Genomic DNA, 57671 nt, shown 5'->3' with positions numbered 1-57671 from the left:
CGTCCAGGCGCTCGGCCGGCAGCGCGGGCTCGCCGGCGATCGCGTCGACGGGCAGGCGCTTGGGATCGATGTGCAGTTTTGCCAAGGCTCTCTCCAAAAGAAAAAGGCATCCGCATGGATGCCTTTTCCCTATCGCAATTGCTATTACTTTGCAGCAGCGGTAGCAGCTTTGCGGTTCGGCAGTTTCTCTTTGATACGTGCCGATTTGCCCGAACGCTCGCGCAGGTAGTACAGCTTCGCACGACGCACGTCACCGCGACGCTTGACTTCGATCGAAGCGATCAGCGGCGAGTACAGCTGGAACGTACGCTCCACGCCTTCGCCCGACGAGATCTTGCGAACGATGAAGTTCGAGTTCAGGCCGCGGTTACGACGCGAGATGACGACGCCTTCGTATGCCTGGGCGCGCTTGCGGTTGCCTTCGACGACGTTGACGTTGACGACAACGGTGTCGCCCGGTGCGAAATCAGGGATGTTGCGGCCGAGGCGCGCAATCTCTTCTTGCTCGAGTTGCTGGATCAGATCCATTTGTAGACTCCTTATACCATCTTGCCGGCGCGTTCGATGCCCGGTAGAGGATGGGGTTAAACACGCGGGTACCAATGCGGTGCCCGCCTTTATTCCGCGACCTTTTGCAGGGTTGCGAGAAACTGCTCGTCGGCCTTCGTCAGCAGACCGGCGCTGCGCGCCTTGTCCAGCAGATCGGGCCGCTTCTTCGCGGTCGCCTCCAGCATGCGCTGGCGACGCCACTTCATGATCTCGGCGTGGTTGCCACCCATCAGCACGGGCGGCACGGCCACGCCTTCATAGACTTCCGGACGCGTGTAATGCGGCGAATCCAGCAAGCCGTTGACAAAACTGTCTTCGACGGCGGACGCGTCATCGCCCAGCACACCGGGCAGATGCCGCACCACGGCATCCATCAACGCCATCGCGGGCAACTCCCCGCCGGACAGCACGAAGTCGCCAAGGGAAATTTCCTCGTCGACCACGCGGTCCAGCAGGCGCTGGTCGACCGCTTCGTAGCGGCCGCACAGCACGACGAGACCGGGCTCGTCCTTCAAGTCCATCACGCGCGCATGCGTCAGCGGCTTGCCTTGCGGCGACATGAATACGACTCTGGGCGCCGACAGCCCCATGTCGACCTGGCGCTGCTTCGCCGCGTTGATCGTCGCCTCGAGGGGCTTGGCCAGCATCACCATGCCGGGGCCGCCGCCATACGGGCGATCGTCCACGGTGCGGTGGCGGTCGGTCGTGAAATCGCGCGGATTCCAGATCGACAAATTCCACAAGCCCTGCTCGTGCGCGCGCCGGGTCACGCCCGACTGCGTCAATGCGGCAAACATTTCGGGAAACAAGCTCACGACGTCAAACTGCATCGGGACCTCGCTTCAGGCGGACGGGATCAATAATCCAGACCCCAGTCCAGGGTAATCAGTCTGGCTTGCAGGTCGACCGTCTTGACGTACTGGTCCACGAACGGCACCAGCCGCTCCGGCGCTTTCACGTCGGGAGCGGCGTTCGGATCGGGCACGGGCGTGATCCGCAGGATGGACTGCGCGCCATTGTGCATCATGTCGGTCACCTTGCCGAGCGCTTCGCCCTGCAGGTTCACCGTTTCCAAGCCGATCAGGTCGGTCCAGTAATACTCGTCTTCCGGCAGTGCCGGAAAGTCCGCCCGCGACACCTGCACCGTGGCACCCTTGAGCGCCTCGGCACCTTCACGGTCGATCACGTCGACCAGCGTGGCCGTCACGTCGCCGCTGTGGTACTTCGCGTTCCGCACCTGGACGGGACGCAGCGACGGCTTGTCGAGCCACCAGGTTTTGATGTTCAGCAGCGCATCCGCATCCATCGAATACGGTGCGACGCGGATGCCACCCCGGATCCCGTAGGCGCCGGTGATGTGGCCGACCTGGATCAGGTCGTCAGGCGCGGTCGCGCCCGGATGTGCTGCCGAATCAGTCAAACCTTCACAACCTCGAATTAGGCAGCAGCCTTTTGCGACGAGATCAGGCGAGCAACGGTCGGGGACAGTTGTGCGCCAACGCCTTGCCAGTACGACAGGCGGTCAGCGGTGATGTTCAGGCCGACTTCTTTGCCCGAAGCCATCGGGTTGTAGTAACCGATACGCTCGATGAAACGGCCGTCGCGGCGATTGCGCGAGTCGGTTGCAACGATGTTGTAGAACGGGCGCTTCTTGGCACCACCACGAGCTAAACGAATAACGACCATAATATTTCCAAAAATTGAGCTGGACGGAGAAAGCCGACGATTATAGCGCGCTCTACCTCGCATCAGCAAGCGTTTACATAAAAACCAAGAACGCTGGGCGCGCCGTTCCGGCCGAATCCAAGATTATCGCCGATTTCGGGCCACTCCGCCACTGCGCGACCCCGTTCTCCCTGCGGAATCGCGCATTGCGCCGGTACATTTGCCCCAGCGGTCACCCAGGTCGCGAAAGCGCGTGCCACACACACCGTTTTGGACGATACTGCTGGCTTTCCTTTCAACAAGAACGCGATGTCGCAGCACAAGAACAAGACTCTCGCCACCACCCTCGCCTTCCTGCTCGGCGGCATCGGCGCGCACCGTTTCTACCTCAAGGGCAGCGTCGACCGCATCGGCCTGCTGCACGTCTGCAGTGTTCCCGTGGCCGGCCTCGTGTACGGGCTCGGGCACGCGCCGAATCCGTTCTGGGTGCTGCTGCCGATCATCGTGTCGTGCATCGCCGGCTACGTCGAAGCGCTCGTCATCGGCCTCACGCCGGACGAGAAGTGGGATGCCCGCTACAACGCCGGCTCGGGACGGCAGTCCGCGTCACACTGGTTCGTGATCCTGCTCGTCGTGCTCACGATGCTGGTGGGTGCGACGGTGCTCATCGCCGCGATCTCGCGCCTGTTCGACCTGCTGTACACGGGCGGTGCCTACGGCTGATCCCGCCACGCCATGAAAAAAGCGGCCCGCAGGCCGCGTTTTTTTTGCACAGACAAGTACTGCTTAGAACTGGTCGACGCCCAGCGCCAGCACGCCCGCGCTGCCGTCCACGATCGCGTGGCGCAGCCCGTCCGCCTGCGACAGGATGTGGTCGGCAAAGAAGCGTGCCGTCGCGATCTTGGCGCGGTAGAACGCCGCGTCGCCATCGCCGGCGGCCAACTTGTTGCGGGCCACGAGGGCCGCGCGCGCCATCTGCCAGCCGCCCAGCACGATGCCGGCCAGCTTCAGGTACACGACGCTACCCGCGAACACGGCGCGCGGGTCGCCCTTCGTGTTCGCCACGACGTAGTCGACGACCGCTTCCAGCGCCGCGCTGCCCGCGACCAACTGCGTACGGATCGCCGCAAAATCCGCGTCCTGCGCGTCGGCCAGTTGCGCTTCCGTCGCACGGACTTGCGCCAGGATGGCCTTCGCCACGGCGCCACCGTCGCGCACCGTCTTGCGGCCCACGAGGTCGTTCGCCTGGATCGCCGTCGTGCCTTCGTAGATCGTCAGGATCTTGGCGTCGCGGTAGTGCTGCGCGGCGCCCGTCTCCTCGATGAAGCCCATGCCACCATGCACCTGCACGCCGTCGCGCGCGACGTTCTCGCTCATCTCCGTCGACCAGCCCTTGATCACCGGCACGAGGTATTCGTACAAGGCCAGGTTGGCCTTGCGCGTCGCCTCGTCCGGATGGCTGTGCGCCAGGTCGGACAAGCCGGCGCCGACGTACGCCAGCGCACGCGCCGCTTCCGTCTGGGCGCGCATCGACATCAGCATGCGGCGCACGTCCGGGTGGTTGATGATGGCCACGGGGCCGCTGGAACCTTCGACGGCGCGCGACTGCACGCGCTCCTTCGCGAACGCGACGGCCTGCTGGTAGGCGCGCTCGGCGAGGCCGACGCCCTGCATGCCGACGCCGAAGCGCGCGGCATTCATCATGATGAACATGTATTCGAGGCCGCGGTTCTCTTCGCCAACGAGCGTGCCGGTCGCGCCGCCATGGTCGCCGAACTGCAGGACTGCAGTTGGGCTGGCCTTGATCCCCAATTTGTGTTCGATGGAGACGCAGTGCACGTCGTTGCGCTCGCCCAGCGAGCCGTCGGCGTTCACGTGGAACTTCGGCACGATGAACAGCGAGATGCCCTTCACACCCGCGGGCGCGTCCGGCGTGCGCGCGAGGACGAGGTGGATGATGTTCTCCGCCATGTCGTGCTCGCCGTACGTGATGAAGATCTTGGTGCCGAAGATCTTGTACGTACCGTCGCCCTGCGGCACGGCGCGCGTGCGCACGGCGGCGAGGTCGGAACCGGCTTGCGGCTCCGTCAGGTTCATCGTGCCCGTCCACTTGCCGGAGATCAGCGGCTCGATGAAGCGCGTCTTCTGCTCGTCGGTGCCGGCCGTCAGCAGCGCCTCGATGGCGCCGTCCGTCAGCAGGCCGACGAGTGCGAACGCGATGTTCGACGCATTCAGCATCTCGATGCACGGCGTGGCGACGAGCTTCGGCAAGCCCTGGCCGCCGAATTCGGCCGGGTGCTGCACGCCTTGCCAGCCGGCGTCCGCGAAGCTGCGGAACGCTTCCTTGAAACCTTTCGACGTCGTGACCTGGCCGTCGTGCCAGTGGCTCGGCTCCTTGTCGCCCGGGTGGTTCAGCGGGGCGATGACTTCGCCGCAGAATTTCGCGTTTTCTTCCAGCACGGCCTCGACGGTGTCGGGGGTCGCGTCTTCGCAGCCGGGCAACTGGTTGATCTCGGACAGATTGGCCAGTTCGTTCATCACGAACAGCATGTCTTTCAGGGGGGCGTTGTAGCTCACCGCGGTCTCCTAGTTTCTCTTTACGTAAACGTCAATCTCAAGTCGCAAAAAAGGCGGGAACCCACAGCCAGCAACGGCAAACGCCGGTAAGACGCTACAGACTCGGGTTCCCGCCTTCGCGGGAGTGGATCAGCCCAGTTCCTTGACCAGGGCCGGGACGACCTCGAACAGGTCGCCGACGATGCCGTAGTCGGCCACCGAGAAGATCGGCGCTTCCGGATCCTTGTTGATGGCGACGATGGTCTTCGAATCCTTCATGCCGGCCAGGTGCTGGATCGCGCCGGAGATACCGACGGCGATGTACAGCTGCGGCGCGACGATCTTGCCCGTCTGGCCGACCTGCCAGTCGTTCGGCACGTAGCCGGCGTCGACGGCGGCGCGCGATGCGCCCATGGCGGCACCCAGCTTGTCGGCCAGCGGTTCCAGGATCTTGAAGTTGTCGCCCGAGCCCATGCCGCGGCCACCGGAAACAACAACCTTGGCGCCCGTCAGTTCCGGACGGTCCGACTTGGCCACTTCGCGGCCCACGAAAGCCGACTTACCGGAGTCCGCGACGGCAGCGACCGTCTCGACGGCGGCCGAGCCACCTTCGGCGGCGGCGGCGTCGAAGCCGGTGCCGCGCACGGTGATGACCTTCACCTTGTCCGTCGACTGCACGGTGGCGATGGCGTTGCCGGCGTAGATCGGGCGCTCGAACGTGTCGGGCGCATCGACCTTGGTGATTTCCGAGATCTGTGCGACGTCAAGCTTGGCGGCCACGCGCGGCAGCACGTTCTTGCCGAAGGCGGAAGCCGGAGCCAGGATGTGCGAGTAGTTACCGGCGACGGCCAGGATCTGCTCGGCGACGTTCTCGGCGAGGCCGTCGGCGAATTGCGCCGCGTCGGCGACCAGCACCTTCGACACGCCGGCGACCTTGGCGGCCGCTTCCGCGACGGCGCCGCAACCGTTGCCGGCGACGAGGATGTGGACGTCACCGCCGCATTGCGCGGCCGCGGTGACGGTGTTCAGGGTGACAGCCTTCAGGTGGGCGTTGTCGTGTTCAGCAATGACGAGTGCGACCATGGATGAAATTCCTTATTAGATGACTTTAGCTTCGGTGCGCAGCTTCGCAACCAGGGTCGCCACGTCGGGCACCTTGACGCCGGCCGAACGCTTGGCCGGCTCGGCGACCTTGACGGTCTTCAGGCGCGGCGCGACGTCGACACCGAGGTCTTCCGGCTTGACGGTCGTCAGCGGCTTTTTCTTTGCCTTCATGATGTTCGGCAGCGTGACGTAGCGCGGCTCGTTCAGGCGCAGGTCGGTGGTGACGATGGCCGGCAGCGTCAGTTGCACGGTTTCCAGGCCGCCGTCCACTTCGCGGGTCACGGTGACCTTGCCGTCTTCCAGCACGACCTTCGACGCGAACGTCGCTTGCGGCCAGCCCAGCAGCGCGGCCAGCATCTGGCCCGTCTGGTTGGAATCGTCGTCGATCGCCTGCTTGCCCAGGATGATCAGCTGCGGCTGTTCTTCGACGGCCAGCGCTTTCAGCACTTTGGCGACGCCCAGCGGCTCGATTTCCGGACCGGTCTCGACCAGCACGCCGCGGTCGGCGCCGATCGCCATCGCGGTACGCAGGGTTTCCTGGGCCTGCGCCACGCCGCACGTCACGGCAACGATCTCGGTCACCTTGCCGGCTTCCTTCAGGCGCGTGGCTTCTTCCACCGCGATCTCGTCGAACGGGTTCATCGACATTTTGACGTTGGCGATATCGACGCCACTGCCGTCGGACTTGACGCGGACCTTGACGTTGTAGTCGACCACGCGTTTGACGGGTACCAGGACTTTCATATTGGGCCTTTGGAAAATGGAGTGAAGACTAAAGACTAAAAATGATCCGAATTATAAAAGCAAATGTCGTTCAGGTCAGAATTAAAGCACGATCGTGCGTTTTTCGGCTAGAGGAAATGCCCTAATCGTAATCTCTTGTGCGTGTTGGGGTTCCCTGAAGGACAGGCTATGGGTTGCCCGGAGAACCGGGCCGTCGGTGGAAAGCGGCGTTACTTACGGCGGAGCCAGAACGTGAATTCGCCGTTGATATGGGTATGTGCCAGCAGGGCATTGCCGGTCTGCTTGGCAAATGCCTGGAAATCGCGTACCGAACCGGTATCGGTAGCGACGATGCGCAATACCTCGCCGCTCGCCAGTTCGGCAAGCGCCTTCTTGGCTTTAAGAATCGGCAAGGGGCAGTTCAAGCCACGCGCATCCAGGTCCTTGTGGACCTCGATGGTGCCGGTGTCGATCATGGTTTCGCTCATCGATTGCCTGCTGGTTGGTAGGGCACGTGACCCCATAGTACTCCAATTACCCCATTATGACGCGCCGCACCAAAATTTGGTATCGGTGTTGCGATGTAACAACGGCAATTACTTGACAGGCGGACAGAGATGCGCAACGCATGACCGGAAGAAAGGGATGACCCGTGGACCGCTTGTCATCGAGCCCTGGACTTGATGCGCCATGCATTCAACATGACCTACCCTTGACCCAGCTCAAACTTCGCTCGATTCGTGCTCTTGTTGAGCGCGTGGGCGGAAAATCCGCCCACGCTACCGTGACGCAGGCGGCGCTGGTTACGCGGACACGCGCTCGCCGACCCAGCCAGCGACGCCGGCCAGCGCCTGCGGCAGCGCGGCAGGATCCGTGCCGCCGGCCTGGGCCATGTCCGGACGGCCGCCACCCTTGCCGCCCACCTGCTTGGCGACGAAGTTGACGAGATCGCCCGCCTTGACCTTGCCCGTGGCGTCCGCCGTGACGCCGGCGATCAGGCTGACCTTGCCGTCCGCCACCGACGCCAGCACGATGGCCGCGGTCTTGAGCTTGTCCTTCAGCTTGTCCATCGTCTCGCGGAGGCCCGCGACGTCGGCGCCTTCCATCGTGGCGGCCAGCACCTTGATGCCGTTCACGTCGATGGCCTGCGTCACCAGCTCATCGCCCTGCCCCGCGGCCAGTTTCGACTTCAGCGCCGCGATTTCCTTCTCGAGCGACTTGACCTGCTCCTGCACCTGGGAAATACGCGACGGCAGCTCGTCCGGGCTCGTCTTCAGTGCGCCGGCCGCTTCGTTCAGCTTGCGATTGATCGATTGCACCAGCGCCAGCGCGCCCTCGCCCGTGACGGCTTCGACGCGGCGGATGCCGGCGGCCACGCCCGATTCGGACACGATCTTGAACAGGCCGATGTCACCCGTGCGGGTCACGTGCACGCCGCCGCACAGCTCTTTCGACGAACCGATGTCCAGCACGCGGACCGTATCGCCGTATTTCTCGCCGAACAGGGCCATCGCGCCATGCTTGATCGCGTCGTCCATCGACATGTGGTGCGCCTGCGTTGCGTGGTTCTGCAGGATCTCGGCGTTGACGATCTGCTCGACCTTGGCGATTTCCTCGGCCGTCAGCGGCGCGTTGTGGCTGAAGTCGAAGCGGGTCTTGTCCGGGTCGACCAGCGAGCCCTTCTGCTGGACGTGGCCGCCCAGCACTTCGCGCAGCGCCTTGTGCATCAGGTGCGTGGCCGAGTGGTTGCGGATCGTGCGCGCGCGCTTGACTTCATCGACTTGCGCGTCGACCAGGTCGCCCACTTTCAGCGAGCCCGACTGCAGCACGCCGTGGTGGCCGAACACCTCGGCCTGGATCTTCAGCGTGTCTTCCACTTCGAACACGCCGCCCGCCGATTTCAGCAAGCCCTTGTCGCCCACCTGGCCGCCGGATTCGGCGTAGAACGGCGTGGTGTCCAGCACGACGATGCCGTCCTGGCCGGCCTTGAGCTCCTGCACGGGCGCGCCGCCCGCGTACAGCGCGAGCACGCGGCTGTTGTGTGCGAGGGCGTCGTAGCCGACGAACGTCGTCTTCTCGCCCGAGTATTCGACGTTGGCGGCCATCTTGAACTTGCCGGCTGCGCGGGCGGTTTTCTTCTGCTGCTCCATCGCGGCAGCGAAACCTTCCTCGTCCAGCTTGACGCCGCGCTCACGGCAGATATCGGCCGTCAGGTCCAGCGGGAAGCCGTAGGTGTCGTACAGGGTGAACGCGGTGGCGCCGTCCAGGTTTTCCGGATCTTTCGCGAGCTGCGCTTCCAGGATCTTCATGCCGTGCTCGAGGGTCTCGCCGAAGCGCTCTTCCTCCGCCTTCAAGGTCTGCATGACGCGCTGTTTCGCCTCGTGCAGTTCCGGATACGCGGCGCCCATCTCGATGTCCAGGTCGTCGACGAGCTTGTAGAAGAACGGCTTCGTCTGGCCCAGCTTGTGACCGTGACGCAGCGCGCGGCGGATGATGCGGCGCAGGACGTAGCCGTGGCCTTCGCTGCTCGGGATGATGCCGTCGACGATCATGAAGCTCGCCGCGCGAATATGGTCGGCGATCACTTTCAGCGAATTGTTCGCGAGGTCCGTCGCGCCCGTCTCGCGGGCGGCGGCGCGGATCAAATTCTGGAACAGGTCGATCTCGTAGTTCGAGTGCACGTGCTGCAGCACGGCGGCCAGGCGCTCGAGGCCCATGCCGGTGTCGATCGACGGCTTCGGCAGCGGGGTCAGCACACCCTGTTCATCGCGGTTGAACTGCATGAACACGAGGTTCCAGATCTCGATGAAGCGGTCGCCGTCTTCTTCCTTTGATCCCGGAGGGCCGCCCCAGATGTCCGGACCGTGGTCGTAGAAGATTTCCGTGCACGGACCGCACGGGCCCGTGTCGGCCATCTGCCAGAAGTTGTCCGATGCGTAGCGCGCGCCCTTGTTGTCGCCGATGCGGATGATGCGCTCCGTCGGCACACCGATCTCGTTGGCCCAGATGCCGTAGGCTTCGTCGTCTTCGAAGTAGACGGTGATCGTCAGCTTTTCCGCCGGCAGGTTGTAGACCTTGGTCAGCAGTTCCCAGGCAAAGTGGATGGCGTCGCGCTTGAAATAGTCGCCGAAGCTGAAGTTGCCCAGCATTTCGAAGAACGTGTGGTGACGCGCCGTGTAGCCGACGTTCTCCAGGTCATTGTGCTTGCCGCCGGCGCGCACGCAGCGCTGCACGGTGGTGGCGCGCTTGTACGGACGCGTATCCAGGCCCAGGAACACGTCCTTGAACTGCACCATGCCGCTGTTGGTCAACAACATCGTCGGGTCGTTGCCCGGCACGAGCGGGCTGGAGCGGACGATCGTGTGGCCTTTGGACTCAAAGAACTTGAGAAACTTTTCGCGAATTTCGGTGGATTTCATGTCGTAGGGGCGGATTTAGGCAGCTTGCTATATAAAGAAAAACGATTATAGCGTAGGTGTCGGCGGTAAATCGTATCGGCCAAATACGGCATGACAAAAACGACAATGCCGATTCAGCGCAACAGTGCGAGCACGGCCCGAGGCTCCCCATTGGCCTGGCTCAGCATGGCCGATGCCGCCTGCTGCAGGATCTGGGCGCGCGTCAGCCGGACCGCGGCCCCGGCATAGTCGACGTCCTCGATGCGGCTGCGCGGTGACGGACGCGAGCGCATCGTCGATGCGCATCAGCGCCACCGAGGGCTTGTGCAGGTCCAGGTCCGCGACGCCCAGCGCGCTCGCGTTCATGGCCCCGAACTCCATGTCGACGAGGTCGCCGGCCCCCGCCCCGACCTGGATCTGCACCCGACGCTTGGGCGCGTCCCCGGCGCCGATATCCGGATACGCGACCTTGAAGTTGCGCAGCGGCTGGGCCGGCGTACCGGAGCCGGACGGGGGAACGACGCCCCGCGCGTCGCGCGTCGGGCCGCCGTCCACGTCGAGGCCGCCGATCGCGCCCGTGTCCGCGTTCGTCAGGTTCATGTTCCCGATGAAGCTCGCGCCATTGGCCGCGAAATCCGCCATGAAATCGGCGGTGTCCTGGTACTGCCCGCCCGTGACGGCGTTCAGCGCCGTATCCAGATTGGCGGCCTGGTGAGCATGCCGGTACGTCATGAGGCCCTTCATGCCGCCGTCGACGCCCATCGCCTTCAGCCTGCCGTGCAGGTAGCGCGACGCGACGTAGCCGCCTTCGTAGCTGAAGCCGCCGCCCGTGATCGTGTCGACGATGCCCAGCTTGCGCTGGGCGTTCAGGGACAGGAAATTATTGTTGATCGCCAGTGACATGAGACCGTAACCGGGAGTCGAATGTCATTAACGACAACACATTACAATTCTTGAGCTCGAAATTTTGTTTTTTAGCAAAAGTCTGGCGGGATGAGGTCGATCCGATCCGTGCACAACCCGTCCACGCCCCAGCCGAACAACTCGCGCGCGCGGGCCGGCGCGTTGACGGTGTAGCAGAACAGGCCGAAGCCGGCGGCTTTCACCTGCGCAGCCGCCGCCGCTGTCAGCCGCTTGTGGTCCGTGTGGATGGCGACGGCGTCCAGCGCCCGCGCGCGGCGCTCCCAGTCCGGTGGAATCGACGACGTCAGCCAGGCGCGTGGCACGGCCGGCGCGGCGTCCCTCGCCGCCTGCAGCGCCGCCTCGCTGAACGAGGACAGCAGCGGCACCCTCTCGACCCGGCCCGCGCGGATCTCGTCGGCGAACAGCGCCGCCGCCAGCCGCGCGACGACGGTCCCCGTCTGCACGTCATGGCCGGGCACGGGCTTGATCTCGATGTTCATCCACACGCCGTGCGCCTTGCAGTACTGCGCGAATTCGGCGAACAGCGGTACCGGCTCACCCGCGTAGTCGGGCCCGAACCAGGAACCGGCATCGCGCGCGGCGAGGTCGAGCGCATCGATGTCCGCCACCGATCCGCGGCCGGCGACCGTGCGGCCCAGTGTCGGGTCGTGCAGGACGACGGGCACGCCGTCGCGCGCCAGCATGGCGTCGAATTCGATGGCGCGGAATCCCGCTTCCATGCCGCGCCGCACGCCGGCCAGCGTGTTTTCCGGCGCCAGCGTGCCGCCGCCGCGGTGCGCCAGGATCCTGGGATAAGGCCACATGGTGACTCCTCGTAAAAGTGATCAGGCGGGCGCCAGCGCACGGGCCAGCCAGCAGAGCCCGGCGAGATTGACCCCGACCGAGAGCCAGAACCGGTGCCGGAACGGCCTCTTGACGGTCTTGTGGCGCAGCCATTGTTGCGCCAGCAAAGCGCCCGGCCAGCCGCCCGCGAGCCCCAGCAGCAGCAAGTGGCGTTCGGGCGTGCGCCGGTCGCCGCGCCGCGCTGCCGCCTTGTCGAGCGCGTACAGCGCGAAACAGGCGACGCTGGCCACCGCGTACGCGAACCCCACGGCAGACGGCAGGCCCAGCGCCAGCGCGGCGTAGGCATACAGGGCAATAAACAGCAACAGTGGTAGGTAGACCATGACGCCAGCTTACGCGGCGGCGCGGGGAGTGTCCACTTGGCAAGTAGCTTGGCCAGACGGCCCGCCACTTGTTGTATTTTGGCCGGCTGGGCGACAAATCCATTGTGCGATGCAACGGTCATCTCTACCATAATAATTACCGCAGTGCAACAACAATGTACAGTAAGCAATATTTTTTGTGCGCGTTGATCCCGCCTGCGGAAACGAGACCGTCGGGAAGGAAGTCACCATGTTCATCAAAGCCAGTCTCTGCCGGGGCGCCGTCGCGCTGCTGGCAGTCGTCGCCATCATGCCCGCCCGGGCGGACATCGCGATCATCGTCAATCCCAATAATCCGGTCGCCCATATGCCGAACAGCCAGGTCGCGCAATTCTTCGTCGGTGGATCGACAGGCATGACGCCGGTCGAATACGCGGACGGTGCGCCGATCCGCAACGAATTCTGCAAGAAAGTGCTGGAGAGGACCCCTGCCCAAGTCAGGGCCATGTGGTCGCGCATCATCTTTTCTTCGGGCGGCAAAGCCCCGCAGGAAATGAAGTCGGCCGCCGACGTCAAGAAAATCGTAAGCCAGACGCCGAACGCCATCGGTTACATCGACAAATCGGAAGTCGATGACAGCGTCAAAGTGGTCGACGTAGTCCAGTGACCGTCATCGAGGAGAATGTCATGAAAAAAACCCTGATCGCGCTTGCGCTCATGCCCGCATTCGCACAGGCCATCGACCTGGATGCGAGCGGTTCGCTGAAGCTGACCGGCTTCTACAACATCACGGCCGCCAAGGTATTGAGCGGCTCCGCGCAAGACAGTTCCGCGCCGTGGACTTACCAGCAGTGGAATTGCCCGTGCAGCATGCAGGGCTGGGAATACGCCAGCGTGTACGAGAAGTCGAAAGGCTGGCAAGTCGACCGCGAAAGCCTGCTCGGCGTGCAATTGCGCAAGGACTTCACCCCCACCTTGTCCGGCACCGTGCAACTGGTCGCCCGCGCGTACAACCCGAACGCCGGCTCGCGTCCGACCGTCGACTGGGCCTACGTCACGTGGAAGCCGGCGCAGGATTCGGCCTGGACCTTCCAGGGTGGCCGCCAGCGCATCCCGCTCTACTACTACAGCGACTACCTGTACATCGGTTACGCGTACCCATGGGTGCGTCCGGCGCCGGACGTGTACGGCTGGCCGATCTATGCGTACGACGGCGTCAACGCCACGTACCGCGCCCAGCTGGGCCAGAGCGACTGGGCCCTGACGGCGCATGCGTGGACGGGCGGCTTCACGCAGAAGAACGACGCGTACGACACCCGCATCTACTACACGACGCAGACCAATGAGTCGTGGAAGAAGATTCTCGGCAGCTATGTTGCTCTGAACAATGGCATCGTCGACGTCCGCGTCATGATGATGCGCCACAACGACTCCGTATGGCAGGACCAGGGCGGCGTGCGCACCGACATCTATTCGGACCAGCCCACCCGCATCATGGGCCTGTCCGCCAACCTCGACTACAAGAACTGGCTCGTGAAGAGCGAGCTGGACCGCTTCGAGCAGATCGATGCGGGCAAGGGCATCAACAACGTGTACAAGTACGCGCTGCTCGGCGTCGGCCACAGCTTCGGCGACTGGACCCCGATGTACACGTTCTCCCGCTACCGCACGGTGGCCGAACCGATCGAGGGCCGCAACACGCAATACGTGTCGCTGCGCTGGGACTTCAGGAAGGACATGGCGTTGAAGGCACAGTACGACGTGTCGCAAGACCATTCGCACTACGCCTACAAGTTCTTCGGCGACTCCAAGCTGATGTCGGTCTCGCTGCAGGGCGTGTTCTGATCCTGCCCGTCCGGCCCGCCGCGCCGCGGGCCGGACGTTCTTCCTCTCCCGTTCTCCCGGTCCGTTAGCGAACGTACGGAGCAATCCCGTGCGAAGGCCTACGCTTGCCCTTTTACGTCTCGACGCGGGAGAACATCATGAGTTTCAATCTGGGCAATCTAGGCAATCTGGGCAACGTGTTGCAGCAATACCTGGGCGGATCGAATCCGAACGTCGACGCGGCCCAGGCCGAGAACGATTTCGACCAGGTCGCACAGACCGTGCCGCGCGCCACCGTCGCGCAAGGCGTCACGCAGGCGCTGCGCTCGGAGCAGACGCCGCCGTTCGCGCAGATGGTCAGCCATCTGTTCAGCAACAGCAATCCCGACCAGCGCGCCGGCATGCTGAACCAGTTGCTGGCCAATATCGGCCCGTCCGTGCTGTCGTCCGTGGCCGGGGGCGCGCTCGGCAACCTGATGGGCGCCGAGCAGGCCCGCGTGACGCCCGAGCAGGCGAACCAGGTGTCGCCGGACCAGGTGCGGGAACTGGCCGCCAAGGCCGAGCAGCAGAACCCCGGCGTCGTCGAACGCATGGGCGACTTCTATGCCGAACACCCGACCCTCGTCAAGGCCATCGGCGGCGCCGCGCTGGCGATCGCGCTGGGCCACATGGCGCAAGGCATGCAGCGCCATTGAGCGCTTCCGTCAATCACCGAAAGGAATCGACATGGGTATCCTGAGCAATATCTTCCACAAGATCTTCCCGTCCTCGCAAGGGGCTGCGCAAAACAGCAGCCAGGCGGCCCCGGGCGCCCAGCAACGGGCGCCGCAGCCTGCGCCGGCGCCCGCTTCACAGCCACCTTCGCAGCCCGCAGCGCAGCAACCGCAAGCCGCGCCAGCGGCGGCACCGATGCAGCAGGTCGACGTGGAAGCCGTCCTGAACGGCATGCAGCAGCAATCCGGCCAACAACTGAACTGGCGCACGTCGATCGTCGACCTGCTGAAGCTGCTCGGCCTCGATTCCAGCCTGCAGGCGCGCAAGGAACTGGCCGCCGAACTGCACTACACGGGCGATACGAACGACTCGGCCAGCATGAACGTCTGGCTGCACCGCCAGGTCATGAACAAGCTCGCTGAAAACGGCGGCAAGGTGCCGGCCGACCTGAAGGACTAATCCGCCAGGCTGACGTTGGCCCGCGTCCCGCACGAGAAGCAATAGCGCGTGAACGCGTTCTTGCGCGTGTTGCACGCGGGGCAGCGGTCGAACAGGCCGATGCCGCAGTGCGGGCAATGGGCCAGTTGCTCGTCCTTGTAGTTGGTGGCGCGCTCGCACGACGGGCACACGCCCTTGCCGATGCGTTCCATCACCACGTCGTAGCGCATCGTCGTGCGGCGCTCGGCGTCGGGCAGCGCTTCCGCCGCCTTCTGGCGCGCCAGCCACGCGTGCAGCCAGCGGATCGCGTAGCGGCCCACGATGACCGTCACGACGATGCCCACGCCGTACCGCACGTAGCCCCCGTAGCTGGGGAGGTACGGCACGAGCTCGACGAAGAACGCGAACAGCGCAAAGAAAATGAAGCCCCACGTGAACGGCCAGTACGTGCCGTTGCGCTTGCACTTGAACAGCACGCCAGCCACGAGCAACAGCGGCAACGTGACGCCGAGGCGGATCAGGAATACCTTGCGCGCGGCCCGCCGCTCTGCGTCGAACGCAGCCTGCCGGGCCGGCTGCAGCAGCGCCTCGTACGCGGCGTCGGCCTTCGCCTGCGCCTGCTTCGCGTCGAGCGCCACCTGTTCCTGCACTTCGACCGCGGCAAGCGCCGTGCGTTCCGCCGCCACGAGCTTGTCGAGCTCACGGTTGCGCGCGATCAGCTCTGCGTCCTGATCCGGACGCGCCGTTGCTTGCCGCGTCGCGATCCAGTTGTCGAACGCCTCGCGCGCACTCTTCGTGTTGGCCTGTGCCACGCTGTGCTTCTGCTGCGCCTGTTCGAGCACCGAATCGGCCTCCTCGCGCGCCTCTTTCGCCTGACGCGATGCGGCCTGCAGCGGCCCGGCCTTGGCGGGGTCGAGGAAGTGCTCGGCGTCCGGCACCGGCGCGAGATAGATGATGTTGTCGACGACCTGGTTGCCCAGGCCGATCAGGAATCCGGCAAACACGAACGCGACGAGCCACAAGGCCCGGCGCATCCATTGTTCGGTCCAACGCAAACCTTTGCCCATGAGCGACTCCTCCATCGATGACGAAGGCGAAAGCTTGCCATCGATACACGAGCCGGGCCAGAAGAAATCGCAAGACAGGTGCCTTGCGCCACCTCACGTGGCGTAACTCGCTACCCGATGCGGATCAGCAGTACAGCAATTAAAAGTACGACAGGCCCAGGGCGCGGCGCACCTCGTCCGTCGTGCGGGCCGCCACTTCGCGCGCTTTCATCGTGCCTTCCTTGAGGATCTGCATGACTTGTCCCTTGTCCTTGGCCAATTCCTCGCGGCGGGCGCGTATCGGGGCCAGCATGTCCTGCAGGATGCCTTCGAGGCGCTTCTTGACGACGGAGTCGCCCAGGCCGCCGCGCACGTAATGCGCCTTCATTTCGGCGAGGCCGGCCTTGTCGGTGTCGAACGCGTCCAGGTACAGGAACGCGACGTTGCCTTCCAGGTGGCCGGGGTCCGAGACCTTCAGGTGCAGCGGGTCCGTGTAGACCATCTTGACCGCGGCGCGGATCTCGTCCGCGGACGCGCCCAGGTTGATCGTGTTGCCCAGCGACTTGCTCATCTTGGCCTTGCCGTCGATGCCCGGCAGGCGCCCCACTTCCGGCACGATGGCCTTGCACTCGACGAGGATGTCGCGGCCCGCGTTGCGGTTGAACTTGCGCACGATCTCGTTGCACTGCTCGATCATCGGGATCTGGTCTTCGCCGACCGGCACGATGGTCGCCTTGAATGCGCTGATGTCGGCGGCCTGGCTGGCGGGATACGTGAGGAAGCCGGCGGGGATGTCGCGCTCGAAACCGCGCATGATGATTTCCTGCTTGACGGTCGGGTTGCGCTCGAGGCGGGCGACGGTCACGAGGTTCAGGTAGTAGAACGTCAGCTCGGCCAGTTCCGGAATCTGCGACTGGATCAGGATCGTCGACTTGGCCGGGTCGATCCCTACGGCAAGGTAATCGAGCGCCACTTCGATCACGTTCCGGTGTACCTTACCAATATCATCCATATTGTCCGTGAGCGCCTGGGCGTCCGCGAGCATGATGAACTGGCGATACTCGTCCTGGTAAGTGACGCGATTGCGCAGGCTGCCGACGAAGTGGCCGAGGTGGAGCGGCCCGGTCGGACGGTCGCCGGTCAGGATGATGGGCGTGGTAGCGGTAGGGGTTTGCAGACTCATCGAGTTTTCCTTGGGGATTTAACCGCCCTTGCCTCGATCCTGCCGCGCCAACAAAAACGCCACCTTGGAATCGAGGCGGCGTTCGGAGTACCAATCCAATTCACTGGCCGCGCGCAATCAGCGGCGCCACCAGGTGAGAACAGGATGTGGATACGAAAAATTCATGGATGGCATGGTTGCAGGTTGACGCGCCGCTGTCAACCGCCACCGCTCGAAAGCCAAACGCTTCCCCGACTTTTTTGCCAGTTCGGAGCCATGCTGGATTTTTTGTTGTCATAAAACTAACTTGTGGTGATTTATGAATTCTACGAAGAGCACGAACAGCCACGCCCGCCCCCTGGAGTTATGGGGCGGCCTCGAATGCACCGTCAACCGCGTCCGCGACGACTATTACCACCAGCTCGACCGTAACGGCCACGCCAACCGGGCCGACGACATCGACCGCTTTGCCTCCCTCGGCATCCGCGCCATCCGCTACCCCGTGCTGTGGGAACGCACGGCACCGGACGGCGTCGCCGCCGCCGACTGGACCTGGGCCGACGCGCGCCTCAACGCGCTGCGCGCGCACGGCATCACGCCGATCGCCGGGCTGATCCACCACGGCAGCGGCCCGCGCCACACGAGCCTCGTCGACCCCGCATTCGCCGGCCAGCTGGCCGAGTACGCCGGCGCCGTGGCCGCGCGCTATCCGTGGATCGAGTACTACACGCCCGTCAACGAACCCTGCACGACGGCACGCTTCGCCGGCCTGTACGGCGTGTGGTATCCGCACGGCCGCGACGACCGCACGTTCGTCCAGGCCCTGCTGAACCAGTGCCGCGCCGTCGTGCTCGCGATGCGCGCGATCCGCGCCGTCAATCCGGACGCGAAACTCGTGCAGACCGACGACCTCGGCAAGACGTACAGCACGCCCGAGATGGCCAAGGTGGCCGAGTTCTACAACGAGCGCCGCTGGCTCGCGTGGGACCTGTTGTGCGGCATGGTCGGGCCGGAACACCCGCTGTGGACATACCTGACGAAGACCGGGATCGCAGAAGAAGAATTCCTGTGGTTCCGCGCCAATCCCTGCCCGCCGGACGTCATCGGCGTCAATTACTACGTCACGAGCGAGCGCTGGCTCGATCACCGCCCCGACCGCTATCCGCCGCACCACCGCGGCATGGCCGATGGCATCCCGTGCGCCGACATCGAGGCGTCGCGCGCGCTCGCGACGCCGACGGCCGGCATCGCCCCGCTGCTGCACGAAATCTGGGACCGGTACCACATTCCGCTCGCCGTCACGGAAGCCCACATCGACGCGAACCGCGAAGACCAGCTGCGCTGGCTGCTGGAGATCTGGGAAGCGGCAAAGGAAGTGCGGGCGACGGGTGTCGACCTGCGCGCCGTGACCGTGTGGTCGCTGCTCGGTTCGTTCGACTGGAACAGCCTCGTGACGCAGAACCGCGGCTACTACGAACCAGGCCCGTTCGACGTGCGCGCGCCCGAGCCGCGCGCGACGGCGGTCGCGCGCATGATGCGCGAGCTGTCGTCCGGCACGCCGCTGTCGCACCCCGTGCTGCGCGGCCAGGGCTGGTGGCGCAGGCCGGGCCGCTGGCTGTGCCAGCCCGTCGCCACGCCGGATGCGCTGACCTCCATCACCGCGGACGGCCACACGCTCGTCGGCAAGAGCGCGGCACCCATCCTCATCACGGGCGCGACGGGCACGCTGGGCCGCGCGTTCGCCCGCATCTGCCGCAAGCGCAACCTCGCCTTCCGCCTGCTGTCGCGCCAGGACATGGACATCACGGACCCGGCGTCCGTCGAACGCGCGCTGGGCAAGTTCCGGCCGTGGGCCGTCGTCAACACGGCCGGTTATGTGCGCGTGGACGATGCCGAGCGCGACGCGGAACGCTGCTTCCGCGAGAACGCGATCGGCCCCGCCATCCTCGCGGCAGCGTGCGCGCGCCACGGCGTGCACCTGACGACGTTCTCCAGCGACCTCGTGTTCGACGGTGCCCTCGACCGGCCTTACGTCGAGAGCGACACGGTCGCACCCCTGAACGTCTACGGCCGCAGCAAGGCGGAGGCCGAGCTGCGCGTGCAGGACAAGCATCCGGGCGCCCTCGTCGTGCGCACGAGCGCGTTCTTCGGCCCGTGGGACAAGTACAACTTCGTGACCCTTGCGCTGCAGGCGCTGGAACGGGGCGAGCCGTTCCGCGCCGCGCGCGACATGGCCGTGTCGCCGACGTACGTGCCCGACCTCGTGCACGCGTGCCTCGACCTCGCGATCGACGGCGAGTGCGGCGTCTGGCACCTGGCCAATGTCGGCACCTTGACGTGGGCGGAACTGGCGGAGCGCGCGGCCGCGCAGGCCGGGGTGGACGCGAGCCGGCTCGAAGCGATCCCCGGGGATGCCTGCGGCTTCACGGCGGCCCGGCCCCGCTGCACGGGGCTGCACAGCGAACGGGGTATCCTGCTGCCGGGGCTCGATCATGCGCTTGCGCGCTACCTGGAGCTGCGCAACGAGGTCGATCAGGAGATGGAGGAGTTGATTCTCATGGCGGAGAGCCGGCAGGCGTAATCTCGGCACATGGTGGGCACAAATCGTAGGGTGGGCTCCCCGAGCCCACCGAGCGTGAGCGGCCCACGCGTTAGAATTGCCGGGAACCCTGTCCAACAAAGGCCCTCCCGTGCAAGAGCAACATGCCTTCCCCTTCCTGCGCGAAATCCTGCTGTTCCTTGCCCTTGCCGGCATCCTGATTCCCCTGCTGCAGCGCCTGCGCGTCAATCAGGTGCTGGGCTTCCTCGCCGTCGGCGTCCTGCTCGGCCCCTTCGGTCTCGGGCGCCTGGCGCAGGACGTGGCGCCGCTGGGCCTGTTCACGTTCCCGAACAACGACAACGTCGCGATGCTCGCGGAGCTGGGCGTGCTGTTCCTGATGTTCATGATCGGCCTGGAGCTCTCCGCCGCCCGCCTGTGGGCCATGCGCCGTTGGGTGTTCGGCACGGGGAGCGCGCAGGTGCTGCTGTGCGCCGCGCTGATCGGCGGCGCGGCCTATGTCCTCGTCGACGGGCGCCTCGACGCGGCACTCGTGCTGGGCCTCGTGCTGTCGCTGTCGTCGACGGCCGTCGTGATGCAGTTGCTGGCCGAGAGCCAGCGCACGGCGAGCCCGCTCGGCCAGGCCGCATTCGCCGTGCTGATGCTGCAGGATCTCGCCGTCGTGCCGATCCTGATCCTCGTCGAGGCGTTGAGCAAGCATGGCGCCGGGACCGACACGAACGTGGCCGTCGTCGCCCTTGCCGCAATGGCGAAGGCTGCGATCGCCATCGCCCTCATCTACCTCGTCGGCGGCAAGGTCGTGCACCCGCTGTTCCGCGCGTTCGCGCGCCATCGCCAGCCGGACGTGTTCATGGCCCTGATCCTGCTGTCGACGTTCGGCATCGCGGCCTTGTCCGCGCTGGCCGGCCTGTCGATGGCGCTGGGCGCGCTGATCGCCGGCCTGCTGCTCGCGGAGACGGAATTCAAGCACGAAGTCGAGCTGATGATCGAACCCTTCAAGGGCCTGCTCATGGGCTTGTTCTTCATGACGGTCGGCATGGGCATGGACGCGCTGCAGATCGTGCACGCCCCGCTGTGGCTCGCCTGCGCCGTGTTCGGGCTCGTGGCGCTCAAGGGCCTCGTCATCGCGCCGCTGCTGCGCCTGTCCGGCCTGCCGTGGGGCCGCGCGATCGAAGGCGGTCTGCTGCTGGGCCAGGGCGGCGAATTCGCGTTCATCGTCATCGGCTACGCGGTCGCATCGAAGCTGCTGGACGGCGCCCTCGGCGCGCGTGTGATGCTTGCCGTCGGCCTGTCGCTGTTCATCACGCCGCTGCTCGCGCGGCTCGGACACGCCATCGGCGAACGATGGGCCGAACGTGCGCGTGCCAAGGACGCGCGGCATGACGAGGCCGCGCTGGACGAAGCGCGCGGCCGCGTGATCATCGCCGGCTTCGGGCGCGTGGGACAGCAGCTGGCCAAGCTGCTCACCGCGCAAAACATCCCGTACGTCGCGTTCGAGAACGATGCGAAGCTCGTGTCGCAGCTGCACGCAGACGGGGTACCCGTCTACTTCGGCAACGCGTCGCGCTCGGAACTGCTGCGGCGCGTGCATGCGGCGGACGCGCCCGCGATCGTGCTGACGATGGACCATCCGACGTCGGCGCTGCAGGCCGTGCGCGGCATCCGGCGCGAGTTCCCGGACGTGCGCCTGTACGCGCGCTCGCGCGACGAGAAGCATGCACGCGCCCTCAAGAAGGCCGGTGCCGACGTCGTCGTGCCGGAAACGCTGGAGGCGAGCCTGCAGCTGTCGGCGTTCGTGCTCGAAGGGATGGGCCTTGACGAGCGCATCGTCGACGACATCGTCGACCGCGAACGCGACCAGTTCGCGGCCGCCCTCGACGACACGCCGGGCCACGTATAATCCGCGCCGAGAACAACTCATCGATCGGAGACAAGATGGCATTCCATCCGAACGGACCCCACGAAGGTCCGGACCATCACCTGCACGGCGCGCTGAGCCACATCCGCGTGCTCGACCTGTCGCGCGTGCTGGCCGGGCCGTGGTGCTCGCAAAACCTCGCCGACCTCGGCGCCGACGTCATCAAGATCGAGCGCCCCGGCGCCGGCGACGACACGCGCGCATGGGGCCCGCCGTACGCGCCCGACGCCGCCGGCCGGCCGACGACGGAAGCGGCCTACTACCTGTCGGCGAACCGCGGCAAGCGCTCGGTGACGGTCGATATCGCCAGCGAACAAGGCCAGGCGCTGCTGCGCGAATTGGTGCGCCAGTGCGACGTCGTGATCGAAAACTTCAAGGTCGGCCACCTGAAGCGCTACGGCCTCGACTACGATACGCTGAAGGCGATCAAGCCCGACCTCGTGTACTGCTCCATCACGGGCTTCGGCCAGGACGGCCCGTACGCGCACCGCGCCGGCTACGACTTCCTGATCCAGGGCATGGGCGGGCTGATGTCCGTGACGGGCGAGCGCGATGGAGTCCCTGGCGGGGGTCCGCAAAAAGTGGGCGTGGCGCTGACGGACCTCATGACCGGGATGTACGCGACCGTCGCCGTGCTCGCCGCCCTCACCCACCGCGACCGCACGGGCGAAGGCCAGCACATCGACATGGCGCTGCTCGACACGCAGGTCGCGATGCTGGCGAACGTCGGCAGCAATTACCTGAACAGCGGCAAGCGCCCCAAGCGCTGGGGCAATGCGCACGCGAACATCGTGCCATACCAGACGTTCGCATGCAGCGACGGTCACATCATCGTCGCCGCGGGCAACGACGGCCAGTACCAGAAATTCGTCGAAGCGGGCGGCCGGCCGGAACTCGCACGCGATGCGCGCTTCGCCACCAACCCGCTGCGCGTGCAAAACCGCGACGTGCTCGTGCCGCTGCTCGCCGACATGGTCCGCGAGCGTCCGCGCGACGAATGGATCGCGATGCTGGAAGCGGTGGGCGTGCCCTGCGGCCCCATCAACGACCTGGACGAGGTGTTCGCGAACGAGCAGGTGCGCGCGCGCGGCATGGAAATCGCGCTGCCGCATCCAACGGCCGGCGCCGTGAAACTCGTGCGCAGCCCCATGCGGATGTCGGCGACACCCGCCACGAGCGACAAGGCGCCGCCGCTGCTGGGCGAGCACACGGACGACGTCCTGCGCACCGTGCTGGGCAGGACCGATGAGGAGATCGCCGCGCTGCGCGCGGGCGGCGTCGTCTAGCACTGTCTTTATCGCCGCCTGCACGCTGCCGGACTCGCATCCGCCTGGGGTGCACGCGGACTCCCCCTCCTTCACGACGACCTGCCGCGGCAGACCGCAGAGGTCTTTCATTGTCATTTTTTCATCATCAAATTTTGATGAAGATCGCATCAAAAAAATACTTGAAACCCGCGCGCGACGGTCTATAGTGAAGTCGTACGAGCGATCGTGCCGCTGACAGCAACGGTGCTGGCAGTGAATTGGAAAGGACAAGTATGGGAAATCCAACGCTGCTTATTTCGGCGCCAAGCCGAATATGAAACACGAGTAACCTCTGCTGCTACGACATGAACAACATGTCGATTGCCTTGCAACAGCCCTTTACCTTGGCAGTGCGTTTTAGCCGTATTAACGCGTGTGCTCCAGAAGCTGTTGAATGTTGCAGGCAATTAAATAGGTAAAGTTGGCAAAGCTTCTGGTGTGCTCCTTTCCCTCCGCAAAGGGCTGCCATGAAGAAGAAGTACGAAGTGAAGGCTGGTGACGACTTTGACGTGATCAACGTTACCGTAAAAGGTAAGACCGAGGGCGTTGTCGTTACCGTGAACGTCAACAAGTCTTCTGAGAAGAAGGGAGAGCCCGCACGTTGGGACTGGAAAGTTGTAGCCGTCATGGCTGCGGCCGTACTGGTTTTCTCCTCAGGGGCATACGCTGCAATCTCCAAGGATTACACCATCTTCGAACAAGTGATGGCTGTGGTTTCAAAAGGATTGGAGCATGCATTCGAGAAAAGTAATGCTGCCGAAAAAGCCGACAAAAACGACACGGGTACAGCTTGAATTACCGGAACGTTCGTATGAACGCCTCAACTCCTTGAAGGAGAAAACCGAGGCCGCTTCCTATGCGGAAGTGCTGAAGAACGCCCTGCGCTTATACGAAAGTCTGATAAGCCAGGTCGATGCCGGAAAGCGCCTCTATCTGAAGGACGCTGACGGCAATCTGATCGAATACGAAGTCTTTGTTTGAGTTGCTCTACCCCACCGGAAGCGGTAGAGCAACTCCTTGCCGACTGGCATTGCTGCGCTGACAACAAACGTCGCCGCAACGGAAACGCAGCGCTGATCCCGGCAAGAAGTACACGGTCAAGGACGATATTCTGCATACCGGGACGTGGATCCGGCGCGACGTCGCGCTCGACGTCCCGGTACCGGCCGATCGGGCGATCAGCGCGTACGTGCTGGTTGGCGCGGACGGCAAGGCACGCAGCGTCACCGCGATCGGACTGGACGATGCCGAGGTGCGCAAACTTGTCGCCACCGCTGCCGGCCTCGTCCAATACAAACCTGCCGTCTGTGCCGGACGACCGTGCGAGATGGTCTACCCTTATCGGCTGCAGCTGGAGTTGGAACCCTGACCGCCACGGCCCGCGCCGCGGCGGTCACGCACGTCAGTGCAGCTTGTGCTTCAGGTCCGACAATTCCGCGTGCACGCGGGTGACAGCGGCTTCCAGGTGGGCCGGCATCGTCGGCAGCGAGCGGCTGATGCGCTTAGCTTCGTCGCCCATGTCTTCCAGGTTGTCCACGCATTGCTGGATGCGCTGCTGGTCGTTCGACTGCATGACGGTCTGCGCCTGCTTCGCTTCGCGCGACAGCTTGTCGATCACGTTGCGGATTTCGTCCGGTGCGTCGCCGGCCTGCTTGCAAGCCTGCTCGGCTTCCTGGATGGTTTGCTGAATATGAGTGAATCGCTGCTGGATTTCGTTTGCTTGCAACATGACGTACTCCTTGCATTGATGGCTCGTGTCCGCATCCGGCTGGAGATGCGGGGCTGGAGCGTCATGGTAGTCCTGTTGGGAATCGGGGGGCGCACGAACCGTACTGACGAGGTCGGTGCTTCGCCGTCAAATTACCAAATTTGATGATTCGAGCGGATGGTGAGCACGGGTGCCCACCCTACGATTTGGGCTAGGTAGGGTGGGCTCCCTGAGCCCACCATGCCTTACGGATACTCGGCGTCGAGCTCCGAGCCAGCGTAATTCTCAAGCTCCACGAACAATTCCTTCAGCGGCACTTTGGCAGCGATATTCTGCAGCAGGAGGCTGTGGCGGTAGCTGTCGATGCGGTCGGCGACGATGGCCCGGTGCGGTGCCGGGATGTGTTCCAGCAGCGCGGCCCAGCCGGCCTCGAAATCGGGCTTGCCCTTGCGGACGGCCTGCACGAAGCGCTCGAATTCCTTTTGCCCCGTGCGCGCGACGATGCGCCCGCTGCCGTCGATGCCGAAGACGATCGCGAGCGCGATGACGCCTTCCGCGTTCAGGTCGGGATCCTTGACGGGGCCTTCCCAGTGATGCCGGCGCAGCCACTGCGCCGCGCGCACGACGGCCTGCACGTCCTGGCGCTGCTTCAGCTGCCCCAGGTAGCGCTCGTAGCCGGACCACGTCTCGCCCGGATCGGCCGTGCAGATATCGACGAACAATTCCTTCAAGCGGCGCTGCGCGTACACGGGGTCGTTGTCGAATTCGCCGACCAGCGTGTCTTCCGGCAGCGCCGCCAGTTCGCGGATCAGGCGGAAGCCCTGCTGGAACACGAATTCCGCGCCCTCGTCCAGCAGCACGTCCAGCGCGTCCAGGTCGCCCTGCTCGTCGTCGGTCTCGACGAGGTGTTCGAGGCCCAGCGAGACGCCGCCGATGGCCAGCAGCTGCGCGCGCTGGATGCCTTCGGCCGTGCGGTCGTTGGTGAACTTCTCGGCCACCATCGCCGTGATGCCGGCGAGTTCGTCGGCGAGGCCGGCGGCCTCGTCGGCACTGGCGTGCTGCGCGAGCAGCCGGATCGCGCGGACCAGCCGCGGCAGTTTTTCGATGACGATTGCAGGCAGCATCGTGGTGGCGCGCTCCGTCACGAGAAGATGTCCGTACCCATGCTGCGGCGGCCGCTGCGGCGCGGCATGCTGCGCACGGACGGCACCTGCTTGCGCAGGCGGTACAGCAGTTCGCGCGTGCCGCGCTGCTGGAATTCCGTTTCCTCGTCCGGGTCGTCCGGCAGTTCGACGTCAGCGAGGTCGGCCGTGTTGCGGTAGTCCGGGAACAGTTCCAGCAACGAACGCTGCCAGCCGTCCTCGCTGGCCTTGGCCAGGTCGACGGCGAGCGGCACGATGTCGCTGTCGGACGTCGTGTGCACGTTGATGTGCGGGCCGCGCACGTTGATCTCGCCGGCGACCTCGAGGATCTCGCGCGGCGCCAGCGACCACACGATGGCGAACGCCGTCGCGCCGTAGTCCGTGGCCGACGCCTCGGACAGCAGCTCGTGGCGGCGGCCTTCGTCCTCCGTCGCGTAGACGACGCCGTGGATGTGGTTGAACAGGTTCTCGGCGATGCGCTCGGGATCGTCCTCGATCATGTCGTCCGGCCACGTGGCGGCCAGGTACGCGAGGCTCTCGGCCCATGCCTTCGGCGGCACGAGCAGCGTGGCCAGCGACGTCTTGGCGCCGTCGAAGCCGGCAAGGTGCAGCGCGGTCACCTGCGGCGGCAACGTGGACAGCACCTCGGCCACGGCGTAGTCGCCATGCTCGTCGGCGGCCTGCGACAGCGCCTCCTCGGCGTGCTGCAGCGAGCCGGCCAGCACGAGGTCGCCGACCTGCTTGGTCAGCGCGGGCAAGTTGGATTTGTTGTCGTCGCTCATTCGCGGTCACCTCCATCCTGGTCGAACAACTGGGCGAAGTCGTCGCCGGCGGCCGACTCGTCGAGCTCGTCGTCGTCGCCTTCGTCATCCTTCGCGAGCTGGTCGAGCGACTGGTCGTCGTCTTCCCAGCGGGCCTGGTTCTTGTACAGGAACGCCGTCACGATGGCCTGACGCGCCAGTTCCGGGTAGTTGTCGCAGATGGCGGCATACATCGCCTTGCCCTCGTCGTCGCCGTCGCAATTGGCCATCGCGAACACCTTCGCCGGGTCGCCGCCTTCGTAGTCGTAGGCTTCGCGGATCAGGCCCTTCGGATCGCTGAAGCGGATGCGGTCGACGAGCGCGAACGCCATCAGGTTGACGTCGTCCAGCCCGTCGCCGTTCGCGTATTCCGAGACGAGGGCCTGCACCATCATGTCGTAGTTCTTGCGGTTGGGCGGGTCGCCCAGCGTGCCCTCGATCTGTCCTTCCAGTTCGCGCGACTGGAAGGCGAACTCCGGATGTACTTTTTTCATGTCTGACTCGTATTCTGGTGGGTGTTCAGGCGGCCACGTTCACGCCGTTCAGGGCGAACAGGGAGCGCCACAATTCGAACGCCTCCGCTTCCGCGTCGAGCACGATGCGGTGGTTCACGCTCTGGTCGTATTCGGCGCGCTTGACCGGGTCGGCCAGGACTTCATAGGCCTTCGTGACGGCCTTGAAACGCGCCTCCGCACCCGGCGCCTGGTTGCGGTCCGGGTGGTAGCGCATCGCGAGCGAACGGTAGACCTTCTTGATGTCGTCGTCGCTGGCATTCGGCGCGACGCCGAGGATCGCGTATAAATTTTCCACTTGGAACTCTCCGGCTGTGGCCGAAAAAACATTAAACCGAGATTATCCTATAGAAAGCGCCAACTTGACAGGCCACCGCTGGGCGGTGCCTCCCCAGTATGCGGACGGCCCCGCGCGCAGACCGTGCGCTTGACCACATAGCGGCCCCGATGCCGCTTTACGGTAAAATGCCGGGAATCATACCCATCCAACACGGCTTCATGAGTAACGAGAAAAACACCACGACGGCGACCCCGTCGCCGAATTTCGTCCGCGCGATCGTCGAATCCGATATCGCCTCGGGGACCCACGCCCGTACCGGCATGCCGTCCGTGATCACGCGCTTCCCGCCGGAGCCGAACGGCTACCTGCACGTGGGCCACGCCAAATCGATCTGCCTGAACTTCGGCCTCGCCCGCGACTACCAGGGCCGCTGCCACCTCCGTTTCGACGACACGAACCCGGAAAAGGAAGACCAGGAATACGTCGACACGATCATGGACAGCGTCAAATGGCTGGGCTTCACGTGGGAGCAAGGTGGCCAGGAATACCTGCACTACGCCAGCGACTACTTCGACCAGTTGTACGCGATGGCCGAATACCTGATCCAGAACGGTAAAGCCTACGTCGACAGCCAGAGCGCCGAGGACATGTCGCGTAACCGCGGCAATTTCGGCACGCCGGGCACGAACTCGCCGTTCCGCAACCGTCCAGTCGAGGAATCGCTGCAGATCTTCCGCGACATGAAGGCCGGCAAGTACAAGGACGGCGAACACGTGCTGCGCGCCAAGATGAGCGAGGACGCGATGGCGTCTCCCATCATGACGAACCGCGACCCCGCGCTGTACCGCATCCGTCACGCGCATCACCACCGCACGGGCGACAAGTGGTGCATCTACCCGATGTACGACTACACGCACCCGATCTCCGACGCGCTGGAAAACATCACGCACTCGCTGTGCACCCTGGAATTCCAGGACCACCGCCCGTTCTATGACTGGCTCGTCGACACGCTCGCCGACGGCGGCTTCTTCGAGCGCCCCGTGCCGCGCCAGTACGAATTCGCGCGCCTGAACCTGACGTACGTCGTCACGTCGAAGCGCAAGCTGCGCCAGCTGGTCGATACGGGCGTCGTGAACGGCTGGGACGATCCGCGCATGCCCACGATCGTCGGCCTGCGCCGCCGCGGCTACACGCCGGAATCCATCCAGCTGTTCTGCGAACGCATCGGCGTCTCGAAGGCGGACGGCTGGATCGACATGAGCACCCTGGAAGGCTCGCTGCGCGACGACCTCGACCCGAAGGCGCCGCGCGCCGTCGCCGTGCTGCGTCCGCTGAAGCTCATCGTCGACAACTTCCCGGAAGGCGAGACGGTCGACTGCAGCGCGCCCGTCCATCCGCACCATCCGGAATGGGGCACCCGTTCGTTCCCGTTCTCGCGCGAACTGTGGATCGAGCAGGAAGACTTCATGGAAGTGCCGGCCAAGGGCTACCACCGCTTCTACCCGCCCATCGACGACAAGCCGGGCTCGCGCGTGCGCCTGAAGTACGGCTTCGTGGCGGAGTGCACCGGGTTCGACAAGGATGCGGACGGCAACGTCACCGCCGTGCACGTGAACTATTTCCCGGACTCGAAATCGGGCACGCCGGGCGCGGACACGTACAAGGTCAAGGGCAACATCACGTGGGTCAGCGCCACTCACGCCCTTGACGCCGAGGTGCGCCTGTACGACCGCCTGTTCCTCGACCCGCAACCGGACGGCGGCGGCAAGGATTTCATGAGCGTGCTGAACCCGAACGCACTGGAAACCGTCACCGCCTACCTGGAGCCGGGCCTGGCCCAGGCCGCGCCCGACCAGCGCTTCCAGTTCGAGCGCCACGGCTATTTCGTCGCCGACCGCGTCGATTCCGCGCCGGACAAGCCCGTGTTCAACCGCGTCACGACGCTCAAGGACAGCTGGGGCAAGTAAGACGCCCCCGTCTATCCCGCACAAGCCCGGCTCCATGCGTGAGCCGGGCTTTTTTTTTACACTTTTGCCCTATCGACAACCCTTCAAACTGCTAGGTCCATCCCGCGCGCGACGCGAGTAAGTTGCAAATTGTCAACTATGATCTGCCGGAGAGGTCCGGCGCCACTTCCGAATAACCATGCCCCCGGTCCTGCGCGACGCGTTTTCCGTCACCCGGTTCTCGTTCTGGACGGGCGTGCTGCTGTCGTCCGTCATCGGCAGCGTGGCGTACGTGATCACCCAGCGCTCGATCGAAAACAATGCCCACGAACGCTTCGTCAACCACGCGAAGTATGCGCAGAGCGTCATCAGCGTCCGGATCAAATCCTATACCGACGTGCTGCGTACGGCCGGCAGCATGATCCAGAGCACCGATGTCCTGAGCCACCGCAAGTTCCACGAATATGTCAACGGGTTGAACCTCGCGCGGAATTACCCGGCCATCGACTCGATCAATTTCGCGATCCTAGTAACCGCCCCGGAGCGCGACGTCTTCGTCGCCGAATTGCGCAAGGAAATGCACGACGTCGTGCACCTGGCAGCCCCGCTGGACATCACGCCGCCGGGAAGGCGTCCGTCCTACCTGGTCGTGTCGTACATCGAGCCGGACCCGGCGACACCCGGCCACTACGGCACCGACCTGGCGGCCAACCGCTATTTCAGCCGCCAGCTGGACGAGTCGCGCGACCGCGGCTCGTTGTACGCGTCCGGCACGCCGATCCTCGCGCTGTCCGGGCCCAACGACACGCACCTCGGCATGCGCATGCCGATCTATCGCATCGGCACCGCGCCCGCCACGACCGAACAACGCCGCGCGGCCTATACCGGCTCGCTGGGCATTGCGTTCAGCGTTCCGAAACTGCTGCACGGCGTGATGGACGAGGTCCCGATCCGCGGCCTGCGCATGACCTTGTACGACATCGGGCCGGGGCTGGACGCCAAAGGCCGCGATACGGCGGGGCTGCCGCGCATCTTGTTCGACAGCCAGGGCACGCGTGCCGATCCGACGCCGCCGCCGGCCGCCGGCGAGGGCACGTTTTCCGTGACCATCCCGCTGGATTTCAACGGCCGTACATGGAAGACGACCTACTCGGCCCCGAAGGCCTCGCTGTACACGGCCTTCGACACGTATTACCCGAAGCTGATGATGGGGTTCGGCTTCCTCGGCTCGATCCTGCTGTACGCGCTGCTGCACACGCTGACCTCGTCACGCCGCGCCGCCCTCGCGCTCGCGCAGGAGATGACGAGCGAACTGCGCGAAAGCCAGGGCAAGCTGCAGCTGTCGCACCAGAAGCTCAGGCGCCTGGCCGACCACGCCTACCAGATCAAGGAAATGGAGCGCAAGCGCATCGCGCGCGAGATCCACGACGACCTCGGCCAGAGCCTGCTCGCGCTGCGCATCGAGGCCGAACTGCTGGCCGGACGCACGCAAGGCACGCACAGCCACCTGCACAAGCGCGCCCGCGCCACGCTGCTGCAGATCGACACGACGATCAAGAGCGTGCGCCAGATCATCAACGACCTGCGTCCGACGGTGCTCGACCTGGGCCTCTCTGCCGCGGTCGAGTGGCAAGTCAACCAGTTCCAGCGCCGCACGGGCATCCAGTGCGACATTCAGGATGACCACGGCGAAATCATGCTGTCGGACCATTGCGCGACGGCGTTCTTCCGCATCCTGCAGGAATCGCTGACGAACATCGTGCGGCACGCGAACGCGACGCGCGTGAAGGTGGAGTTGCGGCTGAACGGCGGCTGGCTGTCGCTGACGGTGCGCGACAACGGTTGCGGCCTGCCGCCGGGCGGGCGCAACAAATACGGATCGTTCGGCCTCGTCGGCATCGAAGAGCGCATCGTGATCCTTGGCGGCACCTGCGCCGTGTTCAGCGAGCCGGACGGAGGCACGACGGTGACCGTGTCCGCGCCCGTCATCGGACAGCAGGAACATCCTGTTCATTCCCCTCTCGAGCAAGCTACGGGCTCCTCCGTCATCTGATCCACCTCCTCGCACTGCCCCCGTCATTTATCCCCGTTGGATAGGGCCTATCCTATCTTTCGCGTATTGCATATCCGCTTAAGCAACTATTGTTGTTTCTTTGATAAATATCAATAACTCAAGGAATTCCCTCATTTACATTGATCACATGTAAGACAGATCCACGAATCACGTTAGATGTTGCTGGACGTCAGCATGTGCTTTAAGGAAATGTTGTTCTCGGGCAGTTGCTTCACCACAAACCATAACTAGGGAAAGCTGTACTTTTAACTACACACAATGAGGATAATCATGAACGCAAACGACCTGTTCAACGCCGTGATGCAACTCGACCTGGAACCGATCAAGACGAAGCTGATGCACGGCCCGTCCGGCGAAGGCTGGAGCCTGGAAAAAGCCAATGCCGTCGAAAAGGAATACCGTCGTTTCCTGTGCCTGATGAAGCTGTATCCGGACGAGGACACGGCACCGCTGGTCGACGTCGACACGTTCTGGCACTACCACATCCTCGACACGATGAAATACGCCGCCGACTGCGAGCAGGCGTTCGGCTACTTCCTGCATCATTACCCGTACGTCGGCATGGGCGACGAAGACGACGAGCAGTTCCGCCTCGACAGCGGCGACCGCATGCGTGACCTGTACGAAGCCACGTTCGGCGACGCTTACCCGGGTGCGCTGGCCGCGCCGGCAGCTGGCGACGCGGCGCGCGATGGCCAGATCGCGACGACCGCCGTCGCCGCCTACTGCGCGAGCCCGCGCGTCGAGGCGGCATACTGCGCCAGCCCGCGTGTCGAAGCGGCCTACTGCGCCGGCCCGTGGACCAAAACCGCCTACTGCGCCAGCCCACGTATCAAGGCGCAAGCCCGCACCGGCGAAGGCGCGACGTCCGCGACGGCCTACTGCGCCAGCCCGCGTACCAAAACCGCCTACTGCGCCAGCCCGCGCATCGAAGCGGCTTATTGCGCCAGCCCGCGCATCAAGGCACAAGCCCGCACCGGCGAAGGCGCCACGTCTGCAACTGCGTACTGCGCCAGCCCGCGTACCAAAACCGCTTACTGCGCCAGCCCCCGCATCGAAGCGGCCTATTGCGCCAGCCCGCGTATCAAGGCACAAGCCCGCACCGGCGAAGGCGCGACGTCCGCGACCGCCTACTGCGCCAGCCCGCGTACCAAAACCGCTTACTGCGCGAGCCCGCGCATCGAAGCGGCCTATTGCGCCAGCCCGCGCATCAAGGCACAGACGCGCACTGGCGAAGGCGCGACGTCTGCAACGGCCTACTGCGCCAGCCCGCGCGTCGAAGCGGCTTATTGCGCCAGCCCACGCGTCAAGACGCAAGCACGCAACAGCGAGGGCGCGGTATCGGCAACCGCATACTGCGCCAGCCCCCGCACCGAGACGGCATACTGCGCGAGCCCGCGTACAAGGGCCGAGGCAAGCGTGGCCGCGTGATTCGATCCGGGGTGCCGCGGCATCCCGTCTTCCTCCGTGCGGGCGCTTTCGCCCGCACCATACGATCCGCCCGTATCCCGGACGGATTTATTCGTTTACGATCATGTCTTGAAGCAGCGCAAAACCATTCTTTCGGCGGCAGGAACAACTCTTCGAACTGCTAGGTTCGTCAGGCACCCAAGCCAAGTAATTTCAACAAATTAACAATGCATCACGGCACTGCCGCAACACACCCTTGGAAAACGCACTCATGACGACGACACTGAGAGACGCTTTTTCGGTCACCCGGTTCTCGTTCTGGGCCGGCGCCCTGCTGTCGTCGCTCGTCGGCAGCCTCTTGTACATGGTCACGGCCCATTCGATCGAAGGCGATGCGGAGGCCCGGTTCGTCAATCACGCGAAGCACGCGCAAAGCGTCATCAGCGTCCGGCTCAAGTCGTACACGGACCTCCTCCGTGCCGCAGGCAGCATGCTGCAAAGCTCGGACATCATGACGCATCGCCGCTTCCACGAATACGTGCGTGGCTTGGAATTGCCGCGCAATTATCCTGCCATCGACAGCATGAATTTCGCGGCCTACGTCACGGAAGCCGACCGGGCCGCGTTCATGGACGACCTGCGCGAGGAAATGCGGCGCCACCTCGGCAGCGATGCGCAACTCGACATCTCCCCGCCCGGTATCCGCAAGGACTATCTGCCGATCGCCTATTTCGAGCCCGATCCGGACAAGCCCACGCTGTACGGCATCGACTTGTTGACGAACCGCTACTTCAGCAAGCAATTGATGGATGCGCGCGACAACGGCACGCTGTACGCCGCGGGCACGCCGATTCCCGCGCTGTCCACGCCGAACAACATCTACCTGGGGATGCGCACGCCGGTATACCAATTCGGCATGCCGCTCGATACGGTGGAAGAGCGCCGCGCAGCCTACGTGGGCTCGCTCGGCATCGCCTTCAATATGCCGAAGCTGCTGCACGGCGTCATCGACGAGATCCCGATTTCCGGCCTGCGCATGACCTTGTACGACATCGGCTCCGGCGTGGACGTGAACGGGCACGACGCGTCCGGCCACCCGCAGGCGCTGTTCGACAGCCGGGGCACGCACGCGGACCCGACGCCGGCGCTCGACAGCGGCGACGACGTGTTCACGACGACGCTGCCGCTGAACTTCAACGGCCGTCCCTGGAAGACCGTGTACAGCGTCCGCAAGACGTCGCTGTACACGGAATTCGACACGTATTATCCGAAGCTGATGATGGGGTTCGGCTTCCTCGGCTCGATCCTGCTGTACGCGCTGCTGCACACGCTGACCTCGTCACGCCGCGCCGCCCTCGCGCTCGCGCAGGAGATGACGAGCGAATTGCGCGAAAGCCAAAGCAAGTTGCAGCTGTCGCACCAGAAGCTCAGGCGCCTGGCCGACCACGCCTACCAGATCAAGGAAATGGAGCGCAAGCGCATCGCGCGCGAGATCCACGACGACCTCGGCCAGAGCCTGCTCGCGCTGCGCATCGAGGCCGAACTGCTGGCCGGGCGCACGCAAGGCACGCACAGCCACCTGCACAAGCGCGCCCGCGCCACGCTGCTGCAGATCGACACGACGATCAAGAGCGTGCGCCAGATCATCAACGACCTGCGTCCGACGGTGCTCGACCTGGGCCTGTCCGCCGCGGTCGAGTGGCAGGTCAACCAGTTCCAGCGCCGCACGGGCATCCAGTGCGACATCCAGGACGACCACGGCGAGATCGCCCTGCCCGACCACTGCGCGACGGCGTTCTTCCGCATCCTGCAGGAATCGCTGACGAACATCGTGCGGCACGCGAACGCGACGCGCGTGAAGGTGGAGTTGCGGCTGAACGGCGGCTGGCTGTCGCTGACGGTGCGCGACAACGGTTGCGGCCTGCCGCCGGGCGGGCGCAACAAATACGGATCGTTCGGCCTCGTCGGCATCGAAGAGCGCATCGTGATCCTCGGCGGCACCTGCGCCGTGTTCAGCGAGCCGGACGGAGGCACCACGGTGACCGTGTCCGCGCCCGTCATCGGCGGCCCGGAGCAGCCGGTGCTCGACCTGATCGAACGTGGATCAGGCTCGTCTGTTATTTGATTTCTATCAAACTTCACACCTTGCTTATCCCGGATCGTTACCTCCGACTATGCCAATTTGGTATCGCCTAGCGAGCCAAGCAATAAATGTTGTTTCTTTGATAAATATCAATAAGAGGCTCGATTGCCTCGTCTACATTGAGCACGTGTAAGACAAATCCGCGAATCCACCGAGGACTTGCTGAATGTCAACGTGCGCTCCGCGGAAATGTTGTTCGCCTGCAGCCAATCCACGCACAAACCAACACCAGGGATAGCAGTACTTTAACCAAACATATGAGGATGACTATGAACGCAAACGACCTGTTCAACTCCGTGATGCAACTCGACCTGGAACCGATCAAGACGAAGCTGATGCACGGCCCCTCAGGCGAAGGCTGGAGCCTGGAAAAAGCCAATGCCGTCGAAAAGGAATACCGTCGTTTCCTGTGCCTGATGAAGCTGTATCCGGACGAGGACACGGCACCGCTGGTCGACGTCGACACGTTCTGGCACTACCACATCCTCGACACGATGAAATACGCCGCCGACTGCGAGCAGGCGTTCGGCTACTTCCTGCACCACTACCCGTACGTCGGCATGGGCGACGAAGACGACCAGCAGTTCCGCCTCGACAGCGGCGACCGCATGCGCGAACTGTACGAAGCCACGTTCGGCGACGCCTACCCGGGCACGGTCGCCGCCGCGGAAGCGGTATCGGACGGCGTGGCCGCTGCGTTCTGCGCCGGTCCTCGCCCGAGTTCGGACGTCGCGTTCTGCGCAGGCCCGCGTCCGTCAATCACGGCTGACGCGAAGGGCACGGACACTGCGTTCTGCGCAGGCCCGCGTCCGAGTTCCGATGTCGCCTTCTGCGCCGGCCCGCGTCCGTCGGTCAACGCCGCCGCAAAGGGCACGGACACCGCGTTCTGCGCCGGCCCGCGCCCGAGTTCCGACGTCGCGTTCTGCGCCGGCCCGCGTCCGTCGGTCAAGACCGCCGCAAAGGGCACCGACACCGCGTTCTGCGCAGGCCCGCGTCCGAGTTCCGACGTCGCGTTCTGCGCCGGTCCGCGTCCATCGGTCAAGACCGCCGCAAAGGGCACCGACACCGCGTTCTGCGCCGGCCCGCGCCCGAGTTCCGACGTCGCGTTCTGCGCCGGCCCGCGTCCGTCGGTCAAGACCGCCGCAAAGGGCATCGACACCGCGTTCTGCGCCGGCCCACGGCCGAGTTCCGACGTCGCGTTCTGCGCCGGTCCACGTCCATCGGTCAAGACCGCCGCAAAGGGTACCGACACCGCATTCTGCGCAGGCCCGCGCCCGAGTTCCGACGTCGCGTTCTGCGCCGGCCCGCGTCCGTCGGTCAAGACCGCCGCAAAGGGTACCGACACCGCGTTCTGCGCAGGCCCACGTCCGAGTTCCGACGTCGCGTTCTGCGCCGGTCCGCGTCCATCGGTCAAGACCGCCGCAAAGGGCACCGACACGGCATTCTGCGCCGGCCCGCGTCCCAGCATGGACGTCGCGTTCTGCGCCGGTCCGCGCCCGTCGGTCAGCGCAGCCTGAGGGAATACGCCGGACACGTCCGGCAGCCCGTCCCGGCGCGGCCGACTCCCTCATGGGGCCGCGCCGGCCTGATCCGCCCACCCGGGCGGATTTTTTTCGTGGGATCAGACCGGGCTGGACAGCGCGCCCTCGGACCTGAGCATCAGCGCGCGCAACTCGCGGATGCTGTAATCGGACACCTCATGCATGCGCAGCAGCAGCGTGGCGCCGATCGGCAGCGTGTTGTGGCGGATCTTGCTGATGACGGGCGGCGCCACCTCCAGCACGCGCGACAGCGCGGCGTCGTTCTTCAGCCTGAGCTTGCTGATGATGGCATCGAGCACCCGGTTCGGGTCATACTCGGCGCCCTCCGGGATCCTTCTGATGGGCATAAATCGTCCTTCGCTTGTGACATCCATGGGAAATTCTCCACGACCCATCGGGGGTTATGGAAAATGAGCCAGTTTCGGGAATATAGATTCTTTATATGATGGTCGCTCTACGGCGACCCCGAATGATACATGGACCAGTTGCGAAATGCTTAAGCCGCCCTTATGCAGACGTCGTGCGGGCCAGTGCCGCGACCGTCTCTTCCACGCGGGGGTGCAGCAGGCGGGCGCGCAATTCCGTCGCGAGGCGGCGGTTGTCCAGCTGGCGCGATTCCGACATGAAGGACAGCAGCATCGGCGACACGGCCTTTTCCAGGTCGGCGCGCGCCAGCCGCGGCGGCCGGGGCAGGCCGAACGCATCCGCCACGACGTCGAAATAATCGCCCATCTTGAGGCGGCTGTCGTCCGACGCGTTGTAGACGCGACCCGGCCGCGCCCGGAACAGCGCCAACGCGCACAGGCGGGCGAGGTCGTCCGCGTGGATGTGGTTCGTGTACACGTCATCCTCGCGCGCGAGCGCGGGCGTGCCTCGCTGCAGCCGTTCGATGGGCAGGCGGTCGGCCGCGTAGATGCCGGGCGCGCGCAGGATCGCCACCTTGCCGCCGCTGGCCACGGCCCAGGCGCGCAGCACGCGTTCCGCGTCGACGCGCCGGCGCGCCCTCGCATTGCGTGGCGCGACGGGCGTCGTTTCGGGCGTCGGCGCACCGCCGCGGTCGCCGTAGACGCCCGTGGTGCTGACATAAACGACCCGTGCGCCGTCGGGTAGAATGGCGGTCAAATTGCGCGTGCGCACATCGAGCGCACCGTCCGGTGGCGGGGGCGCCAGGTGCACGACCCGCTGCGCCAGACCGGCCAGGCGCTTCAACGTTGCGGGCCGGTCGAGGTCGGCCACGACGGGCACCGCGCCCGCGGCGCGGAGTGCCGCGCAGCGTGCCGGCTGGCTCGTCACGGCAAACACGCGAAAACGCTCACGCACCAGCGGCAGCAGGCGCATGCCGACATCGCCGCAGCCCACGATCAAGAGGCGCGGCTTGTTGAACCCGAATTTGTTTTTTGTATTCATTCCGAGGATTGTATGATCATATCAGTCCAAATAGTTACTTGACATTTGTTCATTGATGAGCAACATTGAGATTACCCGCACGACGCGCAATCTCAAGCACCGCCCTCTCAGCGCTTCTTAGGGTATAGCAGCAGCTGTACCTACCAACACGGAATGAAGAGGCCCTAAGGTGCGTTTGGTACTTGCCAACGAAAAGCTGGTCGTCTCGGGGCGAACCTATGAGGGTTTTCCGCTTCTGTTGGATGACAAAAGCGATGCGATCCAGCCGGCACAAAGATTTCTTTGGGAGCTTTTACTGTCGCCCGGCAAGCGCAACAGTAAAGACACATGGGCTGCGTACGGAAGGTCGCTTTACGACTACTTCGCATTCCTTTCAGCTAATAATCTGGACTGGACAGCTAATCCAGCCCTTGGGTCGGCTGGACCATTAGTTAAATATCGAGACTGGTCCCGAGGCGAACTAGAGCTCAGCCCGCGCACGGTCAATCAGCGCATGAGAATAGTTGTAAGATTCTACGTCTGGGCCTTAGAAACTAGGCTTATCGAAACCCTTCCATTTGACAAGTCAACTATCCGCCTTAATCCTGACCCTGGCTTCGCTTCCCACCTAAATTCCGGTGATGTTCTAACGCAGACGCCAGATGTACTGCTCCGTGAGCCCGGCTTATCAATACCGTTTATCACGAAAGAGCAAGCAAAGGACTGCCTGCAAAACATTAGCAACTACACTCATCAACTAATATTCCAGCTAATGTTACGAACCGGACTTAGGCAGGTAGAGTGTCGGACTTTTCCGGAAAAGTATGTTTTCGACCCAACCCGAAGAAAAGATCTTTCGATAGGTCAAAAAATTCGCATTTCTCTCAATCCGAGAGACATGCGAATAAAATTTAATAAGCCCAGAGATATCGACATCCCCTATGATTTGATGGAGGATTTATTCTGGTATGCCTCGCGTCATCGACAGAAGAGGGAGAACAATGTATCCGACGACTCTAAGTTCGCGACATTATTCCTTACCGAGACTGGACGTCCCTACGGAAAAACCGCCTTTACTGACATATTCTCCAGACTGACGTCACGAGTGAATTATAAAGTGCGCCCACACATGCTTCGCCACACGTATGCCACATACTTACTTTGGAGCTTGAGGAAAAGCAAGGATTTTAAAGGCGAGCCTTTACTTTATGTCCGCGACAGATTAGGACACAGCAGCGTTAAGACGACTGCAAAATATCTTCATCTAATTAATAACTTAGAAGGCCATCTCATCCTGCAACATGAGGACGAATTAGACAAGCTCTTTAGCAGCGAGGACTAAGGCATGGCAACGAGGAAGAATTTCAAAGCCAGAGAACTTCTTAAGAACGATCTAAAAATTAATTTCGAAACGCACGTTTCGAATGCCATAATTCTGTTAGACAGGCCAACCTTGTCATGGCGAAAAATCGACATGAGTGCCCGGCTAAACCATGGAGTCGACGAATGGGTATTCAACTGCGAATCGCTCTTGAGACTACTGCTCAAAAATAAAAGCGTCTTTCCCTCAACTGTTGTCACGTACTGGATATCTTTTCGACATTTTCTAGACTTCTTAATAGAATACGGCTCCTCGATAAGGCCACAAGACATCGACAGATCTCACATCAACGAATTTATAAAATGGTTAGGAGTTAATGGTCGAGGCTGGTCAGTAGTTACGCAGAAAGCAACTTACTCAGGAACCAAAGCGGTTCTCACCTCAATGTTTCGTTATGGATTTGTCGCCGGAAGCAGAAATATCTTTCCGCCGAACCCCTACCCAGGAAGCAATAACGCAAGTAAGGGAGAAAAGGAGCTCTCTGAAAACGAGCGCGCGCGACTTGCCCAAATGCTGCGAAAAGAGATCATATTAATTCACAAAGGCACTTTTGATGGTGTAGAAGCAGAGGCTTTAACAATTTTAGCCACGGCGCTTGCGATGCGTACTGGTTTGAATCCAACATCATTACTAGAGTTGCGCAGAGATAGCCTGCGCCCCCATCCTTTCATGCCAAATATGATGTTGCTCGAGTCATTTAAGCGCCGAGGGAATGCAACGCACCTCACCTCTTTGCGTTACTCGGTCAGTGCTTCGCAATTCGCCTCTATACCAATGGATGGGGTAGCTTTGTTTAAGATGGTTCTTAGTAGAAATCAGATTCTTTCCGAGAAATCTAAAGATAAAACTATTCGCCAAAGTTTGTGGGTGTATCGCCAAGCCTCAAGAAAACGTGAGATAACATTACTCTCCACAGCCGTAATGAGTCGGACAATCCAACGACGGATCGACAAATATGGCCTAACGAGTGATGATGGTGGACGACTCGTTATTAATTTCTCTCGCCTAAGAAAGACACTAGAGAACCGCCTCTGGTCGCTAAGCGGCGGCGACCTATTTGCAGTTGCCTCAGTTATGGGCCATACACCAGATGTAGCTGACACTCATTACTTATCCTGCACCGACGAAATGCGAGCAAATGCAACGTTTGTTGGCGAGGCACTTCCTGATATCTATCGCGGCAGTGAAAGTCCTAATCTTTCCAATGTTGCGATTAAGGCTCTACCGGAAAACACTCCGGTGGGAAGTTGTCACGACACAATTTACGGCGAATATGCACCAAAAGACGGAAAAACGCACTGCTCAGATTTTTTAAGTTGTTTTAGCTGCCGATCATATGCAATTGTCGGCTCAGAAAAAGACCTTCACCGACTGTTTAGTTTCTACTGGTTTCTGCAAGCCGAAATTGAGAACGGTCGCTCTAGCGACTGGCGTGCTAAATTTAGGAGCATACTGGATTTGATTGATTCATTCACAGTCGAAAAATTTGACTCTGAAATTCTATCGAAAGCGAAAACCAAAGCAAAGGTAGATCCAATAAAATTCTGGAAGACCTACCAAATTGCTGGCGAAAGTGCAAACAGATGACACTCACTAAAGCGTATGAATTGCTCGCTTCTCAACCCACTAGCATCGCCCCCTACTCCGCAGAGAAGTGTGAAAACATTGTTATAAGTGCAGTTACAAACGATCTAGGCAATACGATCGTCATCAGCCGTTATGGAGATACTCAATGGGATATGTGGCCGTTCTTCAACCAATCAAATTTATCTGATGGGGTCAAATCATTTAATTGGTTGAGAATACCGGAAGGATTTCGGCCTGCCTGCAAAGCAGTCATTTATCGCTATTGGCGTACGGGAATTCCCGGCACACGACGCCCCGGCGCGGTGTCGATCATGCGTGTACTTCAAGCGTTATTAGGATTCACTAAATATCTCACAGATCAAAATCTTACATACTTCTCCCAAGTAAGGCCGATTCATGTTTCAAATTTTGTCCATAACCAACGCAACGTAAAATGCTTGTCGACAAATGCATTGGTTAAAAATTTTTTCCCACTTGAAATTCTGTACCGATTTAACAAAGAGCACGAGGATGGTCTTAAATTCCATCCGTGGCCAGAATCGTCATACTTTGATGTTGCGGGCATGTCAGGACAAGCAAGGGAAAAAGTGACACAAGCAAGCAAAACTCCACTGATACCGAAAGGCGTCGCACAACAGATATTTAGTTTCTCCGAGAGAGTTCTCAACAATGCGCACTGTGTACTAGATGAGCGCGACACCGGGCTTCGTCGAAAATATAGAGATCAAGATGTAAAATTAATACGAGACTGCTGCTTTTTCCTCATCGGCATACTAACTGGCATGCGCTGCGAGGAAATAGTTGGAATCGAGATTGATGCCGGGCGGACAGAGAAAAAGAACGGCATTACATACCATTGGGTTACGAGTATCGAGCATAAGACTTTTAAGGGACGTGTCGAATACATGATGCCATCTTTAGGGCACGTGATACTCGAAGTGATGGAACGTTTTTCCGCACCGCTTCGACTAATCTTAAAAAACCAGATATGCAAAATGGAGTCGGAAACGTGTGATGCGGAGAGTCCTCGTTATCAAAAGACCCTGGCCCGCCTCAAAGCCAATCAGAACCGACTATTCCTCGGAGTCAGCGGTCGCGGCGTAAGCGCAGTAACGATAGGCGGGTGGCGTATGGCGATGAGAAATTTAGCTAGTCTAGCTGGTACTGATTGGGCACTTGCTCCGCATCAAATGCGCCGATTATATGCCTGGACTTTTGTTAGGCATAGATTAGGAAATCTTCTCTTCCTGAAAGAGCAATTTAAGCACTCTAGTTTAGACATGTCCCAGCTATATGCCTCGAACCCGAACCAAGATTCCCCGCTTTACGATGAGATATTTGAGGAAATTCAAAGCCAGAAAGTAGACATTATCGAAAGTTGGCTCTCTGATGAGCAACCACTAGCGGGCGGAGCAGGTATTAAAATTATGAAAATGAGAGGACATGACTTCCCGAATCGCTCTGCCCTCATTCTGGAAACCAGTACTAAGCTCAACTTACGCAGCACAGGGCACGGTTGGTGCCTTGCACAGGACGACGGTTGCGGTGGCCAAGGATTATATGAAAAAGGTTTATGTGTCGACTGTGGGAATGGAGTAATTGACCAGTCGTTCAAAAAGGTATGGCAGCAACTATATTCCGATCAGCAAGAATTAGTTCGAGAGGCTGAAGATTTGGGCCCAGGCGCTGTTGACAGAGTCAGGCGCGACATGTCGAGAGCAAAGAAGGTATTAAACGCTCTAGGTGCGAATATAGAGTAGGTACTAAAAGTGAGCGTAAACCCTAACAAACCGACGGGGCAAACCCGTGATCGACAGCAGACCGAAGCCAAGCTCCGCTTGGCGCTAAAGAAACTACGTGAGCGCGGTGCTAAGGTGTCTATATCTGGCATTGCGAAAGAGGCCGGCGTAAGTTCAGCGTTAATCCATAATCGCTATCCTTCTCTTGCTGAAGAGGTCAGGATCGCAGTAGGCAAGGACATCCGATCTCAACGCAATAAAAACGAGAATCTATTGATCCAAGAGCGGGCCAAAAATCAAGCTCTGCGTGTCGAAGTTGCGAACTTGAGGAAAGAAATTATTGATCTTGCGTCCATCAACGAAGCATTGCGCGCGGAGCTGACGCTCCAGTCAGCGATCTCGACCGGAAAGGTAAGCAAGCTCCCTAGTTAGCTGAAGATTTACGCCGTATTCGTGCTAACACCGAGGTCGTAACGACAGTTGCCATAACGCACTGTTCGATGGTATTGTTTTATTGGCCCCTATTCAGAATTGCACCAAGTTCCTTGGGGCTAGAAGGGACTCGCTAAGTCATGTGCAGTTCGATCTGTACGAAACGCCCAGAGCCTTTATGAATACGGCCGGGCAAAGAGCGGTCAAACAATACCCAGTCCAATAGGCTATGACAGAAAAAACAATAATCATTCCAAGCACAGGCAGCATAACTCTTCGATACCTGGAGCTTTGCCAGTTTCGTCGGCTGGGTAAGGTTCAGATGGATATCGATGAGAAAACCACTATTCTCGTCGGCGCCAACAACAGCGGCAAAACCTCCGTGCTTGCAGCACTGCGGCACTTCTTGTCCGATAGTTCGGCATTCGGCGCCTTTGACATTAGCCTTTCGCAGTGGACAAAACTACGAGAGCTCGGCAAAGAATGGGAAACTTTGACTGAGGATCCAGCAACATCTGCTGGAACCGACTCCACCGACTGGGCGGCCCAGCTTACCACCCTGCTGTCCACTATGCCTACGCTTGATCTCTGGTTCAATGCCGAGGCAGGGATGTACCATTTCGTGGCCCCGCTTCTCTCCAAATTCAACTGGCAAGGCGGTGCGGTTGGAGTTCGACTACGTCTGGAGCCAGTGTCCGACGTAGCCTCGCTAAAGGAGTTGGCCTGGTCGTATCACACGGCCCGTCTTCCCGTGAAAGATATGGGCACCGACTCACTCGCTTGGCCCATTGACTTACTCGACTACTGGCTGCGTGAACCACTAAAGATGGGCCACGTTAGGGCATATAAGCTAGACGCAGAGAATAACCCGCTAGAGGGTAAACCAACCTACACGACGCAGCTGTTACCGGCTGACGCGGAACCTATCGAGCGTAAGCATTTGGCTAAGCTGATCCGCGTCGACTTCGTGGCGGCTCAGCGTGGCCTTGGCAGCGAAGAGGCTGCCTCGCGGTCCGCATCCGGTCCTCATCGTGTAGGGATGTTTTCCGACCAACTGCTTCAGTTCGCACGGAGGCACCTTAACGTGGCCGCAACGGGACACGGCCACCGAGCGGACCTCATCAAGGCCGTGGCCGAGGCGCAAAAGGAGCTGGACAAGAAGATCCACGACGCTATCGCGCCGTCGGTGGCGGAGGTTAAAAAGCTCGGTTATCCTGGGTTGCATGATCCGCAGGAAATCCGCTTCCGGACCCGCATTCAGACAGCAGACCTGCTCGACCATGGAACTGCAGTCCAGTACAGCATGAAGAAGGACTCCGGCGAAGATCTGCTGCCGGAATACTCCATCGGCCTAGGCTACCAAAATCTTCAGTCGCTGAGCTATCAGCTAGTGTCTTTCAAGACCGCCCGTTTGAATCCGGAAAAGGGGTCACCGGCGCCGGTTCACCTAGTCATGATCGAGGAGCCTGAGGCCCATCTGCATGTGCAGGTGCAGCGCATCTTCCCCGACAAGGCGCATAAACTCATAAGTCCGACCGAAAAGGAAGCAACTGCGCTGAAAAGCCAGCTGCTTATCAGCACGCATTCGAGCCACCTAGCGCACGCGGAGAACTTCGACCGACTGCGCTACGTCCGTCGCGTCCCCAAATCGGCGGGCCAGCCGATGCCGACAACCGAAGTCGTTAACCTCGGGCAGATCTTCGGGAGCGACACAGTGACGCGGAAGTTCGCCGAACGGTACTTCCGCGTTCAGCATACCGACCTCTTGTTCGCCAACGCGGCCATCTTCGTTGAGGGCGTGGCCGAGCGCATGTTGGTGCCACTATTCATGGAGCGTGACTACGAAGTGCTAAACAGCCGCTACGTATCCTTCCTGGACATCGGCGGCAGCCACGCACATCGATTAAAACCTCTGGTCGAGAGGCTGCGTATTCCTACCGTCGTCATTACCGACATCGACCCTGTCGAAGCCAAAGCCGCGGCTACAGGAAAGACGGTCTACGTAGCCGTAGCCAACACCGGCCAAGTCGGACTACAGTGCGGTAACGCCACGCTGCGCAACTGGCATCCCAAGCTTGAGAACCTAGATGACTTCAAAGTGCCTAAGCCCGAACACCTGACATGGACAGAGGCTGACTGCATGGTTCGATTTTCTTGGCAGTTGCCAGTCTCCGAGGCCGGCAACACGTGGCCAAGCTCTTTCGAGGACTCCCTAATTTTAAGCAACATCGATTGGTTCAAAAAGCTGATGACGGCGGTGGACAATGACGGTAACTCAGTCGCGCCTCCAACTGGGGCCCTCGGCGCCGTCGCCGCCAAGGTTGCTGCGGCAAAAACGCATCCTGAGCTGGCCAGCGCACTGCACACGTTGATGCACAAGTCGTTCAGCAAAGGCGACTTCGCCGCGAGCATCTTCGAGAACGTGGCTGCAGGAGAGAGCATCACCTGCCCGAAGTACATCGCAGACGCCCTCGCCTGGCTGCAGGCCCAGCTCGAACCAAGCGCGGACATCGTACTATGAATCGCTCCCTCGTTCGCGAAGGCAACGACCGGGATGCCGGCGTCGTTGAGGAGATCTGCGGGTACCTCACCGAGCAGCCACCACGCAGCTTCTTTCTTTTCGCCGGCGCCGGGTCTGGTAAGACGCGTACGCTCGTCGAGGTCCTTCGCAGGCTCACCGGAGTCGTGCCTCACGTGGCCGGCAGCGGACTCGGCCGCCAACTGCGACTAGCCGGCCGTGCCATTCGCGTCGTCACGTTCACAAAGAACGCTGTAGCGGTCATTAATGGGCGCCTAGGCAGCAACGACTTGGTAAACGTCTCGACGATCCATTCGTTCTGCTGGGAGCTCATCAATGGCTTCGACGCAGACATTAGCGCGGCGCTTGTAGCGGTAAAACAGGCCGAGCTGGAGAAGGAGCTCAGCAAGGCCGCCGCCAAGAAGCGCGGGATAAGTGACACTGACATTGCGAAGTTTGCCGAGATCGAGGCAGAAATCGACCAGCTTGGCAAGACCGAGAAGTTCATTTACAACCCAGACCGGAATACGTTTGGGCCGGGCGCCATCCAGCACCGGCACGTCCTCGACGCCACGGCTTGGCTGCTCCTGAACCGACCAACGCTCAGGACCATCCTGAGGGATCGCCACCCAATCATCCTTATTGACGAGTCCCAGGACACGATGAAGGGAGTTCTGGACGCGCTGATGGTCTTGGCCGAGCCACGAGGCAGCGGACTCACACTAGGATTATTGGGCGACCACCGTCAGCGCATCTATTCCGATGGTCATTCCGACCTGCCGGGCTTGGTGCCCACGGGTTGGGCTAAACCCGAGTTGCAGATGAACCACCGTAGCCAGCGTCGCATCGTCACTCTCATCAATCAGATCTGGGAATCGAAGATGCAGGGACGCACGCAGTCAACGAGCGGCGTGAGGCAACATCACCGGACCGAGAAAACGGGCGGCGTAGTGCGCCTGTTCGTCGGCGACGCATCTCAGTCCGCCAACGACAAGCGTGAACACGAGCATTGGTGCGCCGCTCAGATGCAAGCGTCGGTGTCGCCCGATGCATGGAAAGACGGAACCTATCAGCTCTTGGCGCTTGAACACAAGCTGGTTGCAACCAGGGGCGGGTTTCTGAGCGTCTACGAGGCAATGGACCTTATCGACCCGAATGGCGCGGCACCGGTAGGCAGTGGCGAGAACAATGGTCCCTCTGCGGCCAAGCTAGTGCTGGATGAACTGGCACAGCTAGAAGCTTGCATCCGCCCCGACGGCACCATGAATGAATCTGCTATGACCGATGTGCTCCGCCGTAATGGAAGCCTCGACGATCTACCTGTCGATGAGGCTCAGCGTAACGTCCGCACGGACGAGATCCTAAATGCCATCCAGAAGTTCGCCAGGATTTGCATAGATGAAGACTCGACTATTGGGCAAGTGATCGAACCTGTCATAGCGGCTCGGCTGTTCGAAGTGCACCCGCGTTTGGCGGAGGCGTTCGCCGACAAGTCGCCACCACCTCCTCCTCCAATCCCCCGAAAGAATACGGAGACTACGCACGCCAGGATCCGCCGTGGCTGGTGTGCACTCTTTGCAGCGCCTTGGGCAGAGCTCGTACAGTATCGGCGGTATCTAGCTGGCACTTCGGAGCTAGCGACGCATCAGGTCATAAAAGGCTCCGAATTTGACCACGTAATGGTCGTAATGGACGATAGCCAAGCCGGCGGTTTCTTGATCTCGTACGACAAGCTCTTCGGGGGCAAAACCCTGAGTGATACGGACATTTCAAATCTCAGCGACGGCAAGGAAACCACAATCGACCGCAGTCTGCGCCTGTTGTACGTCACTTGCAGCCGAGCTCGGGAGTCTCTAGCACTCGTGCTGTGGTCAACGCAGCCGGCCACAGCGCTTGCGCACATTAACGAAAAAACTGGCTGGTTTGCTCCTGAAGAGGTTGTAGTTATTCCGTGATATCAATCGGCGACCTCGGGCGGATGCAGTGGTTGCTTTCCCCGAAGTCGCTATAATCAAAAAAGATCTGCCCCCGAAAACCTGTTTAGAGGATCACTGTCAGAATGTGATCGCCACGTAACGTAAAACACACAGGGCTCATCCAATCTCAAATCGTAAAAAATGGAATCGTTGAACGATAAAGATATAAAAGCGTTTCGAGCTTTAACCTCACAAGCGGACATAGTAAAGGTCGAGCTTAATGCTATCGGACAACATTTAGCTGGCGCGAGACGTAAATTCTTCCAAAATCCCTCAGATGAACTCAAAGGGGAAATGACAGAGCTTGAAAAAAAAGGAGTTGCCGCTAGCGACCGTCTTAACGATATCATAAAAGATATGGGAGCTCTGCTCAAGCTGACGGCGGAAGAAATAGAAGACATCGAGACCGCGAGGGAGACAGGCGATTCTCCTCCACGGTACTCCCGTGACCAACTGACTGTTGACCAGGTAGCCCCAACAGGGGGAGACGTCAATACTCTACTTTCGCAATCGTTTGATAAGCTGCTTGAGTTAATACCGGCATCTACATTGACCACATATCGCTCTTTGGCCATGGAGTCACCATGTATCAAAAGAGAAAACGGCCTCCTTTCTATCGTTAAGGGGGTTGTACCCGAAAGCGAATCTCCCCAAATACACCGTTTTGCACAGTGCGTTAATGAGAGTCACTTCTGGCTCACAAATAACCCGAACTATGACATGTTTGCCGGCGCCAGCCTAGTACCTCAGATTGCTCGTTTGGCCGAGCGACTTGACGTGTTATCGAACGTTCCTGGTGCCATGAAGCGAATCCGATCACTTTGGCGAGGTACCTCAAGAGATGTCGACTCGACAATTTTCGAACTACTCGTCGCTGCCGGATGCGCTATAAAGGGTCGATCGGTTGAATTTCTGGAGCCACGGGGCGGCAAGACTCCGGATTTGCGGTGTCACGATCCTTACCCTATTGTCATCGAATGCAAGCGGAAAAGAGTCCTTACGGAATACGAGCTTAGTGAAGAACGCGTAATGCGATCGCTCTTCGAAAAATTAGATACATATGCTAGAGCGGCAGGCATGTGGGGAATGTTCTTACTGGAATTGTCGATCGAGTCGAAACTAATTTCAATCGATGAAATCGTTTCATGTCTACTGCAATTACGTTTCGCCGGCAAAAGTGGCTCGAGAGCGACCTGGCCTTGGGGAACAGCGACCTATGTGGAGTCGGCTAAGCTAGTCAATATCGGAGGAAATACTCGTATGTATTCCCCCTTCATGCTTAACGAGGTTTTCGGATGGAATTCCGATCTTGCAGAATGGGATGGTCTTATCTGCCGGGTGAGGAACTTTTACGAACCAGTTCTAGATATGGCCGAAGAGCCTGTCGGCCTTCTGTGGGTAAATAGCAGTGAGCAGGCAATCAAGAAACGTTCTTGGGGCCCAATGTCGACATTAAATGAGGCCATTGAGCAGGTTCCGCCAGGAGAGTTTGGAATTCCCTTTGTAGCCTACCAAGAGGGAGCGCGCAGCGCGATCGCAGACATTCGGACACTTAACCTCGCAGATTGGTTAAAAGAATGCTGTCACCCCGCGAATGTACGTGTACCTTTTGGGCGAATATTCAGGCTGTATCCTCGTCCGCTCCAACACGGTGCACCGGACTTTATAGAGAGCTCCATAAGCTTTGTTGCCGACTATGGGGATAATATTCTTCCTAGCCTTTTCCCGTCGAACGTCATTGTACACTAGAGCGCGACTAAGAATCCTATCGGGATTCACTTGCACAAGAAAATGGACACGACCTAGGAAGTGGGCGAAATACACGCCTATATAGCTCTATCGAAGAGAATTTAATTTCATTAAAACATAAAAATGAGCGCAGCCCCCCATGCAATTGAGTAAAGTACGAATTCGAAATTTTCGGTCGATTGAAGACTTGACATTACCTCTTGATCATCTCACTGTAGTGTGTGGCCCCAATAGTTGCGGAAAATCAAACGTGATGCGAGCTATACTGCTTGCGCTGCAGCCAAGTGTAGGTGCCGCAGACGTGGCCGAAAACATCACGCAGTGGAAAACGGGCCCACGTACTTCCATCCATATCGAGCTAATATTCTCCGCTTGCATCCCTGCATTGGCTGCGCTTGCCGAACCGGATGGAACTCTAAGATATGTATGCAAGCTTTATCGAGGCGGCACAGTAAGCAGGCAGGTTGGCGCCTCCACGGCACAGGCAGACTTCGAACTCCTTATTAACAATTTTCAAATTGTTTACGTTCCGCCGATTCGCGACTTAAACGCAGGCGGGCTAGAGCCGTTCAGAAAGCTTTTGAAAGAAGCTTTACTCCGAACACGAGGGACGGGCAATGTTAACGGGCTACGCGACCAAGCAGAAAAGTTATTTCGACGCAAGGCTCGCCCGGTATTATCAAATAGCACCAATGGGGTTTCAAAACTACTAGGAAATTCTACCATGGAGCTTGATTTTGCCGGCATGGAAATGGAGTCGCTAGCAGAGCAAATATCTCTTAAGGTAAAGCGAGTAAATGTTGAGGTCCGTCTGGATGCAGTTGGCACAGGGCATCAAAGCACGGTTATTATGGATCTATATAAGCAGCTTGGCTCCACATACGAAGGAAGTTTGCTGTTTATCTTTGAAGAGCCAGACAATCATTTGCATCCATCGACAATTCGTTGCGTAGCAGACGATTTCGAACAACTCAGTTTAACTCACCAAGTCCTTTTAAGTACTCATTCGCCTTACCTCCTAAATCATTTTGAAATGGGAAAACTGCGGCGACTAGGAGTAAAAAATGACGCGACCACATATTTCCCACTGGATGGGCTTCTTGCAAAATACTCATCAAAAACCCTCCACTATATTTCCGAGACGTATGGATTGAAATGTATAGAGCCGTTGCTGTCAAATTTGGTGATCGTAGTCGAGGGCGCAACAGACCGGACGGTACTGAGCAGGCTCTATGAGCTTAGAAAGAACATAACAATCGATGCAGCAGACATACTTATAGTATCGGCAGAAGGCAAAGACCGAGTTGCGCAATTTTGCGAAATCCTTCATTTGATGAAGATCGAGTGGCGCGCTGTATTCGACTGGGATTCTGTTTTTTCAAGTGCAGTACCGCACTTTATCCCGATGACAGTTCACGCTAAGGGTCCTATTCAAGCGGCTGCCCAAGCTATTCTTTCGTCACTAGACACAAAAAAGAAGCGCGGCAAGAATGCCGCAAAAACTCTAAACGCGCTGCTTATAGAACTAAATACAGCAGTCGCTTTGCCAGGCAAATTTGAAGACTCTGCTGTCGAAAAACTACTCATATCAACCGCTTTACTAAGCGTTGCAGAACGTACTGCACTAAAGAAGGGGCTACAACAACGTGCTGTGAACACCTATCGTCCATTGCTTAAAAAAGCCAACTGCTGGGTGTGGCCTGAGGACCTCGAGGCTGAACTGTTGAGAAATATTGACTGCGAAAATATTGTTGAAGCCGAGCTTATTCAACTTGGTGTTCTCACTGCCCCTCCTCAGGCGGCGAATCGTCGCAGCACACTGGATAATAAGCTTCATGGCATGGCGAACGAACCGGAAAAGCTTGCGGCCGTTGTAGACAAATTGGAGCAGGATAATGCTTTTTCGCGCAGTGCGATGAACATTTGCTTGAATACCCTTTTCCCATAACATAACTGTCTCAGCGCGCGTAACACAACAAAACCTCTTTCATGTCTTGAAAACAACAACGCCTTCAGTACAACCATCGTATGCATCCAGTCGAGATCGAGAGAAAATATTGATTAGTTCACCGCTACTGGGTTGGCTGGCAGGCACCGAGTTGGGTCGTCGAACGAACCCTCGGGTGGCTTCACCGATTTCGCAGACTGAGAATCCGCTACTAACGCCCCGCGGACATTCATCAGGCCTTCCTCTCGCTGGCCTGCTCGCTCATCTGCTGGCGGTACGTCGACCTGTATTATTAGAGATACTTATCACTAATCGAGGTTTTGCTGAAAATGTTAGCCGGCTAGCGTCATCGGAGCCGTGGAATTGAATCAAGAGCTAACGCCAAAACGCCTCTTGGATCGGCTGCCGAAATAAACTCGAACACGCTATCATCCAGTTCGTTCTCGTCTCGAGTGTCCATATAACGCAGGAATTTTTCGCCAAGGTCAGGGGCATTAACAAAAAAGTCTCGGACTCGCTTAGCAATAACCTCTAAATCATAGTCAACTCTACCGCTTTGGTCGAACTGCGCTTTCTCAGCGTCAGTCGCGATAAAGAAGCGCTCGATGAACGAACAGTTTATCGACATATCTTGTACAAATTCCTGGAAGCCCGGATCTTTAGAGTAGATCTGCCGTAGGAACTTATCAATAGCTTGCTCTGGGCTATTTGCCTCTACTACGAAGGGCGGCCAAGTCTCAAGCCCTTCTTCCGAGGATGCCACAAGGTATTGCTTATTCATTAATTTCCTCCAGAGGTCTAGAACTTCAATTTAATGACAATATTGCAATATATGACGTTCACCCGAGGCATATTGTGACTCAAAAGCGGCTGACGCAAAAGCGGCGTTTCTCCATGCTGCGCAAATGTCAACCTCCCCTCCGAGCGCCACTAGCCCAACGCACTCAGCAAGAGCGAACCTGTCCGCAAATCTTGTCCGTCTGCGAAGGGAACGTAATTGGTCACAAGAAATGCTTGCTTTTGAGTCAGGATTACATCGGACATTCATCGCGCACGTCGAGCGTCGTACCCGAAATATTTCGATAGACAATCTCGAGAAAATTGCGCTCGCCCTAGGGGTCTTGCCTCACGTCTTGCTTCTGCCGGCGGATTCGTAACGGAGGTCGCTGTCGTTAGGAAACACCGCTAGGGTGTGTAAGGCGGTGAGCGAAGCGGTAAAATACAGAAGTGTTACTAAAGAAAAAATTCGCTAAATCAACGATTTAGCGCCCTGTAACTGTTACTACTGAACTTAATCGATGACGTTTCAGATCACTGTCCAGCCCAGCGGCCATCACTACGACTGCGACGCCGACGAAACCGTGCTCGCGGCCGCGATCCGCTCCGGCATCGGCCTGCCGTACGGCTGCAAGAACGGCGCCTGCGGTTCCTGCAAGGGCAAGGTCGTCGAAGGGACGATCCACCACAAGCCGCACCAGGCGCGCGCGCTGTCCGAGCAGGAAAAACTGCAGGGCTTTGCGCTGATGTGCTGCGCCGTGCCCGAAGGTGATCTCGTGATCGAAGCGCGCGAAGTGGGCGGCAGCAGCGAATACCCCGTCCGCAAGATGCCGACCCGTGTCATCGCCATCCGCCGCGCCGCGCCGGACGTGGCCATCATCACGCTGCAGTTGCCGGCCAACGAAGCCCTCGCCTACCGCGCCGGCCAGTACATCGAATTCATGCTCAAGGACGGCAAGCGCCGCGCCTACAGCATCGCGAGCGCGCCGTCGCTGGGCGGTCCCATCGAACTGCACATCCGGCACTTGCCGGGCGGCGTGTTCACCGACCATGTGTTCTCGACGATGAAGGAGCGCGACATCCTGCGCTTCGAAGGTCCGCTGGGCACGTTCTTCCTGCGCGAGGAGTCCAGCAAGCCGATCGTGCTGCTGGCCTCGGGCACGGGCTTCGCGCCCGTCAAGGCGCTCGTCGAGCACATGATCCACCTGAAGTCGGAGCGTCCCGTGTCGCTGTACTGGGGCGGACGCCGCCCGCAGGACCTGTACATGCACGACCTGTGCGAACAGTGGGCGCGCGAGCTGCCGCATTTCACCTACGTACCGGTCATCTCGGACGCGTTGCCGGATGACGCCTGGACGGGCCGCACGGGCTTCGTCCACGCGGCCGTCATGCAGGATATTCCCGACCTGTCGAACCACCAGGTGTATGCGTGCGGCGCGCCGATCATGGTCGATTCGGCGCGCCGCGACTACGTGGAACGCTGCGGCCTGCCGGCCGACGAGTTCTACGCCGACGCCTTCACGACGGAAGCCGACCTGGCCCAGCCGTGACGGCCTCCGGGCACGCGCGATATGCAGATTCGATTCCTGTATATCTCGACAAGGATTTGCGGTATGTTCCCGTTTGCCCCGGCCGCACCGGCCGGTTCCCAAACAAGAAAGGGTCAACAACATGCATAAGACGCTACGCCGTGCCCCCGTCCTGCTCGCCCTGTCCGCCGCCCTGCTGGCGGGCGCCCTCCCCGCCCATGCTGCCGACCAGGCCGGCAACAAGTGGCAGTCCGTCCTCGCCAGCCCGCTGCGCAGCGACGAAGACCGCAAGGCCGACGACCACCGCAAGACGGGCGAATTCCTCTCGTTCGCGGAAGTCAAGCCGGGCATGAAGGCGCTCGACGTCGCCTCGGGCGGCGGCGCCACCGCCACGTTGCTCGCGGCCGCCGTCGGCAGCAAGGGCGAGGTCTGGGCCCAGAACACCAAGCCGAACCCGAAGCTGGACCAGCGCCTGGGCCAGTCCACGCTGCCGAACCTGCACGCCGTCGTGGCGGACTTCAACGACCCGGTCCCGAAAGGCACCCCGGCGCTGGACCTCATCACGATCAACATGTCGTACCACGACATCGCGAATACCCCGACCGACCGCGCCGCGATGAACAAGCGCCTGTACGACGCGCTGAAGCCGGGCGGCCATCTCGTCATCGTCGACAACGCGGCCAAGAAGGGCGCGGGCCTGACCACCACCAAGACGCTGCACCGCATCGACGAGGACACGGTGGTCGACGAGGTGACGAAGGCCGGCTTCAAGGTCGATGCCAAGAGCGACTACCTGCGCGCGCCGTCCGACCCGCGCGAGAAGCCGTTCTTCGAGATGAACGGTGCGCCGGACGACAAGTTCGCGGTGCGCTTCGTCAAGAAATAACAGCACTCACGTGTGACGCTCGCGGATTGCAAACGTCCGCGTGGGCACGGGGTGCCCACCCTACGCCATGTCGTGGCCCGTAGGGTGGGCGGCCCCGCCCACGCGGAAGCATGATGGCCGCCAACGTAATGACAGCGGCTTCATTGAACATCGGGCACAATGGAGGCCGGCATCCCTGCCTTACCTCACTTCAACCTATGTCCGTGTTTTCCCCGACAGGCCGCCTCGCCGTCCTGCGCAACCGTAACGTTTCGTTCTACCTGTCCTCGCGCTTCCTCGGCACGCTCGCCGTCCAGATGCAGAGCGTGGCCATCGGCTGGCAGGTCTACCAGATCACCCACAGCCTGTTCGACCTGGGCCTCATCGGCCTCGCCCAGTTCGCGCCGTTCCTGCTGCTGATCCTGTGGGCGGGCCACGTGGCCGACACGCACAACCGCCGCAAGATCATCCTCGCTTGCATGAGCACGCAGCTGCTGTGCAGCCTGCTGCTCGTCGCGTTCACGCTGTCCGGCAGCACGACCGTGTGGCCCGTCTATGCCGTGCTCGTGCTGTTCGGCAGCGCGCGCGCCTTCATGCAGCCGGCGTCGCAAGCCGTGCTGCGCAACCTCGTGTCCACGCAGGATTTCTCGCAGGCCGTGGCATTGAGTTCGTCCACGTTCCAGGTGTCCGTGATCGTCGGCCCGGTGCTCGGTGGCCTGCTGTACGTGTTCGGGCCGAACGTCGTGTATGCCGTGTCGAGCACCCTGCTGGTCGTGGCCGTGCTGCTGATGGCCGGCACGAAGAGCGCACCGCAGGCGCGCAACAAGGCGCCCGTCAGCTGGCACACGCTGCTCGAGGGCCTGCGCTTCGTGTGGTCGCGGCCGATCGTGCTGGGCGCCATCTCGCTCGATCTGTTCGCCGTGCTGTTCGGCGGCGCCACCGCGCTTCTGCCCGCGTACGCGCACGACGTGCTGCGGGCCGGCCCCACGAGCCTGGGCCTGCTGCGAACGGCCCCCGGCGCGGGCGCCACGATCTGCTCGATCGCGCTGGCGTTCTGGCCCATCACGCGCAAGGTCGGCGCCTGGATGTTCGGCGGCGTCGCCCTGTTCGGCGCGGCCACCGTGACGATGGGCCTGACGACGAGCTTCTACGTCGCCCTCGCGGCCCTGTTCCTGCTGGGCGCCGGCGACATGATCAGCGTGTACATCCGCCACCTGCTCGTCCAGTACGAGACGCCTGACGAGATCCGCGGCCGCGTCAGCGCCGTGAACGCCGTGTTCATCGGCGCGTCCAACGAACTGGGCGAGTTCGAGTCCGGGCTCACCGCGAGCTGGCTCGGCCTCGTGCGCGCGATCGTGTTCGGCGGCGTCGCCACGCTCGTCGTCACGGGCACCTGGATGAAGCTGTTCCCCGTGCTGTCGCGCATGGACCGCTTTCCCCACCACGACAACGATACGGCCGCCGCGACGGCAAAGGCGGGCTGATGGACAAGCGCTTCCCGAACGACGCACGCCCGCCGCAGGAGCCCGGCTTCCTCGTGCGCTTCATCCGCAGCCGTCCTTACCTGCTCGGCGCCGTGCTGCTCGGCGTCGTCGTCGGCATCCTCGCCCCCGGCAACTACAACGACCTGCGCCGCTCGCTGATCGGCTGGAACAGCGGCGTGTGGGCTTACCTGCTGACGATGACGTGGACGATGTTCCGCGCCGACCACAGCCGCGTGCGCGCCATCGCCGAGCGGCAGGACGAAAGCGGCGGCGCGGTGCTGGGCGCCGTCGTCATCGGCGCGGTCCTGTCCGTGTATGCGATCGTGACGGAACTCGCGAACATGAAGGACGCGTCGGAGCACGTGAAGGCACTGCACTACGGGTTCACGGCGCTGACCGTGATCGGCTCGTGGCTGCTGGTCGGCGTCATGTACTGCCTCCATTACGCGCACCTGTACTACACGGCCAGCAAGCACACGCTGCCGCTGGAATTCCCCGACGAGCACACGCAGCCGAACTACTGGGACTTCCTGTACTTCTCGTTCACCTTGTCCGTCGCCGTCCAGACGTCGGACGTGACGGTCAAGACGCGCTCGATGCGCAGGCTGGTGCTGGGCCATTGCGTGCTCGCGTTCTTCTTCAACCTCGTCATCCTCGGCCTGTCGGTCAACATCGCGGCCGGCCTCGTGAACACGTGAAGGCGTGCGGAACGCCCGGTTTTCCCGGGAGCGGGTAACATCGATGCAAATGTGACCACTTTTGGAGGAGTTTATGGAAGTTAATGTCAACACCGACAACACCATCCAGCGCCACCAGGGCCTCGACGAGCGCGTCCGCACGCAGGTCGAGGAAGCGATCGCCCGTTTTGGGGACCACGTCCGCCGCGTCGACGTCCACCTCTCCAACGAAAACAAGGAAAAGCACGAGGACGGCAGCAACTACTGCATGATGGAAGCGCTCGTCTCCGGCTACGCGCCGGTCGTCGTGCACGCGCACGGGGAAAACCTGGCGCAGTCGATCGCGGGTGCCGTCACCAAGCTCAAGCGCGCCCTGGACAGCGCCATCGGCCGCCTGAACGACAAGAACAAACGCGAACCGCTGCCCGTGGGTGCCGAGTCCTATAAAAACCTGACCGGCGATTCCTGATCGCCGTCGCGGCAACGGGCCGCCGTCGGCCCGTTGCTTCCGGAAAGTGTTGTAGAAATTAATCGTGCTTGCGTCATCTCGGGCGTCCGGATACGCTTGTTTGGATAACGTCGAGCACCAAGTCCGATACCACACAACCGCATGCCGTCCCCACCGTCCGGACGGACAAACTGCTGACCATCGAAGCGGCCCGCGGCATCGCCGCCCTGCTCGTCGCCTTCTTCCATGGATCGCACGTCGTCGAACTGACCCAGCCGGGAAGCGGCGCGCCGTTCGGCGGCTTCTTCAGCTTCGGCCACGCGGGCGCGCCGTTCTTCTTCGTCCTGTCCGGCTACATCATCCATAACATCCACCATGCCGACCTCGGCCGTCCCGGCCGGCTGGCGTCATTCGCGTGGAAGCGCGCGACGCGCATCTATCCGCTGTACCTGATCGTGATGGGTAAGCGTCGTCCCAGCACCGTGTAGACACCCGATAGCGCGCCACTCAACATAGTCCCCACTATTTTTTAGCGGGGACTATTTTGGCGGGTGAAGCAGAACAAAAGAAGCGTCGGCGCAGCACGAAT

At 61.2% G+C, this 57671-nt stretch carries 53 protein-coding genes and 1 pseudogene (1 of these 54 running past the window's edge); 31 read left to right on the top strand and 23 right to left on the bottom strand.

What is annotated here, in order from left to right; all coding sequences use genetic code 11:
- From HAV22_RS14255 to rpsP, 5 genes are all read right to left on the bottom strand, one after another.
- Positions 1-85: the 5' portion of a CoA pyrophosphatase gene (locus tag HAV22_RS14255; RefSeq protein ID WP_166859753.1), read on the bottom strand. It extends 581 nt beyond the left edge of the window; 85 of the gene's 666 nt are visible here — the first part of the coding sequence; its start codon is at positions 83-85; its stop codon lies beyond the left edge, outside the window.
- A 59-nt stretch (positions 86-144) separates the two neighbouring features.
- Entirely contained in the window at positions 145-528 is a 384-nt protein-coding gene (gene rplS, locus HAV22_RS14250) for a 50S ribosomal protein L19 (protein WP_166859752.1), read from the bottom strand.
- Positions 529-617: 89 nt separating this feature from the next.
- The gene (gene trmD / locus HAV22_RS14245; RefSeq protein ID WP_166859751.1) at positions 618-1379 is read right to left on the bottom strand and encodes a tRNA (guanosine(37)-N1)-methyltransferase TrmD; all 762 of its coding nucleotides are present in this window, start codon (positions 1377-1379) and stop codon (positions 618-620) included.
- Positions 1380-1405: 26 nt separating this feature from the next.
- Complete coding sequence (rimM, locus tag HAV22_RS14240) at positions 1406-1969, bottom strand: ribosome maturation factor RimM (RefSeq protein WP_166859750.1); 564 nt, start codon at positions 1967-1969, stop codon at positions 1406-1408.
- A 17-nt stretch (positions 1970-1986) separates the two neighbouring features.
- Positions 1987-2235, bottom strand: coding sequence for a 30S ribosomal protein S16 (rpsP, locus tag HAV22_RS14235; RefSeq protein WP_056440640.1), 249 nt, complete (start codon positions 2233-2235; stop codon positions 1987-1989).
- A 288-nt stretch (positions 2236-2523) separates the two neighbouring features.
- On the opposite strand from rpsP, the gene HAV22_RS14230 reads away from it, so the two are divergent.
- Positions 2524-2937, top strand: a complete 414-nt coding sequence (locus HAV22_RS14230; RefSeq protein WP_166859749.1) for an NINE protein — start codon at positions 2524-2526, stop codon at positions 2935-2937.
- Between the two features lie 63 nt (positions 2938-3000).
- Here HAV22_RS14230 and HAV22_RS14225 read toward each other — a convergent pair whose 3' ends face one another.
- From HAV22_RS14225 to HAV22_RS14185, 8 genes are all read right to left on the bottom strand, one after another.
- A complete protein-coding gene (locus tag HAV22_RS14225) occupies positions 3001-4791 on the bottom strand; it encodes an acyl-CoA dehydrogenase (protein ID WP_166859748.1) in 1791 nt (596 codons plus the stop codon).
- Between the two features lie 129 nt (positions 4792-4920).
- On the bottom strand, positions 4921-5853 hold the full coding sequence (locus tag HAV22_RS14220) for an electron transfer flavoprotein subunit alpha/FixB family protein (RefSeq protein ID WP_166859747.1): 933 nt from the start codon (positions 5851-5853) through the stop codon (positions 4921-4923).
- Positions 5854-5868: 15 nt separating this feature from the next.
- Entirely contained in the window at positions 5869-6618 is a 750-nt protein-coding gene (locus tag HAV22_RS14215) for an electron transfer flavoprotein subunit beta/FixA family protein (RefSeq protein WP_166859746.1), read from the bottom strand.
- A gap of 209 nt (positions 6619-6827) precedes the next feature.
- Positions 6828-7085 (bottom strand): sulfurtransferase TusA family protein, encoded by a 258-nt coding sequence (locus HAV22_RS14210; protein WP_166859745.1) that lies wholly within the window; start codon positions 7083-7085, stop codon positions 6828-6830.
- A gap of 315 nt (positions 7086-7400) precedes the next feature.
- Complete coding sequence (gene alaS, locus HAV22_RS14205; RefSeq protein WP_166859744.1) at positions 7401-10016, bottom strand: alanine--tRNA ligase; 2616 nt, start codon at positions 10014-10016, stop codon at positions 7401-7403.
- 45 nt (positions 10017-10061) lie between these two features.
- On the bottom strand, positions 10062-10898 hold the full coding sequence (locus HAV22_RS31905) for a hypothetical protein (RefSeq protein WP_443098490.1): 837 nt from the start codon (positions 10896-10898) through the stop codon (positions 10062-10064).
- A 71-nt stretch (positions 10899-10969) separates the two neighbouring features.
- The gene (ugpQ, locus tag HAV22_RS14190; protein WP_166859741.1) at positions 10970-11722 is read right to left on the bottom strand and encodes a glycerophosphodiester phosphodiesterase; all 753 of its coding nucleotides are present in this window, start codon (positions 11720-11722) and stop codon (positions 10970-10972) included.
- Between the two features lie 21 nt (positions 11723-11743).
- Positions 11744-12085 (bottom strand): DUF1294 domain-containing protein, encoded by a 342-nt coding sequence (locus tag HAV22_RS14185; protein WP_166859740.1) that lies wholly within the window; start codon positions 12083-12085, stop codon positions 11744-11746.
- 229 nt (positions 12086-12314) lie between these two features.
- Between HAV22_RS14185 and HAV22_RS14180 the strand changes: the two genes are divergently transcribed.
- From HAV22_RS14180 to HAV22_RS14165, 4 genes are all read left to right on the top strand, one after another.
- Entirely contained in the window at positions 12315-12731 is a 417-nt protein-coding gene (locus HAV22_RS14180) for a type 2 periplasmic-binding domain-containing protein (protein ID WP_166859739.1), read from the top strand.
- A 20-nt stretch (positions 12732-12751) separates the two neighbouring features.
- On the top strand, positions 12752-13909 hold the full coding sequence (locus HAV22_RS14175; protein ID WP_166859738.1) for a hypothetical protein: 1158 nt from the start codon (positions 12752-12754) through the stop codon (positions 13907-13909).
- Positions 13910-14046: 137 nt separating this feature from the next.
- Positions 14047-14583: a hypothetical protein gene (locus HAV22_RS14170; RefSeq protein ID WP_229421235.1), complete on the top strand. Its 537-nt coding sequence runs from the start codon at positions 14047-14049 to the stop codon at positions 14581-14583.
- A 31-nt stretch (positions 14584-14614) separates the two neighbouring features.
- A complete protein-coding gene (locus tag HAV22_RS14165) occupies positions 14615-15061 on the top strand; it encodes a DUF3597 domain-containing protein (RefSeq protein ID WP_166859737.1) in 447 nt (148 codons plus the stop codon).
- Here the strand turns inward: HAV22_RS14165 and HAV22_RS14160 are convergent.
- Positions 15058-16107: a serine endopeptidase gene (locus HAV22_RS14160; protein ID WP_166859736.1), complete on the bottom strand. Its 1050-nt coding sequence runs from the start codon at positions 16105-16107 to the stop codon at positions 15058-15060. The genes HAV22_RS14165 and HAV22_RS14160 overlap by 4 nt on opposite strands.
- A gap of 139 nt (positions 16108-16246) precedes the next feature.
- Positions 16247-17269 carry a tryptophan--tRNA ligase gene (trpS, locus tag HAV22_RS14155; RefSeq protein WP_166859735.1) on the bottom strand — a complete coding sequence of 341 codons (1023 nt, stop codon included), beginning with the start codon at positions 17267-17269 and terminating at the stop codon, positions 16247-16249.
- A 298-nt stretch (positions 17270-17567) separates the two neighbouring features.
- On the opposite strand from trpS, the gene HAV22_RS14150 reads away from it, so the two are divergent.
- The 5 genes from HAV22_RS14150 (at position 17568) to HAV22_RS14130 (ending at position 24011) form a co-directional block, all read left to right on the top strand.
- Positions 17568-19829 (top strand): family 1 glycosylhydrolase, encoded by a 2262-nt coding sequence (locus HAV22_RS14150; RefSeq protein WP_166859734.1) that lies wholly within the window; start codon positions 17568-17570, stop codon positions 19827-19829.
- 109 nt (positions 19830-19938) lie between these two features.
- On the top strand, positions 19939-21705 hold the full coding sequence (locus HAV22_RS14145) for a cation:proton antiporter domain-containing protein (RefSeq protein ID WP_166859733.1): 1767 nt from the start codon (positions 19939-19941) through the stop codon (positions 21703-21705).
- Positions 21706-21740: 35 nt separating this feature from the next.
- Positions 21741-23009: a CaiB/BaiF CoA transferase family protein gene (locus HAV22_RS14140; RefSeq protein ID WP_166859732.1), complete on the top strand. Its 1269-nt coding sequence runs from the start codon at positions 21741-21743 to the stop codon at positions 23007-23009.
- A gap of 488 nt (positions 23010-23497) precedes the next feature.
- On the top strand, positions 23498-23824 hold the full coding sequence (locus HAV22_RS14135) for a hypothetical protein (protein ID WP_166859731.1): 327 nt from the start codon (positions 23498-23500) through the stop codon (positions 23822-23824).
- Complete coding sequence (locus HAV22_RS14130) at positions 23781-24011, top strand: hypothetical protein (RefSeq protein WP_229421234.1); 231 nt, start codon at positions 23781-23783, stop codon at positions 24009-24011. Before HAV22_RS14135 ends, HAV22_RS14130 begins: the two co-directional genes overlap by 44 nt.
- A 421-nt stretch (positions 24012-24432) precedes the next feature.
- Here HAV22_RS14130 and HAV22_RS14125 read toward each other — a convergent pair whose 3' ends face one another.
- The 5 genes from HAV22_RS14125 to HAV22_RS14105 all read right to left on the bottom strand — a co-directional run bounded on the left by HAV22_RS14125 (position 24433) and on the right by HAV22_RS14105 (position 27490).
- Positions 24433-24759 carry a hypothetical protein gene (locus HAV22_RS14125; RefSeq protein ID WP_166859730.1) on the bottom strand — a complete coding sequence of 109 codons (327 nt, stop codon included), beginning with the start codon at positions 24757-24759 and terminating at the stop codon, positions 24433-24435.
- Positions 24760-24983: 224 nt separating this feature from the next.
- Complete coding sequence (locus HAV22_RS14120) at positions 24984-25862, bottom strand: hypothetical protein (protein ID WP_166859995.1); 879 nt, start codon at positions 25860-25862, stop codon at positions 24984-24986.
- A 17-nt stretch (positions 25863-25879) separates the two neighbouring features.
- Positions 25880-26662, bottom strand: a complete 783-nt coding sequence (locus tag HAV22_RS14115; protein ID WP_166859729.1) for an aldehyde dehydrogenase — start codon at positions 26660-26662, stop codon at positions 25880-25882.
- On the bottom strand, positions 26659-27174 hold the full coding sequence (locus HAV22_RS14110) for a hypothetical protein (protein WP_166859728.1): 516 nt from the start codon (positions 27172-27174) through the stop codon (positions 26659-26661). The genes HAV22_RS14115 and HAV22_RS14110 overlap by 4 nt, the downstream gene beginning before the upstream one ends.
- Positions 27175-27199: 25 nt before the next feature.
- Entirely contained in the window at positions 27200-27490 is a 291-nt protein-coding gene (locus HAV22_RS14105) for a DnaJ domain-containing protein (RefSeq protein WP_166859727.1), read from the bottom strand.
- Positions 27491-27690: 200 nt separating this feature from the next.
- On the opposite strand from HAV22_RS14105, the gene HAV22_RS14100 reads away from it, so the two are divergent.
- The 5 genes from HAV22_RS14100 (at position 27691) to HAV22_RS30845 (ending at position 36562) form a co-directional block, all read left to right on the top strand.
- The gene (locus tag HAV22_RS14100; RefSeq protein WP_166859726.1) at positions 27691-29439 is read left to right on the top strand and encodes a glutamine--tRNA ligase/YqeY domain fusion protein; all 1749 of its coding nucleotides are present in this window, start codon (positions 27691-27693) and stop codon (positions 29437-29439) included.
- A 178-nt stretch (positions 29440-29617) separates the two neighbouring features.
- Positions 29618-31471: a sensor histidine kinase gene (locus tag HAV22_RS14095; RefSeq protein ID WP_166859725.1), complete on the top strand. Its 1854-nt coding sequence runs from the start codon at positions 29618-29620 to the stop codon at positions 31469-31471.
- A gap of 291 nt (positions 31472-31762) precedes the next feature.
- Complete coding sequence (locus tag HAV22_RS14090; RefSeq protein ID WP_208296196.1) at positions 31763-32923, top strand: UCP032817 domain-containing protein; 1161 nt, start codon at positions 31763-31765, stop codon at positions 32921-32923.
- A gap of 250 nt (positions 32924-33173) precedes the next feature.
- On the top strand, positions 33174-35027 hold the full coding sequence (locus tag HAV22_RS14085) for a sensor histidine kinase (RefSeq protein ID WP_166859724.1): 1854 nt from the start codon (positions 33174-33176) through the stop codon (positions 35025-35027).
- 287 nt (positions 35028-35314) lie between these two features.
- On the top strand, positions 35315-36562 hold the full coding sequence (locus tag HAV22_RS30845) for a UCP032817 domain-containing protein (protein WP_208296195.1): 1248 nt from the start codon (positions 35315-35317) through the stop codon (positions 36560-36562).
- 104 nt (positions 36563-36666) lie between these two features.
- Here HAV22_RS30845 and HAV22_RS14075 read toward each other — a convergent pair whose 3' ends face one another.
- Together HAV22_RS14075 and HAV22_RS14070 are read right to left on the bottom strand one after the other, a co-directional pair.
- The gene (locus HAV22_RS14075) at positions 36667-36933 is read right to left on the bottom strand and encodes a hypothetical protein (RefSeq protein ID WP_166859723.1); all 267 of its coding nucleotides are present in this window, start codon (positions 36931-36933) and stop codon (positions 36667-36669) included.
- A gap of 160 nt (positions 36934-37093) precedes the next feature.
- Positions 37094-37993, bottom strand: coding sequence for an NAD-dependent epimerase/dehydratase family protein (locus HAV22_RS14070; protein WP_166859722.1), 900 nt, complete (start codon positions 37991-37993; stop codon positions 37094-37096).
- 169 nt (positions 37994-38162) lie between these two features.
- Here HAV22_RS14070 and HAV22_RS14065 point away from each other — a divergent pair, with 169 nt between their 5' ends.
- The 9 genes and pseudogenes from HAV22_RS14065 to HAV22_RS31185 all read left to right on the top strand — a co-directional run.
- Positions 38163-39314 carry a tyrosine-type recombinase/integrase gene (locus HAV22_RS14065; protein WP_166859721.1) on the top strand — a complete coding sequence of 384 codons (1152 nt, stop codon included), beginning with the start codon at positions 38163-38165 and terminating at the stop codon, positions 39312-39314.
- A 3-nt stretch (positions 39315-39317) separates the two neighbouring features.
- Positions 39318-40940, top strand: a complete 1623-nt coding sequence (locus HAV22_RS14060; protein ID WP_166859720.1) for a site-specific integrase — start codon at positions 39318-39320, stop codon at positions 40938-40940.
- A complete protein-coding gene (locus HAV22_RS14055) occupies positions 40937-42700 on the top strand; it encodes a site-specific integrase (protein ID WP_166859719.1) in 1764 nt (587 codons plus the stop codon). The genes HAV22_RS14060 and HAV22_RS14055 overlap by 4 nt, the downstream gene beginning before the upstream one ends.
- Before the next feature lie 9 nt (positions 42701-42709).
- Entirely contained in the window at positions 42710-43111 is a 402-nt protein-coding gene (locus HAV22_RS14050; RefSeq protein WP_166859718.1) for a TetR/AcrR family transcriptional regulator, read from the top strand.
- Between the two features lie 229 nt (positions 43112-43340).
- The gene (locus tag HAV22_RS14045) at positions 43341-45632 is read left to right on the top strand and encodes an AAA family ATPase (protein WP_166859717.1); all 2292 of its coding nucleotides are present in this window, start codon (positions 43341-43343) and stop codon (positions 45630-45632) included.
- A complete protein-coding gene (locus HAV22_RS14040) occupies positions 45629-47584 on the top strand; it encodes a UvrD-helicase domain-containing protein (protein ID WP_166859716.1) in 1956 nt (651 codons plus the stop codon). Before HAV22_RS14045 ends, HAV22_RS14040 begins: the two co-directional genes overlap by 4 nt.
- A 171-nt stretch (positions 47585-47755) precedes the next feature.
- Positions 47756-49354, top strand: coding sequence for a hypothetical protein (locus HAV22_RS14035; RefSeq protein WP_166859715.1), 1599 nt, complete (start codon positions 47756-47758; stop codon positions 49352-49354).
- A 139-nt stretch (positions 49355-49493) separates the two neighbouring features.
- Positions 49494-51302 (top strand): ATP-dependent nuclease, encoded by a 1809-nt coding sequence (locus tag HAV22_RS14030; RefSeq protein WP_166859714.1) that lies wholly within the window; start codon positions 49494-49496, stop codon positions 51300-51302.
- Positions 51303-51440: 138 nt separating this feature from the next.
- Positions 51441-51598 (top strand): annotated as a pseudogene (locus HAV22_RS31185) (transposase); the annotation flags it as partial.
- A gap of 50 nt (positions 51599-51648) precedes the next feature.
- Here the strand turns inward: HAV22_RS31185 and HAV22_RS14020 are convergent.
- Positions 51649-52083: a hypothetical protein gene (locus HAV22_RS14020; RefSeq protein WP_166859713.1), complete on the bottom strand. Its 435-nt coding sequence runs from the start codon at positions 52081-52083 to the stop codon at positions 51649-51651.
- Positions 52084-52207: 124 nt separating this feature from the next.
- Between HAV22_RS14020 and HAV22_RS31525 the strand changes: the two genes are divergently transcribed.
- The 7 genes from HAV22_RS31525 to HAV22_RS13985 all read left to right on the top strand — a co-directional run bounded on the left by HAV22_RS31525 (position 52208) and on the right by HAV22_RS13985 (position 57570).
- Positions 52208-52459, top strand: a complete 252-nt coding sequence (locus HAV22_RS31525) for a helix-turn-helix domain-containing protein (RefSeq protein ID WP_166859712.1) — start codon at positions 52208-52210, stop codon at positions 52457-52459.
- A gap of 141 nt (positions 52460-52600) precedes the next feature.
- The gene (locus HAV22_RS14010; RefSeq protein WP_166859711.1) at positions 52601-53629 is read left to right on the top strand and encodes a CDP-6-deoxy-delta-3,4-glucoseen reductase; all 1029 of its coding nucleotides are present in this window, start codon (positions 52601-52603) and stop codon (positions 53627-53629) included.
- 121 nt (positions 53630-53750) lie between these two features.
- Positions 53751-54494: a class I SAM-dependent methyltransferase gene (locus HAV22_RS14005; protein WP_166859710.1), complete on the top strand. Its 744-nt coding sequence runs from the start codon at positions 53751-53753 to the stop codon at positions 54492-54494.
- Between the two features lie 197 nt (positions 54495-54691).
- Entirely contained in the window at positions 54692-55957 is a 1266-nt protein-coding gene (locus tag HAV22_RS14000; protein WP_166859709.1) for an MFS transporter, read from the top strand.
- Positions 55957-56655: a DUF1345 domain-containing protein gene (locus HAV22_RS13995; RefSeq protein ID WP_166859708.1), complete on the top strand. Its 699-nt coding sequence runs from the start codon at positions 55957-55959 to the stop codon at positions 56653-56655. Before HAV22_RS14000 ends, HAV22_RS13995 begins: the two co-directional genes overlap by 1 nt.
- Positions 56656-56728: 73 nt before the next feature.
- Positions 56729-57103, top strand: a complete 375-nt coding sequence (locus tag HAV22_RS13990; protein WP_166859707.1) for an HPF/RaiA family ribosome-associated protein — start codon at positions 56729-56731, stop codon at positions 57101-57103.
- 68 nt (positions 57104-57171) lie between these two features.
- Positions 57172-57570, top strand: coding sequence for an acyltransferase family protein (locus tag HAV22_RS13985; protein ID WP_166859706.1), 399 nt, complete (start codon positions 57172-57174; stop codon positions 57568-57570).
- Positions 57571-57671 lie beyond the last annotated feature (101 nt).

The organism is Telluria antibiotica (genome assembly GCF_011682055.1).
Classification (GTDB): Bacteria; Pseudomonadota; Gammaproteobacteria; order Burkholderiales; family Burkholderiaceae_D; genus Telluria; species Telluria antibiotica.
The sequence above is the reverse complement of the archived record's forward strand: the minus strand, read 5'-3'. Positions and strand labels throughout refer to the sequence as shown.

Bases quoted from the DNA above. Each gene is read 5' to 3' on its own strand.
- HAV22_RS14090 (WP_208296196.1), top strand. From the start codon at position 31,763: ATGAACGCAAACGACCTGTTCAACGCCGTGATGCAACTCGACCTGGAA.
- HAV22_RS14075 (WP_166859723.1), bottom strand. From the start codon at position 36,933: ATGCCCATCAGAAGGATCCCGGAGGGCGCCGAGTATGACCCGAACCGG.
- HAV22_RS14030 (WP_166859714.1), top strand. From the start codon at position 49,494: ATGCAATTGAGTAAAGTACGAATTCGAAATTTTCGGTCGATTGAAGAC.
- HAV22_RS14000 (WP_166859709.1), top strand. From the start codon at position 54,692: ATGTCCGTGTTTTCCCCGACAGGCCGCCTCGCCGTCCTGCGCAACCGT.
- HAV22_RS31905 (WP_443098490.1), bottom strand. From the start codon at position 10,898: ATGTCACTGGCGATCAACAATAATTTCCTGTCCCTGAACGCCCAGCGC.
- HAV22_RS14135 (WP_166859731.1), top strand. From the start codon at position 23,498: ATGAAGAAGAAGTACGAAGTGAAGGCTGGTGACGACTTTGACGTGATC.
- HAV22_RS14085 (WP_166859724.1), top strand. From the start codon at position 33,174: ATGACGACGACACTGAGAGACGCTTTTTCGGTCACCCGGTTCTCGTTC.
- HAV22_RS14180 (WP_166859739.1), top strand. From the start codon at position 12,315: ATGTTCATCAAAGCCAGTCTCTGCCGGGGCGCCGTCGCGCTGCTGGCA.
- trmD (WP_166859751.1), bottom strand. From the start codon at position 1,379: ATGCAGTTTGACGTCGTGAGCTTGTTTCCCGAAATGTTTGCCGCATTG.
- HAV22_RS13995 (WP_166859708.1), top strand. From the start codon at position 55,957: ATGGACAAGCGCTTCCCGAACGACGCACGCCCGCCGCAGGAGCCCGGC.
- HAV22_RS14005 (WP_166859710.1), top strand. From the start codon at position 53,751: ATGCATAAGACGCTACGCCGTGCCCCCGTCCTGCTCGCCCTGTCCGCC.
- HAV22_RS14215 (WP_166859746.1), bottom strand. From the start codon at position 6,618: ATGAAAGTCCTGGTACCCGTCAAACGCGTGGTCGACTACAACGTCAAG.
- HAV22_RS14045 (WP_166859717.1), top strand. From the start codon at position 43,341: ATGACAGAAAAAACAATAATCATTCCAAGCACAGGCAGCATAACTCTT.
- HAV22_RS14070 (WP_166859722.1), bottom strand. From the start codon at position 37,993: ATGAATACAAAAAACAAATTCGGGTTCAACAAGCCGCGCCTCTTGATC.
- alaS (WP_166859744.1), bottom strand. From the start codon at position 10,016: ATGAAATCCACCGAAATTCGCGAAAAGTTTCTCAAGTTCTTTGAGTCC.
- ugpQ (WP_166859741.1), bottom strand. From the start codon at position 11,722: ATGTGGCCTTATCCCAGGATCCTGGCGCACCGCGGCGGCGGCACGCTG.
- rpsP (WP_056440640.1), bottom strand. From the start codon at position 2,235: ATGGTCGTTATTCGTTTAGCTCGTGGTGGTGCCAAGAAGCGCCCGTTC.
- HAV22_RS14095 (WP_166859725.1), top strand. From the start codon at position 29,618: ATGCCCCCGGTCCTGCGCGACGCGTTTTCCGTCACCCGGTTCTCGTTC.
- HAV22_RS14185 (WP_166859740.1), bottom strand. From the start codon at position 12,085: ATGGTCTACCTACCACTGTTGCTGTTTATTGCCCTGTATGCCTACGCC.
- HAV22_RS14160 (WP_166859736.1), bottom strand. From the start codon at position 16,107: ATGGGCAAAGGTTTGCGTTGGACCGAACAATGGATGCGCCGGGCCTTG.
- HAV22_RS31525 (WP_166859712.1), top strand. From the start codon at position 52,208: ATGTCAACCTCCCCTCCGAGCGCCACTAGCCCAACGCACTCAGCAAGA.
- HAV22_RS14150 (WP_166859734.1), top strand. From the start codon at position 17,568: ATGAATTCTACGAAGAGCACGAACAGCCACGCCCGCCCCCTGGAGTTA.
- rplS (WP_166859752.1), bottom strand. From the start codon at position 528: ATGGATCTGATCCAGCAACTCGAGCAAGAAGAGATTGCGCGCCTCGGC.
- HAV22_RS14120 (WP_166859995.1), bottom strand. From the start codon at position 25,862: ATGCTGCCTGCAATCGTCATCGAAAAACTGCCGCGGCTGGTCCGCGCG.
- HAV22_RS14220 (WP_166859747.1), bottom strand. From the start codon at position 5,853: ATGGTCGCACTCGTCATTGCTGAACACGACAACGCCCACCTGAAGGCT.
- HAV22_RS14230 (WP_166859749.1), top strand. From the start codon at position 2,524: ATGTCGCAGCACAAGAACAAGACTCTCGCCACCACCCTCGCCTTCCTG.
- HAV22_RS14055 (WP_166859719.1), top strand. From the start codon at position 40,937: ATGACACTCACTAAAGCGTATGAATTGCTCGCTTCTCAACCCACTAGC.
- HAV22_RS14100 (WP_166859726.1), top strand. From the start codon at position 27,691: ATGAGTAACGAGAAAAACACCACGACGGCGACCCCGTCGCCGAATTTC.
- HAV22_RS14110 (WP_166859728.1), bottom strand. From the start codon at position 27,174: ATGAAAAAAGTACATCCGGAGTTCGCCTTCCAGTCGCGCGAACTGGAA.
- HAV22_RS14210 (WP_166859745.1), bottom strand. From the start codon at position 7,085: ATGAGCGAAACCATGATCGACACCGGCACCATCGAGGTCCACAAGGAC.
- HAV22_RS14010 (WP_166859711.1), top strand. From the start codon at position 52,601: ATGACGTTTCAGATCACTGTCCAGCCCAGCGGCCATCACTACGACTGC.
- HAV22_RS14130 (WP_229421234.1), top strand. From the start codon at position 23,781: ATGCTGCCGAAAAAGCCGACAAAAACGACACGGGTACAGCTTGAATTA.
- HAV22_RS14115 (WP_166859729.1), bottom strand. From the start codon at position 26,662: ATGAGCGACGACAACAAATCCAACTTGCCCGCGCTGACCAAGCAGGTC.
- HAV22_RS14175 (WP_166859738.1), top strand. From the start codon at position 12,752: ATGAAAAAAACCCTGATCGCGCTTGCGCTCATGCCCGCATTCGCACAG.
- HAV22_RS14020 (WP_166859713.1), bottom strand. From the start codon at position 52,083: ATGAATAAGCAATACCTTGTGGCATCCTCGGAAGAAGGGCTTGAGACT.
- HAV22_RS14140 (WP_166859732.1), top strand. From the start codon at position 21,741: ATGGCATTCCATCCGAACGGACCCCACGAAGGTCCGGACCATCACCTG.
- HAV22_RS14165 (WP_166859737.1), top strand. From the start codon at position 14,615: ATGGGTATCCTGAGCAATATCTTCCACAAGATCTTCCCGTCCTCGCAA.
- HAV22_RS14060 (WP_166859720.1), top strand. From the start codon at position 39,318: ATGGCAACGAGGAAGAATTTCAAAGCCAGAGAACTTCTTAAGAACGAT.
- HAV22_RS14040 (WP_166859716.1), top strand. From the start codon at position 45,629: ATGAATCGCTCCCTCGTTCGCGAAGGCAACGACCGGGATGCCGGCGTC.
- HAV22_RS30845 (WP_208296195.1), top strand. From the start codon at position 35,315: ATGAACGCAAACGACCTGTTCAACTCCGTGATGCAACTCGACCTGGAA.
- HAV22_RS14170 (WP_229421235.1), top strand. From the start codon at position 14,047: ATGAGTTTCAATCTGGGCAATCTAGGCAATCTGGGCAACGTGTTGCAG.
- HAV22_RS14125 (WP_166859730.1), bottom strand. From the start codon at position 24,759: ATGTTGCAAGCAAACGAAATCCAGCAGCGATTCACTCATATTCAGCAA.
- trpS (WP_166859735.1), bottom strand. From the start codon at position 17,269: ATGAGTCTGCAAACCCCTACCGCTACCACGCCCATCATCCTGACCGGC.
- HAV22_RS13990 (WP_166859707.1), top strand. From the start codon at position 56,729: ATGGAAGTTAATGTCAACACCGACAACACCATCCAGCGCCACCAGGGC.